This is a genomic window from Glycomyces buryatensis, assembly GCF_004912275.1.
Taxonomy (GTDB): domain Bacteria; phylum Actinomycetota; class Actinomycetes; order Mycobacteriales; family Micromonosporaceae; genus Glycomyces; species Glycomyces buryatensis.
Map to the genome: position 1 here is coordinate 1 of NZ_STGY01000024.1, position 57671 is coordinate 57671.

General features: G+C 68.5%; 42 protein-coding genes and 1 pseudogene (1 of these 43 running past the window's edge). 33 read left to right on the forward strand and 10 right to left on the reverse strand.

Annotation, left to right across the window (positions count from 1 at the left end; all coding sequences use genetic code 11):
* Nucleotides 1–623: 623 nt before the first annotated feature.
* A complete protein-coding gene (locus tag FAB82_RS06065; RefSeq protein WP_136533695.1) occupies nt 624–2582 on the reverse strand; it encodes an AfsR/SARP family transcriptional regulator in 1959 nt (652 codons plus the stop codon).
* 107 nt (nt 2583–2689) lie between these two features.
* Here FAB82_RS06065 and FAB82_RS06070 point away from each other — a divergent pair, with 107 nt between their 5' ends.
* The 9 genes from FAB82_RS06070 (at nt 2690) to FAB82_RS06110 (ending at nt 17772) form a co-directional block, all read left to right on the forward strand.
* Entirely contained in the window at nt 2690–3577 is an 888-nt protein-coding gene (locus tag FAB82_RS06070) for an alpha/beta fold hydrolase (protein WP_136533653.1), read from the forward strand.
* Between the two features lie 177 nt (nt 3578–3754).
* Nucleotides 3755–4744, forward strand: coding sequence for a LacI family DNA-binding transcriptional regulator (locus FAB82_RS06075; protein WP_168801442.1), 990 nt, complete (start codon nt 3755–3757; stop codon nt 4742–4744).
* Between the two features lie 210 nt (nt 4745–4954).
* A complete protein-coding gene (locus FAB82_RS06080; RefSeq protein ID WP_136533696.1) occupies nt 4955–5878 on the forward strand; it encodes an ABC transporter permease in 924 nt (307 codons plus the stop codon).
* A gap of 14 nt (nt 5879–5892) precedes the next feature.
* On the forward strand, nt 5893–6855 hold the full coding sequence (locus tag FAB82_RS06085; protein WP_136533656.1) for a carbohydrate ABC transporter permease: 963 nt from the start codon (nt 5893–5895) through the stop codon (nt 6853–6855).
* Between the two features lie 59 nt (nt 6856–6914).
* Nucleotides 6915–8555 (forward strand): type 2 periplasmic-binding domain-containing protein, encoded by a 1641-nt coding sequence (locus FAB82_RS06090; protein ID WP_136533657.1) that lies wholly within the window; start codon nt 6915–6917, stop codon nt 8553–8555.
* Between the two features lie 81 nt (nt 8556–8636).
* Complete coding sequence (locus FAB82_RS06095; RefSeq protein WP_168801443.1) at nt 8637–11063, forward strand: glycoside hydrolase family 2 protein; 2427 nt, start codon at nt 8637–8639, stop codon at nt 11061–11063.
* 143 nt (nt 11064–11206) lie between these two features.
* A complete protein-coding gene (locus FAB82_RS06100; RefSeq protein ID WP_211116409.1) occupies nt 11207–12505 on the forward strand; it encodes an alginate lyase family protein in 1299 nt (432 codons plus the stop codon).
* Between the two features lie 114 nt (nt 12506–12619).
* The gene (locus FAB82_RS06105) at nt 12620–14389 is read left to right on the forward strand and encodes a glycosyl hydrolase family 28 protein (RefSeq protein WP_136533659.1); all 1770 of its coding nucleotides are present in this window, start codon (nt 12620–12622) and stop codon (nt 14387–14389) included.
* A 5-nt stretch (nt 14390–14394) separates the two neighbouring features.
* Entirely contained in the window at nt 14395–17772 is a 3378-nt protein-coding gene (locus FAB82_RS06110; RefSeq protein ID WP_136533660.1) for an alginate lyase family protein, read from the forward strand.
* Nucleotides 17773–17909: 137 nt separating this feature from the next.
* Here FAB82_RS06110 and FAB82_RS06115 read toward each other — a convergent pair whose 3' ends face one another.
* Entirely contained in the window at nt 17910–19586 is a 1677-nt protein-coding gene (locus tag FAB82_RS06115; RefSeq protein WP_168801444.1) for an RICIN domain-containing protein, read from the reverse strand.
* A gap of 281 nt (nt 19587–19867) precedes the next feature.
* Here FAB82_RS06115 and FAB82_RS06120 point away from each other — a divergent pair, with 281 nt between their 5' ends.
* From FAB82_RS06120 to FAB82_RS06130, 3 genes are all read left to right on the forward strand, one after another.
* Complete coding sequence (locus FAB82_RS06120; protein ID WP_211116416.1) at nt 19868–20977, forward strand: PQQ-dependent sugar dehydrogenase; 1110 nt, start codon at nt 19868–19870, stop codon at nt 20975–20977.
* A gap of 107 nt (nt 20978–21084) precedes the next feature.
* A complete protein-coding gene (locus FAB82_RS06125; RefSeq protein ID WP_211116410.1) occupies nt 21085–22041 on the forward strand; it encodes a dienelactone hydrolase family protein in 957 nt (318 codons plus the stop codon).
* A gap of 104 nt (nt 22042–22145) precedes the next feature.
* Complete coding sequence (locus tag FAB82_RS06130) at nt 22146–22895, forward strand: alpha/beta hydrolase family protein (RefSeq protein ID WP_168801445.1); 750 nt, start codon at nt 22146–22148, stop codon at nt 22893–22895.
* Between the two features lie 19 nt (nt 22896–22914).
* Here the strand turns inward: FAB82_RS06130 and FAB82_RS06135 are convergent, their stop codons facing one another.
* A complete protein-coding gene (locus FAB82_RS06135) occupies nt 22915–24633 on the reverse strand; it encodes an acyltransferase (RefSeq protein WP_136533663.1) in 1719 nt (572 codons plus the stop codon).
* A gap of 246 nt (nt 24634–24879) precedes the next feature.
* Between FAB82_RS06135 and FAB82_RS06140 the strand changes: the two genes are divergently transcribed.
* On the forward strand, nt 24880–25872 hold the full coding sequence (locus FAB82_RS06140) for a TRM11 family methyltransferase (protein WP_211116411.1): 993 nt from the start codon (nt 24880–24882) through the stop codon (nt 25870–25872).
* Nucleotides 25873–25890: 18 nt separating this feature from the next.
* Here FAB82_RS06140 and FAB82_RS27850 read toward each other — a convergent pair.
* Nucleotides 25891–26064: pseudogene (locus FAB82_RS27850) on the reverse strand (IS982 family transposase); the annotation flags it as partial.
* A 145-nt stretch (nt 26065–26209) separates the two neighbouring features.
* On the opposite strand from FAB82_RS27850, the gene FAB82_RS06150 reads away from it, so the two are divergent.
* A complete protein-coding gene (locus FAB82_RS06150) occupies nt 26210–27010 on the forward strand; it encodes an NPP1 family protein (RefSeq protein WP_136533667.1) in 801 nt (266 codons plus the stop codon).
* Nucleotides 27011–27094: 84 nt separating this feature from the next.
* On the opposite strand, the gene FAB82_RS06155 is transcribed toward FAB82_RS06150, so the two are convergent.
* The gene (locus FAB82_RS06155; RefSeq protein WP_136533668.1) at nt 27095–27268 is read right to left on the reverse strand and encodes a substrate-binding domain-containing protein; all 174 of its coding nucleotides are present in this window, start codon (nt 27266–27268) and stop codon (nt 27095–27097) included.
* Nucleotides 27269–27406: 138 nt separating this feature from the next.
* On the opposite strand from FAB82_RS06155, the gene FAB82_RS06160 reads away from it, so the two are divergent.
* The 15 genes from FAB82_RS06160 to FAB82_RS06230 all read left to right on the forward strand — a co-directional run bounded on the left by FAB82_RS06160 (nt 27407) and on the right by FAB82_RS06230 (nt 47022).
* Entirely contained in the window at nt 27407–27730 is a 324-nt protein-coding gene (locus FAB82_RS06160) for a trypco2 family protein (protein WP_136533669.1), read from the forward strand.
* 11 nt (nt 27731–27741) lie between these two features.
* Nucleotides 27742–31017, forward strand: coding sequence for a trypsin-like peptidase domain-containing protein (locus FAB82_RS06165; RefSeq protein ID WP_136533670.1), 3276 nt, complete (start codon nt 27742–27744; stop codon nt 31015–31017).
* Between the two features lie 87 nt (nt 31018–31104).
* Complete coding sequence (locus FAB82_RS06170; protein WP_136533671.1) at nt 31105–32217, forward strand: hypothetical protein; 1113 nt, start codon at nt 31105–31107, stop codon at nt 32215–32217.
* A 9-nt stretch (nt 32218–32226) separates the two neighbouring features.
* Nucleotides 32227–33729: an Hsp70 family protein gene (locus FAB82_RS06175; RefSeq protein WP_136533672.1), complete on the forward strand. Its 1503-nt coding sequence runs from the start codon at nt 32227–32229 to the stop codon at nt 33727–33729.
* Complete coding sequence (gene grpE, locus FAB82_RS06180; protein WP_136533673.1) at nt 33729–34220, forward strand: nucleotide exchange factor GrpE; 492 nt, start codon at nt 33729–33731, stop codon at nt 34218–34220. The genes FAB82_RS06175 and grpE overlap by 1 nt, the downstream gene beginning before the upstream one ends.
* Nucleotides 34221–34679: 459 nt before the next feature.
* The gene (locus FAB82_RS06185) at nt 34680–36365 is read left to right on the forward strand and encodes an ABC transporter substrate-binding protein (protein WP_211116412.1); all 1686 of its coding nucleotides are present in this window, start codon (nt 34680–34682) and stop codon (nt 36363–36365) included.
* A 5-nt stretch (nt 36366–36370) separates the two neighbouring features.
* On the forward strand, nt 36371–37348 hold the full coding sequence (locus tag FAB82_RS06190; protein WP_136533675.1) for an ABC transporter permease: 978 nt from the start codon (nt 36371–36373) through the stop codon (nt 37346–37348).
* Entirely contained in the window at nt 37345–38343 is a 999-nt protein-coding gene (locus FAB82_RS06195; protein ID WP_136533676.1) for an ABC transporter permease, read from the forward strand. The genes FAB82_RS06190 and FAB82_RS06195 overlap by 4 nt, the downstream gene beginning before the upstream one ends.
* The gene (locus FAB82_RS06200) at nt 38340–39203 is read left to right on the forward strand and encodes an ABC transporter ATP-binding protein (protein WP_136533677.1); all 864 of its coding nucleotides are present in this window, start codon (nt 38340–38342) and stop codon (nt 39201–39203) included. The genes FAB82_RS06195 and FAB82_RS06200 overlap by 4 nt, the downstream gene beginning before the upstream one ends.
* Nucleotides 39200–40069 (forward strand): ATP-binding cassette domain-containing protein, encoded by an 870-nt coding sequence (locus FAB82_RS28335; protein WP_136533678.1) that lies wholly within the window; start codon nt 39200–39202, stop codon nt 40067–40069. Before FAB82_RS06200 ends, FAB82_RS28335 begins: the two co-directional genes overlap by 4 nt.
* A 23-nt stretch (nt 40070–40092) precedes the next feature.
* On the forward strand, nt 40093–41361 hold the full coding sequence (locus FAB82_RS06210; RefSeq protein ID WP_136533700.1) for an alpha/beta fold hydrolase: 1269 nt from the start codon (nt 40093–40095) through the stop codon (nt 41359–41361).
* A complete protein-coding gene (locus FAB82_RS06215) occupies nt 41358–42803 on the forward strand; it encodes an aminopeptidase P family protein (protein WP_136533679.1) in 1446 nt (481 codons plus the stop codon). The genes FAB82_RS06210 and FAB82_RS06215 overlap by 4 nt, the downstream gene beginning before the upstream one ends.
* On the forward strand, nt 42800–45493 hold the full coding sequence (locus FAB82_RS06220; protein ID WP_136533680.1) for a glycoside hydrolase family 127 protein: 2694 nt from the start codon (nt 42800–42802) through the stop codon (nt 45491–45493). Before FAB82_RS06215 ends, FAB82_RS06220 begins: the two co-directional genes overlap by 4 nt.
* Nucleotides 45494–45587: 94 nt before the next feature.
* Complete coding sequence (locus FAB82_RS06225; RefSeq protein ID WP_136533681.1) at nt 45588–46268, forward strand: GntR family transcriptional regulator; 681 nt, start codon at nt 45588–45590, stop codon at nt 46266–46268.
* Between the two features lie 181 nt (nt 46269–46449).
* Nucleotides 46450–47022, forward strand: a complete 573-nt coding sequence (locus tag FAB82_RS06230) for an HD domain-containing protein (protein ID WP_136533682.1) — start codon at nt 46450–46452, stop codon at nt 47020–47022.
* A gap of 15 nt (nt 47023–47037) precedes the next feature.
* Here the strand turns inward: FAB82_RS06230 and FAB82_RS06235 are convergent, their stop codons facing one another.
* The 5 genes from FAB82_RS06235 to FAB82_RS06255 form a co-directional block, all read right to left on the reverse strand.
* Nucleotides 47038–47922, reverse strand: coding sequence for a metallophosphoesterase (locus tag FAB82_RS06235; RefSeq protein ID WP_136533683.1), 885 nt, complete (start codon nt 47920–47922; stop codon nt 47038–47040).
* A 27-nt stretch (nt 47923–47949) separates the two neighbouring features.
* Nucleotides 47950–48378, reverse strand: coding sequence for a barstar family protein (locus FAB82_RS06240; RefSeq protein WP_136533684.1), 429 nt, complete (start codon nt 48376–48378; stop codon nt 47950–47952).
* On the reverse strand, nt 48360–48743 hold the full coding sequence (locus tag FAB82_RS06245; protein ID WP_136533685.1) for a hypothetical protein: 384 nt from the start codon (nt 48741–48743) through the stop codon (nt 48360–48362). The genes FAB82_RS06240 and FAB82_RS06245 overlap by 19 nt, the downstream gene beginning before the upstream one ends.
* A 116-nt stretch (nt 48744–48859) precedes the next feature.
* Nucleotides 48860–52576: a multicopper oxidase domain-containing protein gene (locus FAB82_RS06250; protein ID WP_136533686.1), complete on the reverse strand. Its 3717-nt coding sequence runs from the start codon at nt 52574–52576 to the stop codon at nt 48860–48862.
* A gap of 260 nt (nt 52577–52836) precedes the next feature.
* Nucleotides 52837–53379: a maleylpyruvate isomerase N-terminal domain-containing protein gene (locus tag FAB82_RS06255; RefSeq protein WP_136533687.1), complete on the reverse strand. Its 543-nt coding sequence runs from the start codon at nt 53377–53379 to the stop codon at nt 52837–52839.
* 73 nt (nt 53380–53452) lie between these two features.
* Between FAB82_RS06255 and FAB82_RS06260 the strand changes: the two genes are divergently transcribed.
* From FAB82_RS06260 to FAB82_RS06275, 4 genes are all read left to right on the forward strand, one after another.
* Nucleotides 53453–53884 (forward strand): DUF1326 domain-containing protein, encoded by a 432-nt coding sequence (locus tag FAB82_RS06260; RefSeq protein WP_168801446.1) that lies wholly within the window; start codon nt 53453–53455, stop codon nt 53882–53884.
* A gap of 4 nt (nt 53885–53888) precedes the next feature.
* Nucleotides 53889–54707 (forward strand): DUF2182 domain-containing protein, encoded by an 819-nt coding sequence (locus FAB82_RS06265; protein WP_136533689.1) that lies wholly within the window; start codon nt 53889–53891, stop codon nt 54705–54707.
* Between the two features lie 103 nt (nt 54708–54810).
* On the forward strand, nt 54811–56082 hold the full coding sequence (locus FAB82_RS06270; RefSeq protein ID WP_342799437.1) for an MFS transporter: 1272 nt from the start codon (nt 54811–54813) through the stop codon (nt 56080–56082).
* A gap of 172 nt (nt 56083–56254) precedes the next feature.
* Nucleotides 56255–57671: the 5' portion of a PhoX family protein gene (locus FAB82_RS06275; protein WP_136533691.1), read on the forward strand. Its footprint extends 659 nt past the window's final position; 1417 of the gene's 2076 nt are visible here — the first part of the coding sequence; its start codon is at nt 56255–56257; the stop codon falls past the right edge of the window.

A 57671-nucleotide genomic window follows, 5' to 3' on the forward strand; every position in this document is an offset into this window, starting at 1 on the left:
CGAGGTGATCCCGACAAGGCCGTCTCCCACCCGGCCGGCCCACAAGGGGCCGGGCAGCTGCGGGACCCGATAGCACTCGGGGGTGAGAACACTCCGACCCCCGTACATGGGGGCGGTGGTTCTCGGAATCGGTCAGGACGGCGAGTCGGCCAGAGGCTTGGCGTAGTCTGCTTGCACCTACTCGACTCCTGTACTAATTCCATATCCCTGTGCGTACCTCAATGATCCCCCTTTTCGGGTCCGGCCGCGTCACCCGATCGGGGATAAAACCCTCACGTTCCACACCAGACACATAGGGCTGCAACCCAAACCGCCAGGCCCGCACCCTGCGGTCGGGCGTGTCGCTAGCCCCAGCCTCGGACCCGGCCGGGCGTGTCGACCGCCCGAGCTCCGGGGCCCGTGAGTTCCGGAAGCCTTGCCTCGCATACGGACACCGGCCCCCATCCACGCTCTTGTCGCCGATGCCTTTGGCGCAGCCCGGCCATCCACCGGCCCCGACCTCGCCAGCGCACCGGTCCCCAATGCAGGCCTCACCGAGCGCCGCAACCCTCACCGACATCCGCACCGCCAGCGAACACGCCACCCGCACCCGCGTAGACGCTCCATCTGACCAGCATTGCGATTCACCGAGGAGCGGCGGCGTCGAGGCGTGCGAGCCAGTCCGCGATGGGTCCGGCGGTGAGCATGCCGCTTCCCGCGGCGAGTTCACCGGCGGCCGGTTCGAGTGCCGCGCGGGCCCTGCTCATGGTCTCCCGGTCGCCGATTTCGATCGCCGCCGCGGATAGCAGGCACCACAGCGCTTCGGCCAGGAGATCCGGCGGTGGTTCGGGAGCGCGGCGGAGCGCCTCGACCGCTTCCTCCCGTTGACCGCGAAAAGCCAGCAGCACCGGCTGAACCCACGGCGCATAGGGGCCCCAGTCGGGGCGGTCGTCCGGGTCGAGCACAGGTTCGGGCGGCGTGCGGCGCCAGACGCGAAGGCACAGCAGCGCCAACGGCAGCAGGCCCCGCTCTACCCCCGGCATGCCCGTCGATCCGAGCTGTTCCGCGGCCTCCCGGTAAGCCGCTTCGGATTCGGCGACCGAGGTGTCGCCGGCGGCCCGGCGCATAGCGCGGTACCCGCCGGTGAACACCGCGACCAGGGGCCGCTCGTGCCGCTCGGCGAGCCGATCCGCCGCCGCGGCGTGTTCGTCGGCCCCGGCGAAGTCCCCGAGCGCGCTCCGCGCCTGGACCCTGATGAGGCGACCGAGGATCTCGAATCCCGACAACCCGTGCAGCCGTGACAGTTCGACCAGCTCGGCACCGATCGCGTCGCGCGCGGGAGCACGACCCGTCCGGTCGAAGCACTGCATATAGACGCCATTGAGCGCGAAGGCCAGCAGCGTCGGATCACCGAGACGTCGCGCGATGCGCTCGGCCTCCTCGGCGGCTCGGCGCGCCCGGGGCTCTCCCGTGGCGCGGGATTCCAGCGCCATCACGGTCAGCAGCCGTGCCCGGACCGCGTCGCTCGCGTCCGCGGGCAGTGCGGCGAGGGCGCGTTCGGCGGCGGCCACCACGCGGGAGGCCAGCGCCGGGTCATCCGAGCGGGTCCAGATCGCGGGCACGTCGTGATCGCCGATGACGCGGGCGGTCAGTTCGGGATCACCACGTTGCTCGGCGGCATCGATGGCCGCGATCCGCTGTTCCCGCGCCGCCGCGAGTCCGGTCGGGCCGGTGAGCGCGACCTCCCGCAATAGCGAGACCGTGGACTCCAGGCGGGCGCGCGAATCCGCCGTCACCGCTCGCTCCCAGGCCGCCGTGGCCCGGCTCCAGGGTTGGTCGGTCCGAGGATCCGACTCGTCGCGCTGGCGCAGCAGGTCCGCTTCCAGCCGACGCAACCGCGGACTCGGTTCGAGCCCGAGCCGATCGCGGAGCATGCCGCTCGCACGGCGGACCACGGCCAGCGCATCCGCTTGCCGCCCACTGCGATACAGGCCGAGCGCCATCAGCCGCCAGGCGTCCTCGCGCCAGGGATGGTCAGCGGTGTGGGCCTCCAGATCGGGGACGGCTTCGGAGGGACGGTCGAGGGCCAGCAGCGCCTCGGCCCGCCGCTCGACCGCGGTCAAGCGCAGTTCCTCGAGGCGGGTGTGCTCGGCGCGCGCCCACGATTCGTCCTCGAAGCCGGCCAGCGCGGGGCCACGCCACCAATGCGAGGCCTCATCGAGCAGATCCAGGGCCCGCCCCGGCGCGGCGCCGGATGCGGACTCCAGGGCCGCCTCGAATCTCCAAGCGTCAACGGACTGCGGGTCAGCGCGAAGCGCATAGCCGGGCCCCTCGGTGACCAGGAGCCGAGCCGGCGAGCGGGGCGCCCGGTCGGGCTCCAATGCGCGGCGGAGCGCGGCGACGAAGGTGCGAAGAGCCGACACCGCTCCTTCGGGCGGAGCCACCCACAGATCGCCCACGAGACGGTCGACCGGAACGACGCGGCCGCGCGCGATAAGCAGCCGGGCCAGCACCGCCCGGTGCCGCGGCCCCCGCAGACCGATCGGCGCGCCCTCACCGTCCCAGGCCGCCACCGACCCGAGGGTCCCGAATTCGACCCGCACCCGCCCCACCGCCTCTCCCCGCATGGCCCGGCCACGATAGCGCGCTCATCGAATGCTCATCGCCCGCTCGCAGACTCAGGAGTACCGACATGAGAGAAGGAAACACCATGACCGTCCGAATTCCCGGTTTCGACTACCGCCGCATCGCCGTCGGCGGCCCCATCGCGCTCAATGCGGCGATCGGCGGCAGCGGCGACCCGATCGTCCTGCTGCACGGCTTCCCGCAGACGCACCTCATGTGGCGCCATGTCGCGTCCGATCTGGCCAGGGACTACACCGTGATCGTCCCCGACCTGCGCGGCTACGGCGAAAGCGACAAACCCGAGGCGCGCGGCGCCGAAACCTACGCCAAACGGACCATGGCCGCCGACGTCGTCGCCCTCGCCCGCGCGCTCGGCTTCGAGCAGTTCGCGCTGGCCGGACACGACCGCGGCGCGCTCGTCGCCTTCCGGGCGGGACTCGACCACCCCGGAGCGGTGACGCGGCTCGGCCTCTTCGACACTCCGCCGACAGTGGACATGTGGGAGGTGCTGCACGGCGCGGACGCCGCGGTGGCCTTCCACCTGTACCTCATGGCGCAGCCGCCGGGCCTGCCCGAACGGATGATCGCCGCTAGCGCCGACGAGTTCTTCGGGCATTTCCTCGACACCTGGATCGGGGATGTCGACGCGATTCCGGCCGAGGTCCGCGCCGAGTACCTGCGCGCCTCGCGCGAGGCGGTTCCTTCCATTGTGGCCGACTTCCGCGCCTCGGCCGGAATCGACCTCGAGCACGACCGGGCCGACCGCAGGGCCGGGAGGCGCCTGGCCGTGCCGGTCACCGTGGTCCAGCAGGACTGGGGCTCGGTCCTCGGTTTCGACGCGGCGGCACTGTGGCGGACCTGGACACCCGACCTTGACCACCGCACGACCCGGGCGGGTCACTTCATGGCCGAAGAGGCGCCGGCCGAGATCGTCGCGGCGCTGCGGGACCTCCTCACTCGCCGGCCGATCTGAAAGTGGGTTGTCAATGCGGGCTACTCGCCGGTACCGTGAAGGTTCACGGACCTGTTCTGGGAGTGAATTCTGATGCACGACGACATTTGAGTGGGAACCGCCCGGTCCTACGCGATCGATGGCGACCGCTGAAACGACAGCCAATAGCATGAGTACGTGCGAGAGAAGGATTCCCCAGTGGGCAAACGCGTGACGATCCTCGATGTCGCCGAGGCGGCCAACGTATCGCGGCAGACGGTGACGCGCGCGATGAACGACATGGACGACATCAGCGCGAAGACCCGGCAGCGCGTGCTGGATGCCGCGGAGCGACTCGGTTACCGCCCGAGCCGGCAGGCCCGCAACCTCGTGTCCCGGGAGAAGACGCACGCGCTCGGGCTCGTGGTCGCCTCCTTCCGCAATCCGTACTACACTGAGATCGCCGCGGATCTGCTCTCGGCCGCCACCGAACGCGGCTGGCAGCTCATCATGGCCGCCGCCGAGGGCGAGGTCGCCGATGCCCTGGATCTTCTGTCCACACAGGTCGACGCCGTGGTCTGCCACTTCGGCGGCACCGACGCCGAACTCCTGGAGGCCAGTCGGGGTCTGCCGGTGATCCGTTTGGAGGCCGAGAGCACCCTCGCGGGCGTCCATTCGGTCGAACTCGACCTCGAATCCGGTCTGGTCGAGGCGATCGCCGCGCTGCGCGCCAAGGGCGCCCGGCGCTTCGGGATGGTCGACTCGAACTACACGCTGCGGGACATCGGGGCCTACGAGCCCTCGCCGCGGCGCGTCTGGTTCGAACGGGAGGTCGGCGAGCAGCTCACCGAGGTGGTGGTGGGGGAGGAGACCATCTCCGGCGGCAGCAGGGCCTTCGCGGACCTGATGGAACGCCGGCCCGACACCGACGCGGTGCTCATGTTCAACGACCTGATGGCGCTCGGGGCCGTCCAGAGCGCGCACGCGCTCGGCCTCGCGGTCCCGGGCCAGGTCCGCATCGTCGGCGTGGACGGATTGGCGCTCGGCGAAGCGGTCGACCCGCCGCTCACCACGATCTCGCTCGATACCCAGGGCCTCGCGGCGAACGCGATGGACATCGTGGAGATCCTGGCGAAGGCCCAGTTCGCCCGCCTTGACCCGATTCATCGCATCGTCCGCGCGAAGGTGCTGTGGCGGGCCTCGGCCTGAGCTAGGCCTGGACTTGGAAAAAGTCTGTCAGGAGTCTTGACAGGAATACTTCCCGTCAATATCGTGAACCTTCACGGGAATCTCCGTGAAGGTTCACGGGACAGTTCGCGAAGGAGCGATGGTGCAGTTCATGAACGGGGAGCGCCGCCATACGGCGCACAGGACGAGGCGGGCGGAACGGTGACCGCGGCAGTGGAAGCGCGGACCGCGATGACCCTCCGCGAACGCCGCCGAACGACCCGCAGACGGAACCTGCGCCGGCATTGGCAGCTCTATCTGCTGCTCATCCTCCCCGTGGCCTACTTCGTCATCTTCCAGTACATCCCGATGGCGAACAATGTGATCGCGTTCAAGGACTACAACGTGGTCGACGGGATCTGGGGCAGTCCCTGGGCCGGCTTCGAGCACTTCGAGCGGTTCTTCGCCAACCCGGTCGCCTGGGACCTCATCCGCAACACGCTGATGCTGAGCCTCTACGGCTTCCTGGCCGGGTTCCCCATCCCGATCATCATCGCGCTGGCCCTCAACGAGGTGCGGGTGAAGTTCTTCAAGCGCACCGTCCAGATGGTCACCTATGCGCCGCACTTCATCTCGACGGTCATCGTCGTCTCGATGCTCATCCTGATCTTCTCGCCCCGCATCGGATTCATGGCCGACGTCCTCGGCTTCTTCGGCATGTCCGAGAACCTCCTCGCGAACCCCGACGCCTTCAGGAGCGTCTACGTCTGGAGCGACATCTGGCAGACGGCGGGGTACTCGGCGATCATCTACATGGCTGCGCTCGCCGGCATCGATCCGAGCCTGTACGAGGCCGCCCGGCTCGACGGGGCCTCCCGCCTCCAGAAGATCCGGCACGTCGACCTGCCCGGCATCGCACCGACGGTCGTGGTGGTGATGATCCTCAGCGTCGGCTCCGTCATGGCGATCGGCTTCGAGAAGGCGTTCCTGCTGCAGAACCCCCTCAACCTCTCGACCTCGGAGATCATCGCGACCTACACGTACAAGATCGGCCTGCTCAATGCCGACTTCAGCCTCGCGACCGCGGTCGGGCTGTTCAACTCCGTCATCAATCTCATCCTGCTCCTGGCCGTCAACACCGTCTCCAAGCGCGTGACCGGCAACGGACTGTGGTGAAGGGAGCGCATGCAATGACCCTCAAGACCGCGACCCGAGCGGAACTCGAAACCGAGCCGGAGGCGAAGCGCCGCAAGCCGAAGCGCCGCCGCTCCACCCAGGTCCAGGACACTCCTGTCGACCGGCTCTTCATGGTCGGCGTCTATGTCCTCCTGACGACCTTCCTGCTCATCGTGCTCGTGCCGTTGATCAATATCGTCGCCAGCTCGTTCTCCAGCCCCGCCGCGGTGTCGGGCGGGCGGGTGTTCCTGTGGCCGGTCGAATTCACGTTCCGCGGATACGAAGCGGTGCTGAACAACGAGGCCATCCTCGCCGGATTCGGCAACTCGCTGTTCTACGCCGTGGTCGGGACGCTCGTCAGCGTGGCCCTCACGGTGATGATCGCCTATCCGCTCTCCCGCAGTGAACTCGTGGGACGGCGCGCCCTGATCGGCGGCGTCCTGTTCACGATGCTGTTCTCCGGCGGGCTGATCCCGACCTACATGGTCGTGCGGGCGCTCGGGATGCTCGACACCCGGTGGGCCATGATCATTCCCGCCGCGATCGGGGCCTGGCAGGTGCTCATCGCGATGACCTTCTTCCGCTCCTCGATCCCGGGGGAGCTGTACGAGGCGGCCCAGCTCGACGGCGCCTCGGACCTCCGCTTCCTGTGGTCGGTGGTGCTGCCGCTGTCGAAGCCGCTGCTGGCGGTCATTGCGCTCATGTACGGCATCGGGCAGTGGAACTCGTACTTCAGCGCCTTGATCTACCTGCGCAGCGAGGAGCTCTATCCGCTGCAGCTGGTGCTGCGGAACCTCCTGGTCCTCAATAACAACGCCGGGGGGACGAACCTCGCGGGCCAGATCGAGGCCCAGCAGATGGCCGACCTCATGAAGTTCTCGCTCATCGTCGTCTCCACCGTGCCCGTCATGCTCGTCTACCCGTTCGTGGCGAGGCACTTCAACAAGGGCGTGATGCTCGGCTCCGTGAAGGGCTGACCTGCGCCTCCGATACCTCCCCTCAAGCCCATCAACTCCTCAATGAAAGGCAGTCAACGATGACCAACAGATTTGCCCGAGCGGCGGCGGCCGGAGCGGCCTTGGCCGTGGCGGCCGGCGCGTTCGCCGCGTGCTCCTCGGAGTCGGAGACCAGTCCGGACGACGTGATCACCATCTTCGCTCCCCAGGGCGGCGACGGGGACCTGGACGACAACGCGTTCACGAAGGTCCTCGAGGAGAAGTTCGACGTCGACCTCCAGTTCGAGACGACCACCTACGATGCGGCCGCTGCCGCGGAGAAACGGCAGACCTCCCTCGCCAGCGGCGACTACCCGGACGCCTACATGCTCATCCCGTGGGTCAACCAGTTCACCAACGAGGAGCTGGTGAAGCTCGGAGGCCAGGGCGTCATCGTCCCGCTCGACGACCTGATCGGCGAGGATACCCCGAACATCACCGCCGCGTTCGAGAAGGAACCCGACTTCAAGGAGATGGCGACCTCCACGGACGGGAACATCTGGGGGCTTCCCGCGTGGAACGACTGCTACCACTGCTCGTACGGCGCGAAGCTGTGGATGAACTCCGCCTGGTTGGAGGCCGTCGACCTCGAGCAGCCCACCACGCCCGAGGAATTGCGGACGGTGCTGGAGGCGTTCAAGACGCAGGATCCCAACGGCAACGGCAAAGCCGATGAGATCCCCCTCTCCGGGGAGGTCGGCAGTTCGGTCCTCCCGTATCTGATGAACCCGTTCGTCTACACCCAGTACTCCAACTCGGACGGCACCATCCCGGGCTCGCTCGGGGCCGTCGACGGCGAGGCCGTCCTGCAGCCAACCCGTGACGAATGGCGGGAGGGAATCTCCTACGTCGCGTCCCTGTACGAGGACGGCCTGATCGACGAGGCCGCCTTCACGCAGAACGGTGAGGCGCTCAGTGCCAAGGGCAACAGCGCGGACGGCGTGATCCTCGGATCGGTCACCACGCTGCACCCGGGCTTCGTCAACGCCGATAACGAAGACGGGCGCTACACGCAGTACGACGCGGTACCGCCGCTGACCGGACCGAACGGCTCCGACACGACCTGGGCCGGCCCCGTCAGCTCGGGTGGCGCGACCTTCGTCATCACGAACCGCTCCAGTGAGGCCAAGCAGCGGAAGCTCATGGAGATCGCGGACTTCATCGTTTCGTATGAGGGTCACGTTCCGGCCGAGTTCGGTGTCGAGGGCGTCAACTGGGCCAAGCCCGAGGCGGGCGATGTGGCCCTCGATGAGGACGCCGAGCCGCTGTTCAAGACCCTCACGCCTCCCGAGGGCGAGGGCCTGAACAATTCCTGGGGCGCGATCGCGCAGATCTTCAGCGACGAGGATTTCCGCAACGGCCAGGTCACCGGGACCGACATCTACGAACCCGCCGGTTATGAGCGCCGCCTGTTCGAGGCCACGGAGCTGTACGAGGGCCACGAGTCCGACGAGGCGTTCCCGTACTGGGACGTCACGGTGACCGGCGAGGCCGCTTCGGAGCTCGCGACGATCCAGACCAACGTGGAGAGCTTCGTCGTCCAGGCGGGCGCGGAGTTCGCCACCGGAGTCCGGGACATCGAGAGCGATGAGGACTGGGCCGAGTTCCAGCAGAATCTCACCGATCTCGGCGCCGACCGCTACATCGAGATCTACCAACAGGCCTGGGACGAGTCCAAGTAGTCCCGTCGCATTCCGATGCGGGCCGCACCTGCGAGTGCGGCCCGCCTCCTGAACACCCATGTGCTGAGAGGTACCGATCGCATGATTCGCGAGCAGCGCTTCATCAACGACGACTGGACGTTCGCCTACGGCGAGCATCCCGGGGCAGAGGGGGAACCCCCCAGTCCCGACTGGTACGACGTCGGCCTGCCACACTCCTTCGACCTGCCGGACTTCCGCGAGCAGCGCTTCTACGTCGGCCACGGCTGCTACCGCCGTGCCGTCGAGGTCCCCCCGGAATGGCTCGGCAAGTGGATCGCCCTGGAGTTCCTGGGCGTCTTTCAGATCGCCGAGGTCTACGTCAACGGGCGCTTCGTCGCCCGGCACGAGGGTGGCTACACGCCGTTCACCGTTGACCTCTCCCATGTGGTCAACGCAGGGGCCAACGACGTCTTCGTCCGCGTGGACAACATCTGGAATCCGCGCCTGGCACCGCGGGCCGGGGACTTCAGCTTCAACGGCGGCATCTACCGCGACGTGAGCCTCATCGTCGCAGACAAGGTCCGGATCGACTGGTACGGCATCGGCGTCACGACCCCGCAGGTGGATCGTGAACGCGCCGAGGTGAACGCCACCGTCGCGATCGTCAACGACGAACCGCACGCGGTCGAGGTCCGGGTCGCCGGCGTCATCGGCGACACCTCGCGCCCGGTCGCCCGGCTCGAACCGGTCCGCCGCACCGTCCCTGCCGGAGCGACCATCGAGGTCGAGCTGGAAGGCCAGATCATTCAGCCGAGGCTGTGGCACCCCGACCATCCGCACCGGTACCGCCTCACCGCCTCGGTCACCGTGGACGGCCAGGTGCGCGACACCCAGGCGACCGCGTTCGGCGCGCGCTGGTACGAGTTCACCGCCGACCGGGGATTCTTCCTCAATGGCGAGCGCCTCGACCTGCACGGCGCCAACGTGCACCAGAACCGGGGCGGCTGGGGCGACGCGGGCACCCGCGCCAGCATTCGCCGCGACGTGGCAATGATCAAGGAGCTGGGGATGAACCTCATCCGCGGCTCCCACTACCCCCACCACCCGTACTTCGCCGAGGAGTGCGACCGCCAGGGCCTGCTGTTCTGGTCCGAGCTGCACTTCTGGGGCATCGGCGGCGAGGACGTCGAGGGCTACTGGTTCGCCAGCGCCTATCCGATCGACGAGGCCGATGAACCGGAGTTCGAGGAGAGCCTGCGCCGGGCCCTGCGGGAGATGATCCGCACCCACCGCAACCACCCGAGCATCATCACCTGGAGCATCGGGAACGAGGCGTTCTTCAGCGACGACCGGGTGATCGGCAAGGCGAAGGCACTCACCACCGAGTTGGTGGACCTGTCGCACGAGCTGGACCCGACCCGCCCGGCGGCGGTAGGCGGCGCGCAGCGCAAGGGCTTCGACGTGCTCGGCGACATCGCCGGGTACAACGGCGACGGTGCGGAGCTCTACCTCGACCCCGGCATCCCGAGCGTCGTGTCCGAGTACCACGGCGTCCAGGGCCAGGGGGCGGGTGAGTACGAAGTGGTGTGGGAGCACGGCGTCGAAGTCGACTACCCGTGGCGCTCGGGCAAGATCCTCTGGTGCGCCTTCCACTACAAGACGATCGCGGACGGGGCCGGGCTCCAGGGCCTGGCCGACTACTGGCGGATGCCCAAGCGCGCCTACTACTGGTACCGCGAGAAGCTGCGCGGCCTCGCCCCGCCCGCCTTCGCCGAGCCGGGCACGGCGGTCGCGCTGCGCTTGACCTCTGACGCCGAGATGATCCCGACCGACGGCACCGGCGACGCGCGGCTGCTGGTGGAGCTCGTCGACGAGCACGGCGTCCGCGTCGTCGACGACCGGGCGGTGCGCCTCACGGTGGTCGAGGGCGAGGGCGTGTTTCCTTCGGGGCGCAGCATCACGCTGTCGCCCGAGAACCACAGCCTGCGGGACGGCGCGGGGGCCATGGAGCTGCGCGCCTATGTGCCTGGGACGCAGCGCATCCGGGCCACCGCCGACGGTCTCGGCGCGGCGGAGCTGGTCCTCATGGCGGTCGGGCCGCGCAATGAGCCGCGCGTGAGGCGACTGCCGCCGCCCGCGCCGTCGGTCACCGAGCCGCCGACCGGGCAGGGGGAGGCCTCGCTGGCGGCCTACCGGCCGGTCGCGGTGAGCAGCGCCGAGCCGCTGCACGGGGGCGGGAACGCCACGGTCACCGGGAGCGGCGCGTTCTGGCGGGCGGCGGGCCGCGACCCGGGCGAGTGGCTTGCCGCGGACTTGGAGTTCCCGTACGAGATCAGCCGGGTCGAGGTGGTCTTCGCCGAGCCTCCCGCCCATCAGTGGACCGTCGAGACGAGTGTGGACGGGCGGGCATTCGAACTCCTGCACCGCGGCGAGCCCGAGACCAAGGCGCGCTCGGCGTCCTTGCAATTCCCGGCCCGGACCGCTCGCAGGGTGCGGCTCTCCTTCCCGGAGAAACCGATCGACGTGGAGGAGATCCGGGTGTACTGATCTCGCAGGGCCTCCGACCAGGGGCAGGAGACGAATCGACTCCTGTCCCTGATCGAGTGTGGATAATTGTCGACTATTGGAATTTTTTATTGAAAGATGCAGATATCTAGTGTTATAGTGATGTGGACGGCGCGCGTTCCAACGTGAACCGTCACGAGTACGCGGTGGCAATCCCCGGCATCGCACACCGCATGGCGCAAGGGAGCACCATGCTCAGCGAACAACCGAACCGACCTCGTTCACGCGCAGTCTTCAATCGGCGCAACCTCCTCAGGGGGGCGATCGTCGCCGGTGGCCTGGCTGCCGCCGGAGCCGGCGGCTTCGGCATCGCCCAGGCGCAGACCTTCAACCACCCCGGAATGCTGCTGCGGCAGGACGGGTTCGACCGGATGCGGAGCAACGTCCAGGCGAACCGGGAACCGTGGATCTCCGGCTGGAACCGGCTGACCGCCAACTCGCACTCCTCGTCGAGCTGGACGCCCCGGCCGGTGGAGGAGATCGTCCGCGGCAATATCGACAAGCCCGAGAACTATGGGCTGCTCATGAACGACATGCACGCGGCGTACCAGAACGGGCTGCGCTGGAAGGTCAGCGGCGACACCGCCCACCGCGACAAGGCGGTCGAGATCCTCAACGCCTGGTCGGGGACATTGAAGGTGATCACCGGCTGGACCGAGACTTCGCTGGCGGCCGGGATCTACGGCTACCAGGCGGCCAACGCCGCCGAGATCGTGCGCGATGCGCCCGGGTTCGATGTGGGCCGGTTCCAGACCATGCTGGCCGAGATCTTCTACCCGTTGAACAACGATTTCCTGGTCCGCCGCCACGGCACCTGCGACAGCCACTACTGGGCGAACTGGGACCTGTGCAACATGGCCGCGATCCTGGCCATCGGCATCTTCAACGAAGACCAGGCCAAGTTCGACGAGGCGATCGAGTACTTCTGGAACGGCAAGGGGAACGGCTCGATCCAGCACGTGATCCCGCATATCCACGGCGACCTCGCCCAGTGGCAGGAATCCGGCCGCGACCAGGCGCACTCGATCATGGGCGTCGGCCTGATGGCCGAGTTCATGGAGATGGCCTGGAACCAGGACGTCGACCTCTACTCCGCCCGCGACAGCGCCTTCGCCAAGGCCGCCGAATACGTCGCCCGCTACAACAACGGCCACGACGTGCCCTTCACCAAGTACGTCTGGAACTCCGGTCACGACTGCCGCTACAACGAGCACACCCAGATCTCCGACTGGGCACGTGGACAGGGACGGCCCGTGTGGGAACTGCTCTACTCCCATTACAACGGCCGGCTCGGCCGCTCCATGCCGAACGTGGAGGAGATGCTCACCCAGCACATCCGGCCCGAAGGCGGCGGGGGCGACTACGGCCCCAACTCCGGCGGCTTCGACTCGCTCGGATGGGGCACCCTCAGCTACGCGCGCTGACCTCCGGCACAGATCCACAGCACAAGCCCCAGTGGCCTTCGGCCGCAATGAAAGGCGGCGCCGGACCCGGTCCTGCACCGCGCCCTTCCTTCCCCTTGCAGTGAATGAGGAACCATGCTTGAGAACCCTCCGTACCCCAGCCTGTCCCGTCGCACCGTCCTCCAAGCGACCGGAGCCGCCGCCGTCGCCGGATACCTCGCGACCGCGGCGAACCCCGCCTCGGCCCAGGAGGCGTCCGCCGAGAACTCCCTCGTCACCTACCCCGTCCCCGAGGGCGTCGAGCAGAACGACAGCTTCAACGTGCGAGTGCGCACCTCCAAGGGCGAATGGCAGCCGCTCGGCGTCTACAACACCCACCTGAAGATGATCGACGCCAACACCGGCGCCGGTCCCCTCCACGACTCCGCCGTGGCCTATTTCGACTTCACCGGCACCGCCGAGGTGCAGGTGACCTACACCAAGGGCGCCATCGAGAATGCGCGGATCCGTCCGCTCTCGCACGAGATCGAGCCGACGGTGGACGACGACAGCCTCAAGTTCACGATCAGCGAGCCCCGCAAGCTGGTCATCGAGGTCAACGACGAGGTCTACGACTGCCTGCACCTGATCGCCAACCCCATCGAGACCGACGCGCCCAGCGCCGACGACCCGAGCGTCGTCTACTTCGGACCCGGCGTGCACACCGGGGAGGGGATCGCCGTCGCCAGCGGCCAGACCGTCTACATCGCCGGTGGCGCGGTGGTCAAGCGCAACATCCGCTTCAACGGCGTCGAGAACGCCACGCTGCGCGGCCGCGGCATGATCTACGGGGTCGAATGGGGTGCGGCCCCGGTCGAGAGCTCGAAGAACATCCTCATCGACGGCATCACCATCATGAACAACCCGACCGGCAACGCGTTCAATATCGCCGAGTCCCAGCAGGTGACGGTCAGGAACCTGAACTACTTCAGCTCCGCCAGGTGGGGCGACGGCATCGACATCTTCAGCAGCAGCGACGTGCTGATCGACGGCGCCTTCATGCGCAGCTCCGACGACTGCATCGCGGTGTACGCGCACCGCTGGGAGTATTACGGCGACGTCCGCAACATCACCATCCAGAACTCGGTGCTGTGGGCGGACGTGGCACACCCGATCAACATCGGCACCCACGGCAACTCCGACGAGCCTGAGGTGCTTGAGAACATCACCATCTCGAACCTCGACATCCTCGACCACCGCGAGCCGCAGCTGGACTACCAGGGATGCATCGCGTTGAACCCGGGCGACAGCAACCTCGTTCGCAACGTGCGCATCCAGGACATCCGGATCGAGGACTTCCGCTGGGGCCAGATCATCCACTTCCGGGTGACCTACAACCCCACCTACAACACCTCGATCGGCCGCGGCATCGAATCGGTCTTCGTCAAGAACCTCAGCTACGACGGGAACAACGCCAGCACCGCGATGATGCTGGGGTACGACGCGGAGCACGCCGTCAAGGACGTCGTCTTCCAGAACTTCACCGTCAACGGCAAGGTCATCTCCGACACCGCGGGCAAACCCCGCTGGTACAAGACCACGGACATGGTTCCCATGCACGTGAACGAGCACGTGACCGGCTTGCGCTTCCTCGATTCGACCACCGCTCCGTCCGATACGGCGCCGACCCTTGTCGCAGCCGAGACCATGGAGACCACCGCGGGCGCACCGACGATCTACACGATCAGCGCCACCGGGTTCCCCGAGACGTTCGCCGCCTCGGGCCTCCCCGAAGGGCTCGCCGTCGACGCCGCCACCGGTGTCGTCGCCGGCGCGCCCGCCAAGGCCGGCACCTACGACGTGGTCGTCAGCGCCGCCAACGCGAGCGGCATCGCCGAGCAGGCCGTCCAGATCACGGTGCAGTGACCCGGATGTCCCAGCACCAGACCACCCGCCGCACCCTCCTGAGGGGTGCGGCGGGCACCCTCATCGCGGTGACCGCCGCGAGCGCCCTCCCGGCCCAGGCCGGGCAGGCCGCGCCGTCGACCGACGCTGCGATCCTCCCCACCGCCCCAGCGGCATTCGCGCACCCCGGCCTGCTGCACCGTGCGGAAGACCTCGAACGGATGCGGGAAGCCGTTGCAGCCGAAGCGGAGCCGATCATCTCGGGATTCACGGCCATGGCCGCCAGTCCCAGATCCTCCTACGACTACACGATCCGCAACACCGGCCAGATCACCTCGTGGGGCCGCGGCCCCACCGACCACACCAGTGAGACGGCAAACGACGCGGCGGCCGCCTACCAGAACGCGCTGATGTGGGCCATCACCGGCGACAAGCGGCACGCCGACAAGGCGCGCGACATCCTCAATGCCTGGTCGGCGAGTCTGCGGGCGATCACCGGCGCCGACGGTCAGCTCGGCTCCGGCCTCCAGGGATTCAAGCTCGTCAACGCCGCCGAGCTGTTGCGGCACAGCGAATACGACGGCTGGTCCGCTGAGGACATCGCCAGGTGCGAGGACTCGTTCAAGACCGTCTGGTACCGATCCGTCGCCGGCTATTCGCTGTTCGCGAACGGCAACTGGGACACCGCCGCGCTGCAACTAGTCATCGCGATTGCCGTGTTCTGCGACGACCGCGTCATGTTCGAGGACGCGGTGCGCTACGCGGTGGACGGGGCCGGGAACGGCTCGTTCACCGGCATCGTCGTCGACGAGTCCGGCCAGGGCCAGGAGAGCGGGCGCAGCCAGGCATACGCGCAACTGGCGATCGGCCTGCTCACCGATGTCGCCGAGGTCGCCTGGAACCAAGGGGTGAACCTCTACGGTCACGCGGACAGCCGCATTCTCGCCGGGCACGAGTACGTCGCGCGGTACAACCTCGGCGACGACGTTCCCTTCACACCCGACCTCGACCGGACCGGCAAGTACATCAAGACCCAGATCTCGGCCAACAATCGCGGGCAGTACCGGCCCATCCACGAACTGGCATACGGCCACTTCGCAAGCCGGATGGGCCTGCCCGCCCCGTACCTGGAACAGGTGGTCTTCCGGGCGGGCGGCGAGCGGCACATCGAGGGCACCAATGACGACCACCCGTCATGGGGCACCTTGACATTCGCGCGGCCGCAGGCCGACGCATCGGCACCCCAGGCGGCACCTGCCGCACCCGCGGGACTGACCGCGAACGGCACGGCCTCGCAGATCACCCTCGGCTGGGTCGAGTCCGTCGATCCGGTCGCGATGGCGGGGGCCGAGTCCTACACCGTCAAGCGCGCGGCCGCGGGCGGCGAGTTCGAGACGCTCGCGACCGACCTGCCCGGAAATTCCTACACCGACGAGACCGTGACAGCCGGGCAGCGGTACGTCTACGCGGTCTCCGCCTCCAATGAGGTCGGTACGGGCCCCGACTCGCTCGGGATCGCCGTCAGCGCCGGACCGCCGTCGCCCTGGGAGGCAACGGACATCGGCGGCGGCGAGCCCGGCACGACCGACTTCGACGGCCAGGTGTTCGCGATCGAGGCGGGCGGGCGGGACATCGCCGGTTCGGGCGACCAGTTCCGGTTCACCCACCTGCCGATGAGCGGCGACGGCACCCTCACGGCCCGGATCACGGGTCCGCTGAGCTCGCAGTACGCGAAGGTCGGCGTCATGGCGCGCGAAACGCTCGACGCGGACTCCGCGCACGCGGCGATGCTCATCCAGGGCCTCCCGCTGCACACCTGGAGCGGCGTGTGGACGACCCGCGCGACCGCCGGTGCCGAGTCCACCGGCACCGGCTCCCAGAGCGTGCCTCCCACCCAGCAGGAGGCGATCACGGTCAATGCGGGATTCCCGATCTCCAATCTGGGATCCCTGCCCGAGTCGGCGACCCCGCTCGCCGCGCCCTATGTGGAGGCCGCGAGCGATGGCTACCGGTTGCGCAGGCCCTACTGGGTCCGCCTGAAACGCAAGGGATCGAAGTTCACCGGATGGATCTCACCCGACGGCGAACACTGGGAGAAGGTCGGCTCCTCTGAGCTGGACCTCGCCCAGAATATCCATATCGGACTGGCGGTCTGCTCGGCGCTTGATCCGGGCGAGGACCACGCCGAGACCACCACGGCCGCCTTCGACAATGTGGCCGCGCCCGGCTGGTCGGTGGACGCCCCGACGGATGCCGTCGCGGCCGTGCAGGCCCGGGCCAATGACAGCGCCATCGAACTCGCCTGGAGCACACCGAACCCAGCGGGCCGATACCAGGTCAAGCGCGCCAAGGGAAACAGCGGCCGTTTCGACACCCTCGCCTCCGGCATCGAACCGGTCGGATTCGGCGTCCACCTCCGCTACGCCGACGCCACCGGCGAACCGGGGACCGAATACCGCTACGTCGTCTGCGCCGAGAACGTCGCCGGAACGGGACCGGACTCGGCGGCGGCGAGCGCCGTCATGCCCATCCCTCCGGCACCGAAAATCGAGAGCGCGACATCCGCGTTCGCCAACGCGGGCAGGCCGTTCGAATACCTCATCGATGCCACGGCCGACCCGACCGAATTCGCCGCGAGCGGGCTGCCCGAGGGGCTGGAGGTCGACCCGCGGACCGGGATCATCTCCGGGACCCCGTCCGAACCGGGCGGGTTCGAGCTAGCGATCAGCGCGACCAATGCCACCGCCACGGCCACGGTGACCCTCGCGCTCACCGTCGAAGCCGCGCCGCCCGAGCCGTGGGTGTCCCGCGACATCGGCGACTACGTGCTCGACGAGCGGCGGCTGGGGAGCTACAGCGCCGTCGCGATCCGCACGCCGGGCAGCACCGGCTACGACCCGGACACCGAATCGTTCACGGTCCGAGGCGCCGGCTCGGATCTGAACGTCATCAATCAGGGCATGACCGTGCACTACGCCTCGGTTCCCCTGACCGGCGACGGCACGATCATCGCCCGGGTCGCCGAACGGCACAATGCGGGAACGGCCGCCCGGGCGGGCCTGGTCATGGCCAAGTCCCTCTCGCCGTTCGACCAGATGGCCGGGACGATTCTCAAGGCCGGAGGCGGCGTGCAGTTCTTCCGGCGTCCGCGAGTGGGCTTCCGCCCCAACGTGACCGACGGAGCGGCGGCCGGCGGCGAACCGGTATGGCTGCGGCTGGAGCGCAGCGGCGACACCTTCGCCGCCGCGGTCTCGGCCGACGGCGAGAACTGGACGGAGCTCGGCGCGCCCGAATCCATCCCAGACTTCGGCGACGCACCGTACTACGCGGGGCTCGCCGTCGTATCCGGAGACCCGAAGACGCTGAACACCACGGTCTTCGACCACGTCTCGGTGGCAACCTAGCAGGAAACCAGGAGAACCAGACACAATGGAACACCGCTTTACCGAAATCGTCCACGCCGAATAGACGACGGCCGCCCCGCGGCATTGAGCAGCCCTTGGCCTCGTGGAGCGCCAAGGGCTGCAATTCGATCGGTGGTTCAGGCGACCCGGCGGAGGTTCCAGCGCTGCTGGACGACATTGTTATCCGTCCACTGAATCGCCCCGCCGCCATTGGCCTCGCCATTGCCATTGTCGAGTGCCTTGCCGGAGTACCGGCTGATCAGCTTGACCGCGCCGCCGCCGACGTCGACGAGCCGCCACTGCTGCGCGGTGCCGCCGTGGTGCGTCCACTGGACGACGCCGCCGCCCTCGGTGTTCACGGAGAAGTTGTCGAGGGCCTTTCCGGAGTGCAGGCACACCAGCGTGTAGTACCCGCCGCCGACGTCGGTGATGCGCCACCGCTGCCAGTCGCCGCCGTTGTCGCTCCACTGGATCGCCTGGGCGCCTTCGGTAGTGACCGAGCCATTGTCCAGGATCTTCCCAGAGCGCTCGGCCATGAGCGTGTAGACGCCGCCGGAGACCACCGCCGGGGTGGGCCGGGTGTGGGCGAGGGTGCCGAAACCGAGGGTGTCGAAGCCGCCTGAGGTGGTGCCGTAGTCCCCGCCGCCGCCTTCGGCGCGCACCAGGGCGGCCATGCGCGCGACGTTGGGCATCCGGAGCCCGCGCCGGACGCTGTAGTGGTTGTAGACCATCTCCCACACCGGGCGCAGCTGCCCGCGTCCGCCCTCTCCCATAACCGTCTGCTCCCGGTAGGCGCAGTTCTGGCCCGTGCCCCAGCTGTAGGTGGTGAACGGGAGGTCGTTGTAGCCGAGGTTGTACCTCGCCACGTACTCGGCCGCCTTGCCGAAGGCGAGGTCCCGCGCGGAGTAGAGGTCGATGCCCTGGTTCCACGCCATCTCCATGATGGACGACATCAGTCCGATGCCCATGATGGAGTGCCCCTGGTCCCGCCCGCTCTCCTGCCACTGGGCGAGGAAGCCGTTGTGGACGAACGGGATCGCGTTGTAGATGGAACCGTTGCCCTCGCCGTTCCAGAAGTAGTCCACGGCCTGGTTGATGATGGACGAGTCATCGCAGATGATCCCGATGGCAAGCTTGCTCGCCATATTGCACAGGTCCCAGTTGGCCCAGTAGTTGGTGATGCAGGCGTCGTTGTGGTTGGTGAGGAACGAGTTGTTCATCGGGAGGAAGATGCTCGTCATCATGTCCTGGAACGCGCCCAGGTTGAAGCCCGAGGCGCCGCGGACGAGGTCGGCGGCGCAGCAGAACTGGTAGCCGTAGATCCCCGAGGCCAGGAACCGGTCGGAGTTGCCGTTGACGGCGGTGAGCGTGGACGACCAGGCATTGAGGATCTGGACGGCCTTGTCGCGGTGGGCGGTATTGCCGGAGACCCGCCACCGCAGGGCGTTCTGGTAGGCGGCGTGGATGTCGTTGTACAGCTGCGGGTAGTTCTGCCCGTCGCCGCCGCGGATGATGACGTCGGTCGGCCGGGCCGTCCAGGTGCTCTGCGCGTGACTGTTGGCGATGAGCTTCTCCCAGCCAGCGCGCCACGGCTCCTGGTTGGTGCTGACCCTGGCGTACATGCGGTCGAGGTCGGCCTGGGTGTGCAGCATCCCGGGATGGACGGCTTGGACGCCGATCTCGTCGGTCTGGGCTTGCGCGGCAGGGATTCCGGTGCCGAATGCGGCGAGACCGCCTGCCGCGACCGCGCCCTGGAACAGGCGCCTGCGGCCGATGGAGGGGGAGGGTTTCGCTATCGGGTTATGGGGGGACATGGTGCTCCAATGCGCCATGCGGTGCGCGATGCCGGGGAATGCCACCGCTGCTCTGCGGCAACCGGTCCGAGGACCGACTGCCACAGGCAATACTAACTCATATATCTACATTATTCAATATAACGTTCAACGTATGGCAACACTTCTCCATCTCCGCGGTGACGGAGCCCCGATTCCGGGGGCCACCGATAGTGCCTCCTTCGGGCCCGCACGGCCGCTTACCCTTGATCCCGGGACGTCTAGTACCGCGTCAGCGGAACATCAGGAGGAATGGGCGAGTGATGATCACGAGGCGCAGGGCGCTGGGATTCGCGGGTGCGGTAGTCGCGGGGACGGCCGTGGCCTCGTGCACGGACGATCCGGCCGACGAGCCGACTTCGCCCGATGAATCGCCCTCATCCGACGAGCCGACCTCGCCCGACGTCGCCGAAGCTCCCCGATTGGGGGAGCCGGAAGTCGTGGCTGAAGGACTCCAGGCCCCGTGGTCGATCGCGTTCGTCCAGGACACCGCGTTGATCTCAGAGCGTGACAGCGCCCGGATCGTGGAGCTCGACCCGGACGGGAACGCCCGCGAGGTGGGCACCATCGCGGGCGTCGCCGGAGGGGGCGAGGGAGGCCTGCTCGGGATCGCCGTCCACGACGGATACCTGTACGCGTACTTCACCGCCGCGGGGAAGAACCGGATCGAGCGATACGAGCTCACCGGTGAGGCCGGATCGTTCGGGCTCGGGGAGCCGCAGGAGATCCTCGGCGGCATCCCGGCGGCGGCCAATCACAATGGCGGCCGGATCGCGTTCGGCCCGGACGGGATGCTCTACGCCACGGCCGGCGACGCGGGCGACCGGGAGAGCGCACAGGACCGCGAGGCCCTGTCGGGGAAGATCCTCCGGATGACGCCCGACGGGGGAGTCCCGCCGGACAATCCGTTCGCCGACTCGCTCGTATACAGCTGGGGCCATCGCAATCCGCAGGGCATCGCCTGGGCCGAGGACGGCACCATGTACGCCTCCGAGTTCGGGCAGGACACCTGGGACGAGCTCAACGTCATCGAGGCCGGGGCCAATTACGGCTGGCCCGAGGTCGAGGGCATCGGTGACCGCGATGAGTTCATCGATCCGGTCCAGCAGTGGGCGCCCGCGGACGCCAGCCCCAGCGGCATGGCTATTGCGGGCGGCGCCGCGTTCATCGCGAATCTGCGCGGCGAGCGGCTCTTCGAAGTGCCGCTGGACGATCCGGCCACCGTGGTCGAGCACTACGTCGGCGAGTTCGGCCGGCTGCGGGACGTCGTCGTCGCACCGGACGGTTCACTGTGGATGATCACCAACAATACCGACGGCCGCGGCGACCCGGGGCCCGACGACGACCGGGTGCTGCGCATCGGCCTCGACTGACCCGCGCCGCGGGCTCGAGTTCCTTGCTTTTGGGGCATATCCCTGTTTAGGGTAGGTATCACATTCAAGTATGTGAAAATATCTACGGAATGGGGAGGCACCACCTCATGAAACGACCAATCACCGATGTCCCGGCGCGGGAGCGCGCCGCGTTCGGTCGGGCCGCTCCCGGCATGCGGCGCCGAGCGATCACCTTCGCGGCGAGTGCGGTTGCGGCCGTTGCGGCCCTAATCGCTGCGCTGATCGCGGTCCAACCGGCGTCGGCGCAGGACAACCCCTTCGAACGGGGACCCGACCCCACGGTGGAAAGCGTTGCGGCCGAGGCGGGCACGTTCGAAACCGAGGAGGTGAGCGTGCCCACCGGGCACGGCTTCAACGGCGGAGTGATCTACTACCCGACCGACACCAGCGAAGGCACGTTCGGCGCGGTCGCGGTCGTGCCCGGCTTCACCGCCTCCTGGGAGGACGAAGGGGCCTGGATGGGGCACTGGCTCGCCTCGTTCGGGTTCGTCGTCATCGGCATCGACACCAATAGCCCCCAGGACTTCGACACCGCCCGCGGCGACCAGCTGCTGGCCGCGCTGGACTACCTGACGCAGGAGAGCGAGGTGCAGGACCGGGTCGATCCGGAGCGGCTCGGCGTGATGGGCCACTCCATGGGCGGCGGCGGTGCCATCTACGCGGCCGAGCAGCGGCCGGATCTCCAGGCCGCGATCCCGCTCGCGCCCTACTCTCCTTCGCAGGATCTGTCCACCCTGGAGGTGCCGACGATGATCATGGGCGCCGTGGACGACGGCACCGTCACCCCCGACTACCTCGACACCCTCTACGGAACCCTGCCGGCCGAGACCGAGGCCGCGTTCGTGGAACTCTCCTCCGGTGGGCACGGGTTCCCGGTCTGGGGGAACTCCGAGGTCACCCGGCGCACGATTCCCTGGCTGAAGATCTGGGTGGACAACGACACCCGCTACACCCAGTTCTTGTGCCCCGAGCTGGCGGACACGACCGGCGTCTCGCGGTACAGCAGCACCTGCCCGTACGAGCCGGGTGCCTTTACCGAGTAGTCCGTTTCGCACCGTCGATCGGGCCGACGCCGCGAGCGGGCACTGGATGGGACACGCTCCCACCGGGACCCGCCCGCGGCGTCGGCCGTGTTAGCTTGCGCCTCGTGGAATCCCTTGACATCGAGAATCGCGGCCGCATCCTCCGCGGCACGCTGCACCTCCCGCAATCGACCCCGGCCCCGGCGGTGGTGCTGTGCCACGGCTTCAGCGGCACCCGCTCCGAGTTCGGCTACATGTTCGTCCGGCTGGCGAAGCGTCTGGCCGAGCGCGGCGTGGCCGTCTACCGGTTCGACTTCGCCGGCGGCGGCGAGTCCGACGGCGACTTCGCCGACCTGGCCGTCTCCGACCAGGTCGCGCAGGCCACCGCGGCGCTCGAAGCGGTGGGCGCCCATTCGGCGGTCGACGCCGATCGCTTGTCGCTGTTGGGGATGAGCCTGGGCGGACTCACCGCCTCGCTGGCCGCCGCGCAGCGCCCCGTGCGGTCGCTCGCCCTCTGGGCCCCGGCCGCGGTCGCCGTCGGCTTGGACGAGACTGCCGCGAAGCGGCGCTCCGACGCGATCGCCGAACACGGCTACGACGACTTCGGCGGACTGCCGATCCATCGGCGATTCGTCGAGGACGCCAAAGGCATCGACCCGTTCGCGGACGCCGCAGGCCACGCCGGTCCGGTGCTGCTGGCGTACGGATCGGAAGACGCCCTGATCGGGCCCGACATCGTGAAGGCGTACCAGGGCGTCTATGCCGACCGGCTCGACACGCACGTGCTCGACGGGGTGGGACACGGATTCGAGACCGTCCCCGCCCGCGAGCGCCTGCTCGAGCTCACCGAGGCGTTCGTGCTGCGCCACGCCTGAGTTACGCGGCGCCGAGTACTCATCTAATGCGCGGGAAGCGATTGTGGACGCCGCGCGGTTGATAGCCCAGCCGGTCGGCGACGCCCGCCAAGTCGCCGAGGTACCACAGGATCGCGAGCCACATCTCCGTGCCCTGCAAGCCGGGGGACGAGTCCAGGCCCCCGTTCGGCGGTGCGGCGAAACCGAAGCCTTCGCCGGGGATCCACTGCGCCAGTACGTGTCCGAGGAGTTCACGGGCCTTCGCCGCGACCTCCTCGGTGCGGTGGCCGGTGCGGCGGGTGAGCCACAGTGGATAGGCCACGTCGAGCACGTTGCAGGCATTGAGGCGGTCGGGCGCGAACCGGCCCGGATCGGCGAGGTGGCGCAGCACGGTGTCGATGACGCGCTCGGGGTGGGGCACCGGGATGCCGAACTGGCCGAAGGTGCCGCGCACGGCCCGGTACCAGCCGTTGACCGGTTGCAGCAGATCGGCGTGGTCGACGCGGCCCCACATGCCGGTGCCGGCATCGACATGGGTGAGCATCCAACCGAACAGGGCCTCTTCACTTCCGGTCGGGTTTCCATGCCCGCCAAGGCGATTCCAGGTCATTGCGGTTCCGAGGTGGTCGATCTGCGATCCCGCGTTCCAGGCACGGTTCTGCCACGGGAGGGCGTCGACCCAGCGGATCACGTCCTCGGCCGAGTCCGCGGGACGGAGTGAGATCGGGTGCGGGAAGGCGCTGCCGAGCAGGTCGAGCGCGTATCCGACGGTGAGGACGTGGTAGGCGGCCCCTCCTTCGTCCAGGTTCAGTCCGGCGCCGCGCAGGGCGCCGTCCGCTTCCAGGTAGCCGACGAGTCCGGTCTGCGGATCCTGCCAGGAGCGCAGCCGTTCGATCTGCTCCGCGGCGGGCAGTTGCACCGGCGCGGAGCCGATGAGGAGGTCGGCGATCTCGATGGCGTCGCATTGCGCGCGGACGGTCGGATCGGCGCCCGGCTTGTCGCTGAAGAAGCCGACCCGCGGATCCCAGTACCGTTCCAGCAGCTCGGCCGCCTCGGCGCGGACCCGGTCGGCGAACGCGGCGATCTCATCGCCGAGTGCACTGTCGCCGAGTCCGGTGCGGCCCTTCACATCGGCGACCGGCGCGAGTGCGGGGACGCGCCATTTCAGGACGCGGGCGGGATTGCCGCCGACGATGGCGCCCTCCGGCACGTCCCTCGTCACCACCGCCCCGGCCGCTAGGACCGAGCGGCTGCCGACTTTCACGCCGTCGAGGACGACGACGTGCGATCCGATCCAGACGTCGTCGCCGATGGTGATGCCCTGGGCTGCGATCCCCTGGTTGATGACCGTCGCATCGGGATCGGCGAAGACGTGGTTGAACGCGATGATGGAGGTGTGGGCGCCGATGCGGACGCCGTCGCCCATCGTGATCTCGCCGCGCACGACCGTATAGGCGTTGATCGTGCAGTCCACGCCGAGCTCGAGGTCGCCGCTGAGGTACGCCCCGGCGGCGACGTAGCTGCGGTCGCCCAGGCGCAGCCCCTCGTTCTGGATCGCGGCCAGCGGCGAGACGAAGCAGTCGGCGCCGAACCGGTAGCCGCGCTCCGACACCAGGGCCTCCTGGAGCCGGCGCTGACGGTCCTGTGTCGCTTGCGGAGCGGCGGACCAGAACCTCCACGGGGAGAAGTCGAAGTGATTGTCGTCGTACGGCAGGGCCGCCGAGTCGCGCTGCGATGCTGCCGTCAGGTCGGAAGACATCGAGCCTCCAAGTCGGGGTCGGGGGATGGCGAGACAACTATAGAGAGATCCAGTGGAAAGCGCTATACGGGATGCGGCCGCCCCGAGCTGGGAAGCGGTGATCGCCGCCATTCCCGTGAGCCCGCCGTGTGGTCGGGAGGTTCTCCGTTATCGTGGTGGCGCGTGTTTTCGCAGTTGGTGCTCTGGATTGAAGGTGTGTTGGGAATGCAGCAGTATGCGATGCTGGTGTCGCCGTCCGCTAATCGCGTGTATGCGAAGACCGCGGTGCAGATGATGGTGAGCGAGATCCGCATCTTCGACGAATTTCTTCTGGACGGTTCGATCAAGGACCTCGAAGAAGTCGAGATGGGCGGCATTCCCTACCTGACGTTTCACGGCGATTCGCTGAGCGAGCGCGACCTCCGCTGCCTGGCGAACGTGTCCTCGCTCTTCGCGCTGTTCAAAATCCACGGGTCGATGCTGGAGCCGATCGCGCTCTCCCGACTCGACCGGTACGAGAACGATCTGACCTCGATCCTGAAATACGTGGGGAAGACGAACGAGCACTTCACGAAGCTGCTGCTGAACGTGACGGCGGCCGCCGCCTTTCCGGCGGACCGGGTACTCAATTCGCGGTTCAAGGTGCTGGACCCGTTGTGCGGGCGGGGAACCACGCTCAATCAATCGATCATGTACGGATGGGACTCCTACGGCGTCGAGGTCGACAAGCGCGACTTCGAGGCCTATTCGGCGTTCATTCAGCGGTGGCTCAAGAGCAAGTCCATCAAGCACAAGGCAGTGAAGAGCCGGGTGAAGCGCGACGGCAGGGCGGTCGGGCAGCGGCTGCTGGTGGAGTTCGCCGCCACCAAGGAGCTGTACAAGGCCGGCGAGATGCAGACGCTCGAGATGGTCAGCGCCGACACGCTCCAGAGCGGACAGGTCTACAAGAAGCGGTCATTCGACCTCATCGTCACCGACGCGCCGTACGGGGTGCAGCACGCAGCCGTCGGCGCCGTCCGCTCACTGTCCCGCACCGCCAAGGAACTGCTGGAGCTGGGCATTCCCGTGTGGACCGAGCTGCTCCGCGGCGGCGGCGCGATCGGAATCGCCTGGAACACCCTCACGGTGAGCCGGGACGAGCTCGCGGCCATGCTGACCGAGTCCGGGCTCGAGGTCATGTCCGACAAGCCGTTCCTGGGCTTCGCCCACCGGGTCGACCAGGCCATCAACCGCGACCTGATCGTGGCCGTCCGCCCCTAGATGATTGATTCCTGGGGTTCAGTGGTCGTAGGCGGTCAGTGATCGTAGGACTGGTGCTCCGGTCTGGTCGTTGTGCCAGATGGTGGCGGTCAGGGCGAGGATCCGTTGCATGACGCGGGCGCAGACCCCTTGGGGTGTGCGCCCGCAGTGGCGTTCTAGGTCGAGCTGGGATTTGAAGGTCTGGTTGGCGGATATTCCACTTTTTCCCGATTTATGGATCTGTTTACTTAAAGCGTCAAGTAAATCTATGTCGGACCCATACGTTGTCACTGGTCGCCCCCGGCGGCCGTTTCACCTGATCAATCGCATTTCCACGACACCTAGATCGGAGATCCGCATGAGGACCATCCGCCGCTTCGGCGTGCTCGGGTTGGCAACCGCCCTGCTGAGCATGCTCTTGACCGTGGTGGCCGCCTCCCCGGCGTCCGCTGATACCCCGCTGCCGCACGGGTCGAGCCTCCAGTCGTTCGTCGACGCCTCGGCGCCGAACTGGAACTTCGCCCGCGCCAACCGCCGCGACACCTGCTGGCCGTCGGACCCGCTGCCGGGCGGCAACCAGTCGAGTGGGGCCACGCTCAAGGCCTGGCCCACCGCTGGCCAGGGCGGCTGCCCGGACCGGTGGAGCGACTTCCCGACCTTCTACTCGGTGGAGAAGTGCAACCCGACCGAGGTGCGAGTCAGTTACTCCATCTTCTTCAAGAAGAACGGTTTCGCCCCCGGCAAGCTCGGCCACGCCTACGACTTCGAGCGCATCGTCGTCATCTGGAACAAGGCCGGCGACGGCAACTGGTACCGGGAACGGATGCTGCTCTCCCGGCACGGCGGCTACGCCACCCAGGACTGGGACACCGCCGAGAGCTGGAACTCCTCGCTGAACAGCGCCGGGCTCGGCCGCGAGGTCCCGAGGATCTTCGTCGGCTGGGGCAGCCACGCGATGTTCAACCACCAGGGCGGACTGAAGGACGTCGTCTCGCAGTACACCAACAACGAGTACCGGCACGCCGATTACTCGACCTTGGCGTCGCACTGGCTGGTCGAGACCACGCCGCAGGTCGCCGCGCAGTTCAACCGGTACGACTGGGGCAAGGCGAACACCACCCCGGCCGTCATCGGCGACCAGCTCTGCTCGGCGGGTTAGACGCACATTGGACACCGAGGGCTCGGACGCCGATGCGCGTCCGGGCCCTCGGTCGCGTCAGTCGCCCCAGTTCGATGCCGTCGGTCACTGCGACACGATGGGGCGGACCGAGCCGCGGACGACCTGGGTGCCGAGGACGGTGTGCGGCGGAGGGCCGCCTTGGCGGGCGTGCCCCAGGGCGAGCCGCACGGCGGTGCGCCCGAGTTCCTCGTGGGGCTGGTAGACCGTGGTCAGGTTGATGTCCGCCGCTGGGGGCAGGTCGTCAAAGCCGGCAGCCGCGGGAGCGGAAAAATATCCTTGGGCACTGCGAACCTCCCCAAACGACGAGCACCCATCTAAAAGTCACGTCGGGAGACGAGACACCCGTGGCGGGCAGGGAATCGGTATCGTCGACGCATGTCCAACAGCCTGCCCCTCAGCGATGCCCTGGCCCACCTTCGCGACGAGTTGCGCGATGCCCGCCTGCAAGCCGACGACGAGCTCAAACTCAACATCACGTCGATCCAGCTCGACCTCGCGCTCGAAGTGCACACCGGCGTCGGCGCCGAAGCCGGCGCGAGCTTCTGGCGGGTCGTGACCGCCAAGGCCAGCGCCGACCGGGTCACCGATCGGGTGCACCGGCTGACGATGACCATCGAGCCGTCCATCGTGGATGCCTCCTCCGGGGACGAACGCGAGTTCGCGGTCTCGCCGCGCAAGCCCATCCCCGACCGCGACTAGGGCCCGCTGCCATGGCTGGACGGATCGGCCGCCATGCCGCCGCGGCGGTCAAGATCAGGATCAGGGCCGGCGGCGGCGAGGCGCTCATCGGCACCGGGCACCTGCTCGCGCCGGGCCTGGTGCTCACCGCGCGGCATGTGCTGCGGCATCTCGGCAACTCGTCCGACGCCTCCCGGCTGCGCGTCCGCGGAGGCGACCAGAGCGTCAAGGTCGCCGCCATGGTCGCGCTCGGCGAGCTCGACGCCGTCGGGCTCCTCGTCCCGGGCCTGAACGGGCCGCCCGGCCGGATCGTCGGCAGCGCGTTCCGCGGCGACAGGCCATTGGAATCCTGCTCGGTCATCGGCTTCCCCGAGGTCGGCTCCGACTCGGACCAGGTCCTGGCCGAATACCTCGAGGTCAGCGTCCTGCCCACCGTCGACGACCGGATCCCCCGGCTCGCGCTGGCCGTGCACACGCCGCTGCCGGTCGACCCGCGCTCCTGGGAAGGGCTGTCCGGCGCCGGAGTCCTGGACCCCGACGGGCACCTGCTCGGCATCGTCACCCACGTGCCGCTGCAATGGACCGGCCGGCTGCACGCGGTCCCGATCGAGCCGATCATGCGGGCCGCCGAATCCGCCTCCCCGAAATCCGCGCCCGTCAGGGCATTCATCGATCTGCCGCTGGTCGAGATCACCGGCGAGGACCCCCTCGTCGAGCCGGTCGCCCGGCCGCAGGCGGTCATCGGAGACGACCAGTCCCTGTTCGAGCTCCTCCACTACCGCAACCGCGCCGTCCCCTTCGTCACCGAGGGCGAGGCCGCCCGGATCATCACCGACTCCATCGAGTGGGTCCGCGCCCGGCCCGAAGAACCCGACGTGAGCGTCATGGTCCTCACCGGCCCGGCCGGCACCGGCAAATCGCGGCTCGCGGCCGAGATCTGCGACCGGCTCGCCCGCACCGACCGGTGGTGGCGCACCGGCTTCGCCGACTACGCCGAGCTGTCCACCGCCCGCCCGCCCTCCACCCCGCTGCTGGCCGTGTGCGACTACCCCGAGCGCCAACCGGAGGCCGTCGGGGCCTTCATCTCCCGCGCCATCAAGCTCAGGCGCGAGGGCACCCTGCAAGCGCCCGTCCGCGTCCTCCTGGTCTCCCGCACCCAAGGCGAGTGGTTCGACCGCATCCGCGATCACGCACCCGGTCTCGATGCGCTGGTGGGACTCCGGGCCGAGCTGCCGCTGAGCGGCTTCAGCGAGGAGACGCAGGCGGCGCACGCGCAGCAGGCCTACGCCTCCTTCGCCCTCCGCTTCGGACGCGACGCGATGGCCCCGCCCGGCCTCGAACGCTACGATCGGCCCCTCACCATCCACATTGCCGCGCTCATGGCCGCCTCCGGTGAGCCGCTTCCGGATCCGTCCGAGGACGACCCCGCGCGGGCGCTGCTGGACCAGCTCATCCGCCGCGAGAGCCGGCGCTGGCTCGCCTTCCGCGACGACGGCGGCGGCCAGGTGTTCACCGACCTCGACCGCGGCATGGAGGCACTGTGCGTCTCCACGCTCACCGCGCCGTTCAAGGCGCACCTGCCCGAACTGCTCAAGGCCGTGCCCACCCTCGCCGACGCCCACACCGAACGCCGCAGCACCATCGCCGACGCGCTCCACGAGCTCTACCCCGACGGGAAGCGCCGCGATGACCGGGCCGACCCGCGCGTCGCCCCCGTCGAACCCGACCTCGTCGCCGCACACCTGTTGGCAGGCACCGCATCACGCTCGCAGATCGTGCGAAACCTCGTTGACTCCAATGTCCTGCAACGGTATCCGGCCTACCACGCCCGGCTCATGCACGCGCTGCTCCTGGCCGCCGACGAATACCCCCAGGTCGAGTCCGACCTCAAGGACCACCTCGCCACGTCCTTGTCCGCCCTCACCGGCGCCGCGGCGCACACCGAGCTCGCCGAACTGCTCGAGAGCAGCCTGCTGCAACTGGTCGCGATCGCGGTCCGCAACGCCGCCAATGACCGCGACCTGACCGCTGCCCGGCACCTGGCGCTCGCCCTGGACCTGCCGCACAACCTTATCGAGTCCACTGTGGCTGAGAATGCGATCGCGCTCCTCGCCGCATCGGTGGTCCCGACCACCAATGCGGCCCTGGCCGGCCTCGGGTCCGCCCTCGCGGGCACCGCGGTGCGCTACTGGCGCTCCGCCGACACCGAATCGCCCGACAACGAGACCACCGCCAAACTCGCCGACGCCTCCGCCGAACTGGGCATCTGGCAGGAACTCGACGACCGCCACCAGGCCGCCTACATCTCCAAGCAGCGAGCCGTCGACCTCTACGAGCAACTGGCCGGCGACGACGATCGGTTCATCCCCGATCTCGCCCGGGCCACCAATAACTTCTCCATCGCCACCGCCATCGCCGGCGAATGGCCCACCGCCCTGCGTCTGGCCCAGCGGGCCGTCGAGCTGTGGCGGTACTCCGACGAGCACCTGTCCGGCGACTACCGCGCCAGCCTGGCCCTCGGGCGCTCCAACCTGAGCCTGTCCCTCCTGGACGCCTACCGACCCGAGGAAGCGCTCGGCATGGCCGGCCGGGCCGTGCGCGCGTTCGAGCAACTGTGCGGCGACGACCCCGACCAGCACCTGCCGAACCTCAGGCGAGCCCTGAACGCCCACGCCGACAGCCTCGCCGAGGTCGGCCGACCCGCAGACGCGGTCACCGTGGACGAACGCGCCATTGAATTGGCCGAGGAACTCGCGCGCGGCAACCGGAGCGCGCACCTGCCGGACCTGGCACGAGCGGTCACGAGCCTCGCGATCCACCTGGAATCCGCCGGCCGGCCACGCGAAGCCCTGGCGCCCCGCCGGCGCGCGGTCCACCTCTGGAAGGAGTCCACCGAACGGATGCCCGGTGCCTACGGACCCGAATACGCCGGGGCGGTGGGCGACCTCGCCCTGTACCTGTCGCGAGAAGGCCAGAAGACCCAATCCCTGACCGCGTCGAACCAGGCCGTGGACATCGCCGACCGATACGCCCGCGCCGACCGCCACCGCTACCAGCCGATCCTCGCCGCCGCGCTCGACACCGCGGTGACCGTGCGGCTCAACCTGAACGCGGAGCTCACCAACGCGCTCTACCTCGCCGACCGGGCCGTGTCGATCCTGACCGAACTCGCCGCCGCCGACCCCCGCGCCTTCGCCGAACGCCTCGCCATCATGCGCGACGCCCAGCGTCAAATCCACCGCCGGCTCACCCGAGCGGGTGACAAATGGACGCAGGATGGGAGAACCCCCTTGGCTCCCAACGGATAGAATGACCGTCAAAGGTCACATCGAACCGGATCCCCAGAACCCACGTCTCGGACACCCTCATGCCCAATCACCCCTCCGGAGGTGCCAATGGACGATCTGTACGCCGTAATCGGAATCGCCCCCTCATCTACCGCCGAAGCGATCGAAACCAAGATCAAAGAGCAAGCCCGCCTGTGGAACAAACGGGTCAACTCGCCCGACATCAATAAGCGCCACGAGGCGGAGAACATGATCCGCCTCCTCGACCAGGCCCGGGCGACCCTGCTCGACGAGGCGAAGCGCGCCGAATACGATCGCGAACTCGCCGCCGACCAATCGCGCCGGCTCCCCGAACAGGCGGCCCCGACCGCCGGGATCAACTGGCTCGACCGGGCCGAGACCGCACTCGCGAGAAACGACTACTCGTCGGCCGCGTACGCCGCCAGGCAAGCCCGCGAACTCCAAGGCGAATCGGCGCCGGTGTGGGCCGCCCTCTACCGCTCCAACCTGGGCCTCGGCAACTTCCAGGACGCGCTCTACGAAGCCCGCCAGACGCTCCAGTACGACCCTGACGACCCCGACGTCCACCTCGATCTCGGCTTCATCAACGAGAACCTCGGCGACCAGCCGGCCGCATTGGCCGCCTATCAGGACGCCGCGCGGCACCCCGACCGCAGCGCCCAGGGCCAGATCGGATCGGCGGTGGTGCTGGCGCAGATGACCCGCCACGACGAGGCTCTCCCGATCCTGGAGAATCTCTACTCGACCGCCCCGCCCGAATTGGACCGGAACGTCACCGGCGACTACCTGGCCGAGGTGCTCATCCTGTCCGCGGAGGCGGTTCCGGCCAATCGCGACGGGGACGAGTACTACATCACCTCCTCGATGGAGGTGGCCGCTATGGCCCCCAGGTCGACCCGCGCCCTTGAAGTGGCCCACGACCCCGAGGTTCGCGAGCGCGCCCGGTACCTCGACAACTACGTGAGGTCGGTGCAGCAGAAGCGGTTCTGGCCCGGATTCCCCGTCAAGAACACCGTGCTCGCGGTGATCGTCTTCTTCCTCGCCTCCTCCTGCTCGAGCCTGTCGGAGAGCGCGGGGCTCATCACCTTCTTCGCGCTGGTCGGGTGCGGCCTCTACATCTGGTACCAGGTGTCGAGCCGCTACAAGTACCAGTGGGAGATCAACGCCATCACCCTCCGCATGAACCAGAACGGCTACTGAGGACGCATCATGACAATGGGAATCGACCTGGGCACGACCTATTCGGCGTGCGCGACCGTCCACGAGGACGGCGTGCCCGAAATCCTCGAAGGGGAGTCGGGCCGGCTCACCCCGTCGGTGGTCTTCTTCGACGGAAGCCAGCCGCTTGTCGGCGTCACCGCCAAGAACATGGCCGCCGTGGATCCCGGCAACTACGTGGAGCTCGTCAAGCGCCGCATGGGAACCCGCACCGTCGTCCATACCGATGAGGACGACAAGGACTACTTCCCCGAGGAGATCTCGGCGGTCATTCTGCGCCATCTCGCCCAGAACGCATCGCGGCACCTCGGAACCGAGGACAAGGACGTGGTGGTGACCGTCCCCGCCTACTTCGACGACGCCGCCCGCACCGCCACCAAGGACGCCGCCAAGATCGCCGGGTTGAACGTGAAGCGGCTCATCAATGAGCCGACCGCCGCCGGGATCGCCTACGGTGTCGCCAAGAACAAGGAGGGCACCTACCTCGTCTACGACCTCGGCGGCGGGACCTTCGACGTCACCGTCATGAAGGTGAGCGAGGCCGGCATCGACGTCATCGCCACCGGCGGCAACCGGTCCCTCGGCGGATTCGACTTCGACAACCTGTTGATGATGCGAGTCAAGGAGGACGTCGAAGGCCAGGGCGGCCCCGACCTCCTCGACACCGGGGCGCTCGAGGCGACGCTGCGCGGCAGCTGCGAGGAGGCCAAGCGCCGCCTCACCCAGCTGTCCAAGACCACGGTGAACACCACCGCGGACGGCCGCGTCTACCGGACCCCCATCACCCGCGACGACTTCGAATCGGCGTCGGCGTCGCTGCTGCGCCGCACCGAGGACATCGTGGAGGAAGTCCTAGACGAGGCCGGCATGTCGTGGAAGGACATCGACGACACCCTGCTGGTCGGCGGCTCCACACGCATGCCGATGGTGGCCGCCATGGTCGAACGGCTCTCGGGCTCGCGACCCAGGGCGGACGCCAACCCGGACGAGGTCGTGGCCATCGGCGCCGCGCTGCTGGCCGCGAGCCTCGACGCCGACGAGGCGGGGGCGCGACGGACCACGCCGCTGGTCAGCGATGTCACCTCCCACGGCATGGGCATGCTGGTCCAGGACCCGCACACGAAGCAGCTGTACAACTCGGTCATCATCCCCAAGAACTCGAAGATCCCCTGCGAGTACCGCGACACGTTCTTCACCGTGGTCGACCGCCAGGAGAAGCTCGACTTCGAGATCACCGAGGGCGATTCGCGCGAGGTCGAGGACGTCGAGGTCCACCATGTCGACACGCTGAAACTGCTGCCGGGCCTGCCGGAGGAGTCGCCGATCCGCGTCACCATGCAGTACGACGTGGACGGAACGATTCACGCCGAGGTATACGACGTCACCAACGACCGGCCGCTGGGCGACTTCCACCTGCCGCGGCCGAACAATATGACCAGCGACCAGGTGGCGCAGGCGGTCGATCGACTGCGCTCGATGCCGGAGGAGGAGTGATGGTCGACGGCGGCGAAACGCCCGTGCCCCAGCGGATTCTGGAGAAGCTGGACGCGATCTCGGAACTCGTGGGGGAGCAGTCCGAGCACCTGCGGCTCGAATCGAACCGCAAGCAGGCCATCATCGCCGACCAGTCGCGGCGCCTCAAGGACGCCGAGGGCGGGCTGTTCCGCGAACTTCAGCTGCCGCTGGTGAGCGCGATCGGCTCCGTTGTCGACCGGCTGCACGCCTACGACGGACCCGACCCGGTCCTGGCGGACTCGATCCGCGAAGAACTGCTGGAGGCCCTGGCCATGCTCGACATCAACCCGGTGCCGACGACCGGCGGGTTCGACGTCGGTCTCCATCAGGCGGCGAAGATCGTGGACGATCCGAATCTGCCCGACGGGGCGATCGTCGAAGTCTGGAAGGGCGGCTGGAGCCGCGCCGGAACGGTGATTCGGCACGCCTCGGTGGTGGTCAACAAGCCGTCCAGGGCCGGGGCAGCCTAGCACCGGATCGGTCGTTGCGAAATCGTGCACAAGATTCGGTCGAAAATCAGTGGTGTGTGATATGTTACTGCCACACGAAGGCGGTAGCACGGAGAGCGGATGCGTTCGCAGCCGTTCGTCCCACCCCGATTCGGAAGCCCCGCCATCCCTGGGGAATCCGGATCAAACCCGCGGACGAGCGCGGTCCGCGCGCGACATGCGCGGCGGCTCGAAGGCGGGACGCCTGCGGCGCATGCGGAACGGCGATCCGTATGAGCCACAGTGGTATATCACGTGCTACAGCGACGATCGGTGCAGATGCCGCAGGGGCATCGGAGCCGCGGTGTCGCCGTTCCGAACCGCCATCGCGAGGGCATCGCTGCCCGCAGGTTCATGGAAGCCCCGAAGCCAGCAGCTCCGGCGCCCCGCTCGGATCTCCGAGGCGGCCGACCGGCGCGACGAACCGATAGGAACTCCCTCTTGAACAAGCATTTGACCCGCGCCCCGGCGGCGATACTGGCGGCGGCACTGCTGCTGACCGGTTGCAGTGGCGGAACGGACGACTCGGGTGGCGGCGGCGATGACCCCGTCACCGGAGGAACCGTCCACATGCTCCAGAACGCCGACTTCTCCTACCTCGACCCGGCCCGCGGCTGGGACGGTGGCGTGAACGCCTTCTACCGACTCATCTACCGCGGCCTCACCATGCAGGCTGCCGGCGACTCCGAGGATCCGAACGCGATGGTCCCCGACATGGCCGAGAGTCTTGGAACGCCCTCGGAGGACGGTCTGACCTGGACCTACACCCTCAAGGACGGCCTGGCGTTCGACAATGGCGACCCCATCACCTCCACGGAGCTCGCCTTCGGCATCTCCCGCACTTGGGACCCGGAGATCGGCATCGGCTCGCCGTATCTGCGCAATGTCATCGACGCCCCCGAGGACTACCAGGGGCCCTACATCTCGGGCGAGAGCAACCCCTCGATCGAGACGCCGGACGAGAAGACCATCGTCTTCAACCTCATCGAGCCCTTCCCGGAGTTCGACAACGTGGTGGCCCAGGTGAACGCCGCGCCCTTCCCGGTCGGCTCCGGCGCCGGTGACGAATTCATCAACGACGTCATCGCCTCCGGTCCCTACACTGTCGACGCCTACACCCCCGGCAGCGCCATCACGCTGGTGCGCAACGAGCACTGGGACGCCGACACCGACGACGTCCGCAAGGCCTACCCCGACGCGTGGGAGTTCGAGATCGGCCTCGAACCGGCCACGATCGACGAACGGCTCATGGCCGGACAGGGCACCGACGCCAGCGCCATCGGCGGCAAGGTCCAGCCCGCCACTCTGGCGCGCCTCCAGGACCCCGCGCTGGCCGACCGCGTCATCAGCGCGGAGGCCTACTGCACCACGTACATGGGCATGAACATGACCAAGGCTCCGTTCGACCGGCTCGAGGTCCGCCAGGCGATCAACCTGGCGATCGACCGCGACTCGCTGGTGACGGCCTCGGGCGGCAATCAGCTGGCCGAGCCGGCCACGACGATCATTCCTCCGGCCGTGAACGGGCACAAGGACTTCGACCTCTACCCGAGCGAGAACCACGCCGGCGACCCGGAGGCGGCGGCGGCGCTGCTCGCCGAGGCGGGCCTCGAGGACGGCTTCAGCTTCACGCTCGACATCCGTTCGCAGGCGGTCATGCAGGCGCAGGCCGAGTCGATCCAGCAGGCGCTGGAGCCGCTCGGCATCGAAGTGAAGCTCAATGTCATCGACACCTCCACCTACTACGAGACGATCGGCACGCCCTCGCAGCAGAGCGACGCGGCCATCACCGGTTGGTGCCCGGACTGGGCCTCCAGCGCGAGCACCATGGTCCCGCCGCTGGTCGACGGGCGGGTGATCACCGACAAGGGGAACACCAACCTGGCGCAGATCAATGACGAGACCCTCAACGCCCGCATCGACGAGATCAAGGCCATGACCGACATCGACGCGGCGAACGCCGAATGGGGCGAGTTCGACGAGGAGGCCATGGCCCTGGCGCCGATGGCCCCGCTGCTGTGGGAGCCGAGCGTCTTCATCCCCGGTGAGAACATCGCGAACTACATCCCGAACACCAGCATGACCGACCTGACGATCATCGGGCTCAAGGACCCGTCCCAGAGCTGATACCGATGACCTTCACCTCGACTGACCTCGAAGTCGAAGGCGCAGCGGCGGGTGGCGAGACGGCGGGAGATCCCGCGCCGTCCTCGCCGCCCGCCTCGGGGCGACGCCTCGTCCGCGCCTTCCTCCACGATCGCGCGGCACTCGCCTGCAGCGTCTACATCCTGCTCATCATCCTCATGGCCCTGGCCGCGCCGCTGCTCGTCAAGCTCAGCGGCTGGGGACCATTGGAGTTCGACCAGAGCGCCGTCGACCCGAACCTGGGCGGACTCCCGCTCGGGACCGCCGGCGGCGTGAGCGCCGAGCACTGGTTCGGCGTCGAGCCCGGCAACGGGCGCGACATCTTCGCCCGCATCGTCTACGGCGCCAGGGTGTCGATGACGATCGCGCTGTTGGCGACCGTGCTGACGAGCGTCCTCGGCGTCGTCTTCGGACTGCTCGCCGGGTACTTCGGCGGGCGCGTCGACATGGTGATCTCCCGCGTCATGGAGTTCCTCATGGCGTTCCCGGCGCTCATCTTCATGATCGCGGTGCTGTCGGCACTGCCCGCCGAGAACCGGCAGTTTCTGCTCGTCGGGGTGATCTCGTTCTTCGGCTGGCCGTACCTGGCCCGCATCATCCGGGGGCAGACCATGTCGCTCAAGGAGCGCGAGTTCGTGGAGTCCGCGAAGGCGTCTGGCGCCACGAGCATCCAGATCATCTTCAAGGAGATCCTGCCGAACCTCTCGTCCACGATCATCGTGATGACCACGCTCGCGGTGCCCGGCTACGTCGGAACCGAAGCGGGCCTGTCGTTCCTGGGCGTCGGCGTCGTCCCGCCGACCCCGTCGTGGGGGCAGATGATCGCCAGCTCGGTGCCCTGGTACGCCGTCGATCCCGCCTACTTCCTGTTTCCGGGGGCCTTCCTGTTCCTGCTCGTGCTGTCGTTCACCGTGCTCGGTGACCGCGTCAAGAAGATCGCCGAGTCCGGGGAGGGCCGGGCATGATCCGCTTCCTGCTCAACCGGGTGATGGGGATGGTCGTCGTGCTGTTCCTGGTGTGCCTGTTCACCTTCGTCATCTTCTTCGTCCTCTCGCCGGACCCGGCGGTGCAGATCTGCGGCAAGAACTGCACGCCGGAGGTGATCGACCAGCTCCGCGCGAACCTCGGTCTCGACCAGCCGTTCTGGTCGCAGTTCTGGACGTTCGTCTCGGGGCTGTTCGTCGGCCGCACCTACGGGAGCGGACCGAACGCGATCGACTGCGCCGCACCGTGCCTGGGATATTCGTTCCAGACCAGCCAGCCGGTCTTCGACATGATCGCCCAGCGGCTGCCGGTCTCGGCGACCGTCGCGATCGGCGCCGCCATCCTGTGGCTGCTCGCCGGGGTGAGCGCCGGACTCGTCAGCGCCGTGCGCGAGGGCAGGTTCGCCGACCGCTTCATCACCGGGCTCACGCTGACGGGCATGTCCATCCCCAACTACGTGCTCGGCCTGTCATTGCAGTTCCTGCTCGTGGTCACGCTCGGTTGGCTGCCGTTCCCGCAGGCGGTGCCGTTCTCCGAGGATCCGGTCCAATGGTTCTCGAACTACCTGATGCCCTGGATCGTGCTCGCCGTCGGAGCGTCCGCCGTGTACACGCGGCTGACCCGCGCGAACGTCATCGAGACCCTTCAAGAGAACTATGTGCGCACCGCGCGGGCGAAGGGACTCAGCCCCGGCCTGGTCTGGCGCCGGCACGCGCTGCGTCCGGCGCTGACCCCGATCGTCACGATCTTCGGCATGGACTTCGCCGGCCTGCTCGGCGGGGCACTCATCACCGAGACCGTGTTCGGGCTCAACGGCATCGGCAAGATGGCCGCCGACTCGATCACCAAGAACGACCAGCCGGTCATCATGGGCGTCACCTTGCTCGCGGCGTTCTTCGTCGTGATCGGCAATATGGTGGTCGACCTGCTGTACACGGCCATCGACCCGCGAGTGCGAGTGGGGAGCGCGGCATGAGCGAGACACCAAGGGACACCGAGAACCTGCTGCGAGTTCGGGACCTGACGGTCGGGTTTCACACCGCCGCAGGACAAGTCGACGTGGTCAAGCAGCTCGACTTCGACCTGGCCCGGGGCGGCGCGCTCGGGATCGTCGGCGAATCGGGCTCGGGCAAATCGATGACGAGCCTGGCGATCATGGGGCTCCTTCCCAAGGGCGCCAGCCGCTCCGGGTCCATCGAGTTCGACGGGACCGAGCTGACGACTCTCCCAGAGCGGGCGATGCGCTCGATCCGCGGTGACCGCATCGCGATGATCTTCCAGGACCCGCTCTCGTCGCTCAATCCCTATTACACGGTCGGCACGCAGATCGCCGAGGCCTATCGCTCGCACCGCAGCGGCGTGACCAGGCGCCAGGCCCGAAAAGTGGCGATCGAGGCGATGGAGCGGGTGCACATCCGTGACGCGGCCCGCCGGGTCGACCACTATCCGCACCAGTTCTCCGGCGGCATGCGGCAGCGGGTCATGATCGCGATGACCCTCAGCATGGAACCGGAGCTGATCATCGCGGACGAGCCGACGACGGCGCTCGACGTCACGGTGCAGGCGCAGATCCTCGACCTGCTGGCCGAGATCCGCTCCGACACCGGCGCCGGCCTCATCCTCATCACCCACGACCTCGCCGTCGTCAGCCAGGTCACCGACCACCTCGTCGTCATGCGCGACGGCGACCTGGTCGAACAGGGCGCCGCCGAGCAGATCTTCACCGACCCGCAGCGGGACTACACGCGCATGCTGCTCGACGCCGTGCCGCGCATCGACGACGAGATCGGTCTGCTGCGCACCCTGACGGCCCCGACCGCGGAGGAGGAATCGTGAACGACGCACCAGAACCGCTGCTGCGGGCGAGGAACCTCGTCAAGGAGTTCGCCACCGGCGGCGCGGGCCTCTTCGGCCGCTCCGCGAGATTCCGTGCGGTCGACGACGTCTCGCTCGAAGTGCGGACGGGTGAGACGCTGGCACTCGTCGGCGAATCGGGCTCGGGCAAGTCCACCACCGCCCGGCTCATCGCGCGGCTGCTCGACACCACCGGCGGCTCCATCGAGTTCGCCGGACGCGAGGTCCACCGCCTCAGCGGAAAGGCGCTGCACGCCTTCCGGGGCGAGGTGCAGGTCATCTTCCAGGACCCGTACTCCTCGCTCAACCCCAAGCACTCGGTCGAGCGGATCGTCACCGCGCCCCTGGTCTACCAGCGGCGCCGGATCCCCGGCGGCGCAAGGGACTTCACCAAGGAACTCATGGAGCGCGTCGGCCTCAATCCCGACCATTCGGCGCGCTTCCCCTCCCAGTTCTCCGGCGGGCAGGCGCAGCGCATCGGCATCGCCCGCGCCCTCGCCGTGGGCCCCAAGCTGATCATCGCCGACGAGGCCGTCTCGGCGCTCGACGTCTCCGTCCAGGCGCAGGTCATCAACCTGCTGCGCGGACTACAGGAAGAAGAGGGATTCAGCTACCTCTTCATCGCGCATGACCTCGCGGTGGTGCGGCAGATCGCGACGCGCGTGGCCGTCATGAACGGCGGCCGCATCGTGGAGGAAGGCGAGCGCGACCAGGTGTTCGGCGCGCCCCGAGACGAATACACCAAGAAACTTCTCTCCGCCATCCCGCGCATCAACCCGGAGTGGGACGCGAGGCGCCGTGAGAACGAACGGGCCCGTCGGGCCAGGGAACAGGAGGCCGCACTGTGAAAGAGGCGCACCTGGAGTACTCCATGCCCGGCATGTGGGTACGCGAGCAACACCTCAAAGTCCCCCTGGACTGGTGGGGCCGAGACGCAGGCGAGATCGAGGTCTTCGTCCGCGAGATCGTCGACCCCGACAAGCAGGGCGACCAGCTGCCGCTCCTCACCTACCTCCAGGGTGGACCCGGCGGAGCCAACCCGCGCCCGGTCGAAGCCACCGGCTGGCTGGCCGAAGCCCTGGAGCACTACCGCGTCGTCCTGGTGGACCAGCGCGGCACCGGGCGCAGCACCCCGCTCGACGCCCGAATGATCGCCGAACTCGGAGACGCCGAGGCCGGCGCGGACCACCTCGCCCACTTCCGGGCCGACTCGATCGTGCGCGACCTCGAACACGTCCGCACCACCCTCTACGAAGGGCGGAAGTGGGCGACCCTCGCGCAGAGCTACGGCGGCTGGCTCACCCTCGCCTACCTCTCGCACGCCCCCGAGGCCGTCGCCGCCAGCTACGTCTGCGGCGGCATCCCCGGGAACCCCATGAACGCCGACGAGGTCTACCGGCGCACCTTCGACCGGGTCGCGGACAAGACCGCCGAGTACTACCGGCGCTACCCCCAGGACGTGGACCAGGTCGCACGCATCGCCGACCGGCTCGCCACCGCACCCGTGCTCCTGCCCGACGGCGACGCGCTCACCGTGCGCCGCTTCCAATCCCTCGGCATCGACCTCGGGATGAAACCGGGCATCGAACGGATGCACTGGCTCGTGGAGGACGCGTTCGTGACCGGCGACCGCCTCTCCGAAGGCTTCCTCGCCACCGTCCTCGCCCGCACCTCCTCCGCCGCAAACCCACTCTTCTGGACCCTCCAGGAGTCGATCTACGGCGACGGCGCCAACGGCCCGACCGCCTGGGCCGCGCAGCGCGAACGCGACCGCCGCCCCGAATTCGATGAGGACGTCCGCCCGCTCCCGTTCACCGGCGAGATGGCCTTCCCCTGGATGTTCGAGGAGGTCAGGCTCCTGCGCGGCTTCGCACCCGCCGTCCACACCCTCTCCGCACAACGCGAATGGAGCCCGATCCTCGACCCCAATCGCCTGGAGCACAACCAGGTCCCCGTCGCGGCGGCGGTCTACTACGACGACATGTTCGTCGACTCGGGCCTGCAACTGGACACGCTCAAAGGACTCGGCAACTCCCAGGCCTGGGTGACCAACGAGTTCGAACACGACGGCATCGGATCGGGCCGGGTCCTCACCCGCCTGCGCGAAATGGTTCGCGACCGAGGAGGAGAACTGCGATGACCACCGAGAACCGACCCCCGTACGCGGGCACCCGCGCCCCCAAACTCACCGAAGTGCCGGCATTCACCGACCACATCGCGACCGGATGGGGCGACGAACCCGTCCCCGCCACCCCCGTCGACGGCGCCGCAGCGGCCGCCGCCTCCCACCGATTGCGGCTCAGCGAACGATTCCCCGGCGAGACCATCGTCGTCTCCGCCGGCACCGCCCCGGTCCGCAATGACGACAACTCCTACCTCTTCCGCGCCGACAGCGACTTCGTGTGGCTCACCGGCTGCCAGGTCGAAGGAGCGATCCTCGTAATGACCGCCCGCCCGGGCGGCCACGACGCCCATCTCTACCTGCCCCCGCCGTTCCGCCCCGGCGAGACCGGGTTCTTCGCCAACGCGCTCCACGGCGAACTCTGGGTCGGCGCGTCGCCGGGCCTGCGCGAATGGGCCGAGGCACTCCAGATCACGGTCGAACCCGTCACCGCCCTCGACGAACTCAGCGGACTCAAGGGGGCGCTGGCGAGCGAATCGGTGAGCGAAGCGCTGGTCTCCGAGCACGGACTCGAACGGTCCGATTCGCTCGGGCGGCAGCTCTCGCGGCTGCGAATGGTCAAGGACGCGTGGGAGATCGGCCAGATGCGCTTCGCGGTCGATGCCACGGTGGAGGGCTTCGCCGAGGTCGTCCGGGAGATTCCGCGCGCCGTCCGCGACGGACTCGGCGAGCGCTGGCTCCAGGGCACCTTCGACCGGTACGCGCGCACTGTCGGCAATGGCGTGGGGTACACGACGATCGTCGGCTCCGGCCCGCACGCGCCCGTGCTCCACTGGGTCCGCTGCGACGGCCCGGTCCTGGCCGACGCCGCGCTCCTGCTCGACATGGGCGTGGAGGCGAACAGTCTCTACACGGCCGACGTCACCAGGACGATCCCCGCGAGCGGCACCTTCAGCGTCGAGCAGCGGCGGGTCCACGACCTGGTGGAGAAGGCGCACCGCGCCGGAATGGCGCAGATCCGGCCCGGCACGGAATACCTCGACTTCCACTTCGCGGCAATGGAAGTCGTCGCCCAGGGCCTGCACGACTGGGGCCTGCTGCCGGTGTCCGTCGATGAAGCCCTCTCGCCGCAGGGCCAGCACCACCGGCGCTACCTGGCCTGCGGCATCGGGCACCACCTCGGGCTCGACGTCCACGATTGCAGCCACGCCGAATTCGAGGACTACCAGGGCGCCGAGCTCGAACCGGGCGTGGTGATGACCGTCGAGCCGGGACTCTACTTCCACGCCAATGACCTCACCGTCCCGCCGGAACTGCGCGGCATCGGCGTGCGGCTCGAAGACGACCTGCTCGTCACCGAGACCGGCGCCGAGGTGCTGTCCGACGCCCTGCCGATCGACGCGGCCGGAATCGAGACCTGGACGAGGTCGCACCTGCACGGATCGGAACAGCCCCGATGACGGCCCCTTCGGTGCGGCCCTTCGGACTCGACGCGGTCCGCCTGGACGACGGCAGCGTGTTCGCCCGCGTCCGCAACGAGCTCCTGCACCTGGCTCGTGTGTATCCCCTCGACCGCCTGCTGGCGGTCTTCCGCCGCAATGCGGGCCTGGACACGCGCGGCGCTCTCCCTCCCGGCACCTGGGAGGACTTCGGGCATCCGAACGAGGAGGCCTGGAGCGAGGGCGATTACCCGGGGCGCGAGTTCGCCCAGACGGCCAACCTGCTCCGGGGCCACTACGCCGGCCACTTCCTCTCGATGCTCGCCATGGCCGCGGCGGGGGAGCGCGACGGCTCCCTCTCCGCCAAAGTGGACGATTTCGTCGCGGGGCTCGGCGAGGTCCAGACCGCGCTCGCGGCAACCGGCCGGTACTCGCATCCGGGATTCCTTGCCGCCTACGGCGAATGGCAGTTCTCCCGGCTGGAGGACTTCGCCCCGTACGGCGAGATCTGGGCGCCCTACTACACCTGCCACAAGCTCATGGCCGGACTGCTGGACGCCTTCGAACTCACCGGCAACAACCAGGCACTCGATATCGCCACAGCCATGGGCCACTGGGTTCACCACCGGCTCTCACGGCTCGATTCCGAACGCCGCCAGCGCATGTGGGAGCTCTACATCGCCGGTGAATTCGGCGGCATGAACGAGACCATGACGAGGCTCAGCACGGCCGCCGCACAGCCGCAGTTCCTCGAAACGGCATCGTTCTTCGACCAGCAGAACCTCCTCGACGCGGGCCCTTCGGGAACCGATGCGCTCACCGACGTCCACGCCAATCAGCATCTGCCCCAACTGATCGGCTACGTCGAGGAATACGAGCGCACCGGCGAGCGCCGCTATCTCGACGCGTCGATCGGCATCTGGGACCAGATCGTCCCGGGCCGCATCTACGCGCACGGCGGCACCGGCGAGAGCGAGCTATGGGGTCCTCCCGAGACCGTCGCGGGCGATGTCGGGCACCGCAACGCCGAGACCTGCGCCAGTTACAACCTGCTGAAACTCGCCCGGAAACTGTTCGGGCACACGCTCGATGCGCGATACATGGACTACTACGAGCGGACCGTCCTCAACCACATCCTCGGATCGCGAAAGGACACCCGCTCCACTGGACCACTTCGGGATGGGAGTCCTGAGGTCACCTACATGTTCCCGGTGCACCCGGGGGCGCTGCGCGAGTACGACAATGTCGGCACCTGCTGCGGCGGCACCGGCCTGGAGAACCACGTCAAGTACCAGGACTCCATCTACTTCCAGGCGCCGGGCGAGCTGTATGTCAACCTGGCCATCGACTCCGAACTGGACTGGGAGGAGGCCGGCCTGCGCGTCAATCTGGAGTCGGGTTTCCCACTGGGGGACCAGCTCACGCTCCGCCTCGAAGGCCCCGAACCGGACTCGGTCGAACGGACCATCCGGCTCCGCGTCCCCGCCTGGGCCGCAGGCGAACCCGAACTGAGACTCAATGGCGAACCGGTCAAGAGCACCTTGGTCCCGGGGGAGTACACGGCCCTCACCCGCGCCTGGCGCCCGGGGGACGAACTGCGCCTCACCGTCCCCGCGGCCCTGCGCGCCGAGGCGACCATCGACGACCCCCGCCAGTGCGCGCTCATGCTCGGGGCGACGCTGCTGCTGGCCCGGTCCGATGCGACCACGGCGTTCTCGTTCCCGCTCGCCGGACGGCGGGCATTCGACGGCTCCCTGATCACCGGGCGGACCGGCGCCGAACTGCTCGCCGAGCTCGCCCGGGAGGGCACGATCGAGCTCGACGGCGTCAGGTTCGAACCCAGCTGGTCCGGCGCGGAGAGCAAGTACCACATGTACGTGCGTTCGGACGACGCCGAGATCGCCTTCGGAGGCGTCGGCACCGGCGTCCCCAACCGGGTCCGCGCAGGCGGCGGCACCTTCGTAGACGAACTGTGGTCGGTCGGGACCTTTATAGACCGCGAGACCTTCCTCGACCGGGTCGCCGCCGTGGCCAACCGGGTCCGGTCCGAGGGCCTGCTCGGCCGCGGCGAGCTCGCCGCGGTCCTGGTGGGGGCCGCCGGGTTCGACGGCGCCACCCCAGACCCGCTCCCTCTCGCGCCGGGAACGGTGTCGGCACCGACCACCGACCTGGGACGAGTGCCCCCGGCGGTCGCGATCGAAATCCTCGAAGACCCGGCCCCGTCGGGCTGGTTCACCACCGCGCCGACCGTGTGCCTGCGCGGCTTCGACGTCGACGAGCCCTCGGACCAGGGCGAGCAGCTTCGCCTGGAGCTGCGGGTCTCCGGCGGCGAGTGGACCCCGTACGAGGGGCCGGTGCCGCTCTCGGTCGAAGGCGTTCACCACATCGAGGCCCGGGTATCCGACGCCGAGGGGCGCACGGGAATGACGAGCCGGGAGGTGAGCGTCGATACAAGTGCGCCGCTCTCCCGCGCGACGGTGAAGGACCTCGGGGCGAGCTTCGAGATCACACTCCATGCCGCCGACGACGTCTCGGGTGTCGAACGCATCCAGTGGGAGGGACCGGGCACGTTCTGGGGAACCTTCCAGGAGGCGTTCGTCCGGGCGATCGGGGACGAACCGCAGGTCATCGAGTTCGCCGCGACCGACCGCGCGGGCAATGAGGAACCGCGCCAACGGCTCGTACTCCCCGGAAGCGACGGCTCACGATGAGCACGGGAATCGACTGCCGGGGAGGACTCACGGTGTACGCTGCAACGCGACGGCGGCCGTCTGGTGCCTGCGTTAGTGAAGGGCGAGCGGAAGAGTGACGTTGTCATCGATCCAACGGTTGGAGCCGGGCGAGAGCCTGCGGACGCGAGTGGAGCGGACCCTCTCCACCGCGATCATCTCCGGCGAGCTCGCACCGGGAACCCTCCTGACTGTCCCGACGTTGGCAGAGCAGTTCGCCGTGTCGGCGACGCCCGTGCGAGAGGCGATGCTCGATCTGGAGAAGCGTGGCTTCGTGGAGCCGGTGCGGAACAAGGGTTTCCGTGTCACCGTGGTCAGCGATGACCTGCTCAACGACATAGTCGAGATCCGGCTGCTGCTCGAACCTCCCGCGATGGCCCGCCTCGCCGGGGAGTTCCCGATGGACCGCCTGGCGGAGTTCCGGGCCGAGGCCGACGACATCGTCACCGGTGCCCGCGCCGGAGACCTCACCGCCTACCTGCTCGCCGACCAGCGCTTCCATCTCGAATTGACCTCGCTGCTCGGCAATGCGGTGCTGGTCGACACGATCGCCGAGCTGCGGGCGCGGACGCGGCTGGTCGGGCTCGTCTCGCTGCTGGAGACCAGCATGCTCGACGTCTCGGCGCGGGAGCACCACCTGCTCCTCGACCACCTCGCCGCGGGGGACGCCGAGGCGGCATCGGACCTGATGCGGCAGCACATCAGGCACGCCGTCGGCTGGTGGGCCGGCAAGGCTGAGGAAACCGCGGGGGAGTAGCCACCCGCGGCATCCCTGCCGTTCTTCTGAGCGGTCCCGGTAACGGTGGTGCCGGACTTGGTCATCTCCAGAAGCGGGAGGAGGCGGGGCATCAGCCGGGTATCGGAACCGTCGAAGCGGGAACTACGCTCGGTGGCCGAGGGCCTTGCCGGCCTCAGATACCGCTAGCGAAGGGCAGGCCATGACCGAACTCGCCGGTACCGCCGGATATCTACTCGAAGCAGGATTGCTCAAGCGAGCCCGCCGCTCGGGCTGGTGGATCGCGGGAATCCGCGATCCGGAGAGCATCGCCGAACACAGCTGGCGGGCCGCGCTCACCGGCATGGTCATAGCCTGTCTCGAAGGCGCCGACCCAGCTCGAACCGCGATGCTCTGCGTCCTCCACGACACGCCTGAGACCCGCATCGGCGACATTCCCAAGATCGGCAAGCACTACCTCACCGCCATCGCCCCCGAAGACATCGCGGCCGATCAGACTGCCGAGTGCCCCGACCGCGTCGCCGAGACCATCCGCGAGGCCGTCGCCGAATTCGAAGCAGGCGAGACCCCCGAGGCCATCTGCGCCAAGGACGCCGACAAGTTGGAGTGCCTGATCCAGGCCGTCGAGTACCGCCATCAAGGCGTCTCGACCGTCGGCCGTTGGATCGAAAGCAGCCTTGGGGCACTGAAGACCGACGTCGCCCGCGAACTAGCTCAGGAAGTCCTCGGCGCGGAACCACTCAGCTGGGAGCAGACTCGCCACAACCCGAGGTAGCGGATCTCCCACTGCTCACCCCTCCGCGCCGAGTCTCCGTAGTGCCTCCCGCAGTTCCTCGCCGCCCATTTCGAACAGGATCTCCCCGGCGCGGGGGTCGCGTCCGGGCATCGTGTGGAACACCGGTGCGCGCAGGTCGGTGAGGTCGGCCAGGGTCGCCGCCGCGCCTCGGACGTACCGCACCGTCTCGTCCCCGCAGGCGAGGTCGCGGCGGTTCACCACGCCCGGCCCCACCCACACCATCGCCTCGCCCAGGCGCCCCGCCAGCTGGAGGTGGTAGTGCCCGCAGAGGATCACGCGCACGTCGGTCCCGGCGATGGCCTCCGCCAGGTCCTCGGGATTCAGGAGGGTCGGGGGCCGTTGCACCGCACTGGGATGCAGGATCGGCGGGTGGTGGAAGGCCAGCGCGGTGCCCTTCGCCGCGGTTTCGGCCAGGACGCTGCGCAGCCAGTCGAGTTGGCCCGCACCGAGATGTCCGTGTGGCTCCCCGGGCACGAGCGTGTCCAGGGTGATCAGACGCAGTCCGTTCAGCACGCTCACCGCCGCACGTTCGCCTCCCGGGGAGTCGAAGGACGCCGAGGCATGGTCGTGGCCCTCGGCGTCGAGGTGGCCGCTGCCCAGGACCGTGGCGAAGCCGGTCCGGTCGTCGGTATTCCCGGTGCTGAAGATCGTGGGGACGCCGCGCTCGCGGGCGAAGGCGCCGATCAGGTCGCGTGCCCTTTCGTAGGCCTCGACCGAGCCGTCATCGGCGACGTCGCCGGTCACCAGGACGGCGTCGATGTTCCGGACGGGTTCCAGATCGGACAGCAGGCCGCGCAGCGTTTCCGTGGCATTCACCCCGGTCTCGTGGAGTTTGCCGCCGGCGGCCAGGTGGGTATCGGAGAGGTGGAGGAGCTTCATCCCACCGAGGATAGGCACCGCCCGCTTTCAGTTGCAGAGGATCGGGAAGGTGGCAGGGAAACGCGGATCCCCCGAAGTGGGGAGGTCGTTCAGCACGTCGAGCAGGATCCTCAGGTCATTCGGTACCGAGTTGCGGAGCAGCGCAGGGTATCCGGAGATAATCAGCAAGACGTCGGCTTCGGGGTCGGTGCGGTAGGGCAGCTCATCGAGGCAGTCGGTGAGTGCGTCCCAATTGCGTCCGAAGTAGGCGGGGAACTCGCAGGCGGCGGCGAGGCCGTCGAGGATCGCGTACTTGTCCCCGGCGATCCACTCCCCGCGAACGGTGATGACCCGCTCGGCCGGTCCGACCGCTTCCAAGGTGTCGGAGGCGCAGTCGGCGTGGGCGAGCTGGGGTCGTATGTGCCGGTATGCGATGCCGTGCGAGTCGAGCCGGTCGGTCAGTGGAACTCGATCCATTCCTCGTCATCACTGCCCAGGACCATCGGACTCTGCGGGTTGAACATCGACAATGTGGCCGTTTCCGCGAGTTCATAGATCCGCGCGGTGGTCTTCTGCGGCACGTCCGGTCCGAACTGCACGATGACGCCGTGCGCCGAGATCCTCGTCTCCGGCCGGACCTCATCGACGGGCACGAGGTCGGGGACCAGGTTGAGGTAGAGGTCCAGCCCGAGCGAGGGCAGGTCGTTGATGAACTCCCGCAGCCACGGATCCGCTTCCGCTACGGTGACCGGCTCCCGGAACAGCACGATGGCCGCGTACCGCTCCTGGGCCTCTTTGACCGTCGAGAGTCCGATCTCCTTCCAGAACACCAGCTCACGCATGGGTCAGCTCCTTCCCAGAGGTCGACATCCCCCTAGGCTACCCAGCGTCGGCCAATGCAGAGCTTCGCCAAGACCGCTCGGAGGCCGATGCCCCGCTCAGGCATCGGCCCCGTTCGCTAACGGCGCACCCGGACCAGACCCCAGAGGCCTTCGGAGAGGGCCCACCGCAGCACGCCCGTGCGGTAGGCGTAGTCACCCTCCGCCGACGGCGTGAAGTCGAGCGAGCGGACGGTGCCGGTGGTGACGCCGCCGATCGCTCCGACGTGCGGTTCGCGCAGGTGCTCCTCCATCGGCCAGGTCTGCCCGTGGACGTAGAAAGTGTGGTTGCGCGGGCGGTCGGCCGCCGTGACCAGGTGGAGGCGCACCGCCTCGCCCGGGGAGCAGTCGACCACCGGGGTCACCGGGTTCGCTTGGGCCAGCGACGGCTCCGTCGGACGCAAGTGCGCACTGCGGTAGTTGAACGCCTTCTGCCCCGAATCCTCCGGCTCGTCCTCCAGATCCCGCACCGGCTGGGTGGGGTCGCCCTGGTGGTACTGGCGCACGCCGTCCTGGAGCAGCAGCACCAGCTCGTGCACCGACTCGTGCCCGGCCCGCTTCAGCACCGCCTGCTCGCCGACCCAGCGTTCGCGGCCGGAGACGGGATCGTAGGGAGTGACGCTCTCCTCCTCCACGATCAGGGCCCCCACCAGGCCCCGGTGCCGATGGGTGCGGACGTCGGCGCGGTCCTCCAGCAGCACCACCCCCGGGCGCTCGGCGTACCAGCGGTAGACCGCCTTGCTGCCGGGCCTGGCCGTGCCGTCCTCGTTGAACCCGACGTTGGAGCCGTCGCCGGTGCGCACGTCGTACTGCACCAGCCCCGACGGGTGCAGCGAGACCCGCGCGGAGATCTCGCGGTCCTCCGGATCGTCCAACGCCGGCAGCGGCGGGTCGAACGGCGTCGCCTCCAGCGGCCCGTCGAGCCGGTTCACCAGCTCGACCTCGACCCATTCACCGACCCGGCAGCGCAGGATGAGCGGTTCGCCCTCGAGCAGGCCGCGCGTGGTGAAGTAGGCGCCGAACGGGTCGGAGCGATGCGGGCTGTAGTGGATCTCCCCGGCCCTGGCCTCCACCCGGTACCGGCGCTCGCGGCCGCCCTGCGCGTCGGTGAAGGTCGGCTCGGAGAACAGCGCCCCCGGCAACGGCGGCAGGTCGCCATTGAGCTCCGGGAGCACGCGGATGATGCCCCAGCAGCCCAGCCAGGTGTCGTCGATCGACGCGAGCGACCACTGATGGTCGCCCGGCCCGGTCGCGGCGTCCAGGTTGAGGGTGAACGCCTCGGAGATGCCGATGGTCTGCTGATCGCGCCACGGCGAGCCCGGATCGGTCCACCAGGCGGGCCACCGCATCCCATTGACCCTGAAGCTGTGCTGCTCCTCATGGGACCCCTGGTAGAGCCGGATGCGAAGGGTCTCACCGTGATACATCGGCGTCAGCGGCGTGAACGGGTCGCCGTGCACATCGGAGTCGAACCAGTCGGCCGGGTCGCCGGGACGTTCGTGCAGTGGCTCGCACCGGTAGTTGACCCCCATAACCCCCTGGTCGTCAAGGGCCCCAGGGAAGTCGGGTGGATTGATCGGCCGCGGCTCCTCGCCGTCGTGGTGCTGCCACAGCGGGACGAAGTCGGCGACGGCGAGGACCTGCTCGCGGAACGCCGTGCCGTCGCTCAGGCGCACCACGGCCTGGGAGCTGTTGTTCGCCTCGGACCCGTCGGGCCGGGACCACTGCGCGCCTTCGGCTTCGGCGATCATGGCGCCGAACAGTCCGTGGCGCTGGCGTTCGTTGGCCAGCAGGTGGTCGTGGAAGAAGATGGTGCCGAACTCCTCGTCGCAGTACCAGCGGAACATCCAGGTGTTGTACCGGGCGAAGTCCTCCTCGCCGTGGTCGGCGGTGGTGGCGCCGGTCAGGTAGTTCCAGCCGATGCTGGAGCCGTCCGAGACGAGCGGGTCGAACTTGACGAGGTGGACGTGGAGCCCGCACTCGGGCTGGAACGGCAGGAACGGGTCGAAGTCGTTCTCCTCCTGCGGTCCCGGCGGGAGTGCGTTGGTCATGCCGAGCTCGACGACCTCGCCTTTGTTGGCGCGGATGGCGATCGGCTCGACCTTGCGGGTGCCGACGGCGAGTTGCCGCTGGAACGCCTCGATGCCTCCGGCCTCGTCGAGTTCTTCCTGGAGGACGTAGAAGACGCCGTGCTCGTCGCGCCAGGTGCTGGAGTCCTCGCCGCTGCCGCGGTAGTAGTCGACGGGGCCGGTCATGACGACGAGGTCGTAGCGACGCACCGGCGCGTCGGTCCGGGTCGTGATCTTGGTGAACGCCTCGCCCGGCTGCGGGTCGTCCACAAAGGCGGCCCGTTCCAGGTCGCTGGGTTCGCGCCCCATGCCCTCGGGCATGAGCGGGGTGCGCGGCGGCCGGGGCGACTTCTGCGGGTACTCGCCCTCCATGAAGCGCGGGAACCCGGGCCGCTCGGCGGTGGGCGCCGGCGGTTCGTCATGTCCCGGAAGGGGACGCAGCGGCGCGATGGCCGTCCCGTCGGGGTAGGTGCCCCCGCCGTCCTGGAGGACGTCGAAGACGCGCCACATGCCCCACATGCCGGAGTGGAAGTGCGGGTACAGGTGGCAGTGGAAGATGACGTCGCCCGTCGCCTGCTGCACCGAGCCCGCGCCGCCGAGCGGTTCGATGGTGAACGCCTGCTGGGGGCCGATGGTGACCGAGTCGATGAGGGGCGACTCCTCGTTGCCGGGCACGGCGCGCCACTGGTGCACGTGGAGGTGGAAGACGTGGGTCTCCTTGACTCCTGAGTGGAGGACGTGGATCTTGGCCCGGTCGCCGCGGTAGGCGCGGAAGATCGGGGTGGCCGGGTCGCCGAACAGCCAGGAGCTGTGGTGCTGCTCCTCGCCGGTGATGCGGTCGCGCACCGGGTCGATCTGTCCCGATTCGAGGAGCCGCCGGTAGGCCAGCGCGCGCCCGCCCATGGGCTCGGTGCGGTAGCTGAGCAGCATCATCGAGTGCTCTATTTCGGCTGCTTCGCCGGTCTCACCGTGCTCGTCCGCGGCTTCGATCGCCGCGTCGTGGCCGTCGCCTCCGCCGTGCCCGTCGCCCTCGTCGTCCTCGCCGGGCCTTCCGGGGCGGCGGCCGTGGTCGATCATGTGGGGGAGCTGGGCGGGATTGTGATTGTCGGTCTCGTCGTGCATCATCAGCACGTATTCGCGGTAGCTGGGTTCGCCGGGGACGTGGATGTCGGCGTAGAGGCCGTCGGTGATCGGCTCCCCGGTCTCGGGGTCGGTCCACGTCGACTCGGCGGGTTCGACCACCAGGGCGCCGAACAGTCCGTGCGCGTTGGAGCCGTCCTCGCTGCCGCGCAGGTCGGCGATGTCGCTGAAGTGGAACACGCCTTCGCGTCGACACTCCCACACGTACTCCCGGCGTCCGCCCGGTTCCACACTGGAGTCGTGGTTGCCGCCGATGTGGCCGCCGTCGGCGGTCTGGAGGTCGTATCCGACGCCCTGGGTGTGAATGCCGGCCCGCTGCGGGAGTTCGTTGCGGAACCGGATCTTGAGGCGCTCGCCGACGCGGGCCCGCAGCACCAGCGGCCTCACCAGCGGATGCGGCTGCGGCACCAGTTCGGGGTCGGCGACCGGATCCGGGAAGGGATCGGGGAACTCGCGGCGGACCCGCCGCAGCTCGTCCTCGTTCTCGGCGAGGGTGTACATCATGCCGTTGCGGTCGTGGTCGCCGTAACCGTCGTAGACGATCGGGACGTGCAGGGCGACCACTTCATAGGTGCGTTGGGGGATCATCAATGCTCCCGGAAAGTGATCATGAGAATTCTTTGGGTCACTTTCGAGGCTAGGGAAATCGTCCCAACCTGTGGGTACACGAAGCCCGCCCGGAGGTCGGATGACCCCGCCACGGCCGGTACTTTTCAGACGCACCGGGGTAGATGAACCGGGCGTTACGAGCGGCGACGGGCCCGATCGGTGGTCCAGCGTGGGACGAACGGCTGAATTTCGGTCCTACCGTCGCTACTCGGCGGCGTCGCGCGGGTCGACTCCCCGCTCTACCAGGTCTTGCGCTCTTCCCGCCAGGAGCGCATCGGTTCGGGCAGGTCCATCTTGGCGAACGCCGGTGTCCAGTTCGCGGCCTTGTAGCCCATGCCCAGGTCGGTGTGGTGGAGTTCGACCTCGGTGAGGCGCCGGGGAAGGATCAGCGACGCGCGGAACATCGGGCCGTCCATGACGCGCACCTCGGTCTGCCAGGCGGTCACGCTCACCATTTCGGCCTCGGCGGCGAAGGCCTCGGCGCTCTCGGCGACGTCGTCGTGCAGATCGTCCGCCGAGCGGTCGGCGCCCGCCTCGATGTCGGCCTCCCGTGCTCCCGGCCTCGAATACGCGGGAGTCTCCACTCCGGTCCGAGCCCAGGAGAGCAGGTTCCGCAGGGCGTCGGCGTTCCGCGCCACGTGAGTGATGAGATGGGCTCGAGTCCAGCCCGGCAGCAGCGAAGGCTCGCGCACCTCGCTGTCGGCCATGCTTCCAATCGCGAGGACGAGGCGGTTGGTCGCCACTCGCAGTACGCCCAGAAGCTCGGCAGGTTCGGTTGTCATATCGGCATCGTATCGAGCTTTCACCCTCCAGTGGAAGATCCTGCCCTCCCGGCCCCGATCATCCCAACGGCGGATGCAAATACAACGATCAAAGGAGGGCGTATCGACCAAGCGGACAATTCTGGACGGACTGGAGCACCGACGAGAGGAGCAGGCTGAAGCACTGGCCGGAGCATTCAGCGGCAAACTCGAAGGCCCCCTCGGCGAACTGTCCGAAATGCTCGGCGACCTCCAGGGAACCGCCAAGGCCCCCATCGAACTGGTCAACAACGACCGCACCACCACCCTCACCGTCGGCTCCAGCATCAGCGGCAGCGCCCAGGTCATCATGGGCTCCGACGGCCAGGTCACCGAGCTCGCCCACAGCCCCAACAGCGAGGTGCTCGGCTCCCGCGCCGAAGTCGGCAAGGCCACCGACCTGCGCGTCGGCCTGGGCGACGCCAACTTCGACCTCCAAGTGACCGGCCGCGCCGCCATGCGCGGACGCTTCCGCTATACCGGATGAGCCCATGACCGACCTCCTCCAGCGAGCCCGCGCCAGGATCGACTGGGGCCTGGCCGGACTGCCGGCGGCGCTGGCCCTGGTCGCCATCGCCGGCCTGGTGCTGTGGGACGCCTCGCCCTCCCTGTCGCACTACATGCACCTGGCCGGTCCCGACCACCACGACGAGACCGCCGCACCAGAACCGCTCGCCCTCGCCGGACTCTTCAGCGCCGCATGGCTTCTCATGACCGTCGCCCACATGGTCCCGACGATGATCCCGCTCCTCGCCGCATTCCGAAAGGTCACCGGCGAACGCGAATGGCGGCACGGACTCATGCTCGCCGTCGTCGCGGGATTCCTGACGGTGTGGGCCGTGGCGGGCATCGTCGTCTCGGCCGTCCACGTCGGCATCCTCGAAGCCCTCTCCGGCGTCCACCTCGACGCGCTCGGCCCCTGGCTGCTCGTGTTCACGCTCGCGCTGGCCGGGAACTACCAGCTTTCGCGCTACGCCAATCGCTGCCTGCACGCCTGCCGCACCCCGCTGAGCTTCCTGGCCGGGCGCTGGACCGGCACCGGCCGGCCCGGACGCGAAGCCTTCGGCGTCGGCCTCGACTACGGCCGCTCCTGCCTCGGATGCTGCGCGGCCCTCATGGTCGTCATGTTCGCCGTCGGCTCCGCCGGGCACGGCTGGATGGTGCTGTTCGCGCTGCTCAGCGTGCTCCAAAAGAACGCCCCCTGGGGCCCGAAGCTGTCCAAACCCATCGGCGTCGCCTTCCTGGCCGCCGCCACGATCATCGCGTTCGTCCAGGTCATGGACGTCATCGGGCCGGGCCGGACGCTCTGAGAGCTGCCGCACGGCTTGTCATGGAGCACAAGGGAAGCACGGCCCGAACGGCACGCCGGTAATCGGTGCGAGACTCGGATTCCACCTCGACGAAAGGGCCCGAGTGCGCCAGGGAACCCCCGACCCGAGCCTTTTCCGAAACCTCGACGCCCGGCGCCTCTGGTACGCCAGCGCGTGCATGTCCGCCGCAATGTGGATGCTGCACATCACCGTTGCCCTGCACGTCCTATCGGTCGCCGACACGGCGGCATTGGCGGCGGTGCAGCTGACCGGCGCTATTCCGGCCCTGCTGCTGATGCCGATCGCCGGGCTGGCCGCCGACAAGTTCCCGGTGCGATCGTTGGCGCTGTCGGGGGTGAGCGTCCAAATCCTCGCGGTCGTCGGTCTCGCCATCAGCGCCGCGCAGGGAAGCCTGACCGCTCTCGCGCTCTGTTTCGCCTTGCAGGGCACGGCGATGGCATTGTGGCCGCCTTCGCGTCAGCAGTGGCTCTACGGGGTCATCGACGGCGACCTTCGGCAGAAGGCGAACGCGGCGATCGGCTCGCTGAACGGCGCCATGACCATTGTGGGCGCCGTCGGCGCCGGCGTGGTCTCGATCTGGTCCCCGGTCATCGCGATCGTGGCGGTGGCCTGCCTGCTCGCGCTCGGCCTGCTCCAGCTGCTTCGCGTGAGCGCCCCCGAACCGGTGGCCGAGCGGCCCACCGAACCGAAACGGATCGGGGCCCACCTGCGCGGCTTCGCGGCCGACCTTCGCGCGGGCTTCGGCGCGACCCGGCGTTTCCCACTGGCGCAGTCGGTGATCTGGATCGGCATCGCCTGGGGCTTCATCGGCGGCGGCTATACGGTCATGATCAACGGCCACGTGATCGAGGACCTCAATGGAGGTTCGATCGCGGTCGCCGTCGTGTTCTGCTGCGACGGCCTGGCCGTCCTGGTCGCGACCGTGTTCGCGGGGCGCCTTCCCCGGTCGGCGCATCTGCCAGTATGGGGCCTCTGCTACGTGGTCCAGGGCCTGGGCTGGGCGTCGTTCTTCCTGGCCCCCAACCTGATCGCCACCATCGCCTGCATTGTGGTGATGCGTTTCGCCAGCGGCTTCATCATCGCGCTCGACACCACGATCCTGCTGGAGACCGTCCCGGGGGAGTTCCGAGGCCGAGTCACCTCGGTCCACCTCACCACCTACAACGCCATGGCCCGCCTCTCCCTGGCGGCCCTCGGCTCGGCCCTCGCCGCGGTGAGCCTCGTCTGGCTGGGCGTCGCCGCCGGCCTGCTCTCATCCGCGTTCGGCATCGTCTGGTGGCTCCTGGCCGGCCGCAGATCCCGCTCCACTTACATGCGGGCACCGACATTGGATCCCGAGAGCGTTCGGGCGTGACCGGCGATTCCGGCGCAGCGCCGTGGGTATACCGGAAGCGGTCGTTCCCCGGCTGTTCATGTTTAGTTGGTGGAAGCGGTCAATACCGCGGCATAGCGTCCTGAAGCGAGTAGAACTGAATTGACAACCCGATAGTCCTGTTCCTCACAGGATTGTTTTGGAGCTAGCTACCATGCCTGAAAACATCCCCAGCAAGCGGCGCAAGCTGCCGCTCTTCTCCTCGCACCTGGGCGGACGGGCGGCGATGACCTGTCTGTACCGCTGCGGCAACGCCTGCGACCACCCGGTGCCGAACGAGTCGGACAACCCCTACTTCGGCGACGTGGTCGCCCAGGCCGTCTCGCGCCGTTCACTGTTCCGCGCCGGCGTGGTCGCCTCCGTGACCGCCGGTGCCGCGGGGGCGCTGGCCGGCTCGGCCGCGGCCGCGGAGAACGGCACGCAGGCCTCCGGCCACGGCGGGGCCCGGACGGGCCTTCGGTTCGAGCCGGTGGAGCCGAACACCGATGACGCGGTCACGATCCCGGAGGGGTACGAGCAGCAGATCGTCATCCGCTGGGGCGACCCGGTCCTGGAAGGCGCTCCCGAATTCGACGCCGACTCGCAGACCCCCGAGTCGCAGGCCGGCCAGTTCGGCTACAACAACGACTACCTGGCGCTGCTGGCCCACCCCGAGAACCGCCGCCAGAAGGTGCTCGTCTCCAACCACGAGTACTCCGACGAGCCGCTCATGTTCCCCGGTTACGACGGCGACAACCCGACCCAGGAGCAGGTCGAGATCGCCTGGGCCGCACACGGTCTCTCCGTGGTCGTGCTGGACGAGGACCGCCGCACCGGCGCGCTCACCCCGGTCGTCGGCAATGAGCTGAACCGCCGCATCACCGTCTCCTCCGAGTTCACCGTCTCCGGCCCCGCCGCCGGATCGGACCTGCTCAAGACCTCCGCCGACGCCGAGGGCACTACCGTGTTCGGCACCCTGAACAACTGCGCGGGCGGCATGACCCCGTGGGGCACGGTCCTCTCCGGCGAGGAGAACTTCAACCAGTACTTCGCGAACGCCGGCCAGGTCACCGACCCGGTCGCCAAGGCCCGCCTGGCCCGCTACGGCCTCTCCGGGGACGCCTCCGAGCGCAAGTGGGAGCAGTTCGACTCCCGCTTCGACCTCCTCCAGGAGCCCAACGAGCCCAACCGCTTCGGCTGGATCGTGGAGCTCGACCCGTACGACCCCGACTGGACCCCGCAGAAGCGCACGGCCCTCGGCCGCTTCAAGCACGAGGGTGCCGGGCCGCGCCTGGCCGACGACGGCCGAGTCGTCGTCTACATGGGCGACGACGAGCGCTTCGACTACTTCTACAAGTTCGTCTCCGACAACAAGATGAAGAGCGGCAGCGGCAAGCGCGCCCGGGAGCACAACCGCACCCTCCTGGACGAGGGCACGCTCTACGTCGCCAAGTTCACCGGCAACAGCCCCGCCGCCGAGATCGACGGCACCGGCACGCTCCCCTCCGACGGGGCCTTCGACGGCACCGGCGAGTGGATCGCGCTCGCCCACGGCGACGAGTCCTTCGTGGACGGCATGTCCGCGGAGGAGG

What these genes read in the sequence shown, in the direction of transcription:
- FAB82_RS06125 (WP_211116410.1), top strand. Translation starts at nt 21,085, where the DNA reads ATGAAACGACCAATCACCGATGTCCCGGCGCGGGAGCGCGCCGCGTTC.
- FAB82_RS06220 (WP_136533680.1), top strand. Translation starts at nt 42,800, where the DNA reads ATGACGGCCCCTTCGGTGCGGCCCTTCGGACTCGACGCGGTCCGCCTG.
- FAB82_RS06250 (WP_136533686.1), bottom strand. Translation starts at nt 52,576, where the DNA reads ATGATCCCCCAACGCACCTATGAAGTGGTCGCCCTGCACGTCCCGATC.
- FAB82_RS06105 (WP_136533659.1), top strand. Translation starts at nt 12,620, where the DNA reads ATGCTTGAGAACCCTCCGTACCCCAGCCTGTCCCGTCGCACCGTCCTC.
- FAB82_RS06095 (WP_168801443.1), top strand. Translation starts at nt 8,637, where the DNA reads ATGATTCGCGAGCAGCGCTTCATCAACGACGACTGGACGTTCGCCTAC.
- FAB82_RS06160 (WP_136533669.1), top strand. Translation starts at nt 27,407, where the DNA reads ATGTCCAACAGCCTGCCCCTCAGCGATGCCCTGGCCCACCTTCGCGAC.
- FAB82_RS06150 (WP_136533667.1), top strand. Translation starts at nt 26,210, where the DNA reads ATGAGGACCATCCGCCGCTTCGGCGTGCTCGGGTTGGCAACCGCCCTG.
- FAB82_RS06260 (WP_168801446.1), top strand. Translation starts at nt 53,453, where the DNA reads ATGCAAATACAACGATCAAAGGAGGGCGTATCGACCAAGCGGACAATT.
- FAB82_RS06170 (WP_136533671.1), top strand. Translation starts at nt 31,105, where the DNA reads ATGGACGATCTGTACGCCGTAATCGGAATCGCCCCCTCATCTACCGCC.
- FAB82_RS06070 (WP_136533653.1), top strand. Translation starts at nt 2,690, where the DNA reads ATGACCGTCCGAATTCCCGGTTTCGACTACCGCCGCATCGCCGTCGGC.
- FAB82_RS06255 (WP_136533687.1), bottom strand. Translation starts at nt 53,379, where the DNA reads ATGACAACCGAACCTGCCGAGCTTCTGGGCGTACTGCGAGTGGCGACC.
- FAB82_RS06135 (WP_136533663.1), bottom strand. Translation starts at nt 24,633, where the DNA reads ATGTCTTCCGACCTGACGGCAGCATCGCAGCGCGACTCGGCGGCCCTG.
- FAB82_RS06110 (WP_136533660.1), top strand. Translation starts at nt 14,395, where the DNA reads ATGTCCCAGCACCAGACCACCCGCCGCACCCTCCTGAGGGGTGCGGCG.
- FAB82_RS06210 (WP_136533700.1), top strand. Translation starts at nt 40,093, where the DNA reads ATGCCCGGCATGTGGGTACGCGAGCAACACCTCAAAGTCCCCCTGGAC.
- FAB82_RS06235 (WP_136533683.1), bottom strand. Translation starts at nt 47,922, where the DNA reads ATGAAGCTCCTCCACCTCTCCGATACCCACCTGGCCGCCGGCGGCAAA.
- FAB82_RS06215 (WP_136533679.1), top strand. Translation starts at nt 41,358, where the DNA reads ATGACCACCGAGAACCGACCCCCGTACGCGGGCACCCGCGCCCCCAAA.
- FAB82_RS06175 (WP_136533672.1), top strand. Translation starts at nt 32,227, where the DNA reads ATGACAATGGGAATCGACCTGGGCACGACCTATTCGGCGTGCGCGACC.
- FAB82_RS06120 (WP_211116416.1), top strand. Translation starts at nt 19,868, where the DNA reads ATGATCACGAGGCGCAGGGCGCTGGGATTCGCGGGTGCGGTAGTCGCG.
- FAB82_RS06200 (WP_136533677.1), top strand. Translation starts at nt 38,340, where the DNA reads ATGAGCGAGACACCAAGGGACACCGAGAACCTGCTGCGAGTTCGGGAC.
- grpE (WP_136533673.1), top strand. Translation starts at nt 33,729, where the DNA reads ATGGTCGACGGCGGCGAAACGCCCGTGCCCCAGCGGATTCTGGAGAAG.
- FAB82_RS06080 (WP_136533696.1), top strand. Translation starts at nt 4,955, where the DNA reads ATGACCCTCCGCGAACGCCGCCGAACGACCCGCAGACGGAACCTGCGC.
- FAB82_RS06195 (WP_136533676.1), top strand. Translation starts at nt 37,345, where the DNA reads ATGATCCGCTTCCTGCTCAACCGGGTGATGGGGATGGTCGTCGTGCTG.
- FAB82_RS06240 (WP_136533684.1), bottom strand. Translation starts at nt 48,378, where the DNA reads ATGGATCGAGTTCCACTGACCGACCGGCTCGACTCGCACGGCATCGCA.
- FAB82_RS06245 (WP_136533685.1), bottom strand. Translation starts at nt 48,743, where the DNA reads ATGCGTGAGCTGGTGTTCTGGAAGGAGATCGGACTCTCGACGGTCAAA.
- FAB82_RS06165 (WP_136533670.1), top strand. Translation starts at nt 27,742, where the DNA reads ATGGCTGGACGGATCGGCCGCCATGCCGCCGCGGCGGTCAAGATCAGG.
- FAB82_RS06265 (WP_136533689.1), top strand. Translation starts at nt 53,889, where the DNA reads ATGACCGACCTCCTCCAGCGAGCCCGCGCCAGGATCGACTGGGGCCTG.
- FAB82_RS06090 (WP_136533657.1), top strand. Translation starts at nt 6,915, where the DNA reads ATGACCAACAGATTTGCCCGAGCGGCGGCGGCCGGAGCGGCCTTGGCC.
- FAB82_RS06115 (WP_168801444.1), bottom strand. Translation starts at nt 19,586, where the DNA reads ATGTCCCCCCATAACCCGATAGCGAAACCCTCCCCCTCCATCGGCCGC.
- FAB82_RS06085 (WP_136533656.1), top strand. Translation starts at nt 5,893, where the DNA reads ATGACCCTCAAGACCGCGACCCGAGCGGAACTCGAAACCGAGCCGGAG.
- FAB82_RS06190 (WP_136533675.1), top strand. Translation starts at nt 36,371, where the DNA reads ATGACCTTCACCTCGACTGACCTCGAAGTCGAAGGCGCAGCGGCGGGT.
- FAB82_RS06230 (WP_136533682.1), top strand. Translation starts at nt 46,450, where the DNA reads ATGACCGAACTCGCCGGTACCGCCGGATATCTACTCGAAGCAGGATTG.